At 71.5% G+C, this 41,854-nt stretch carries 39 protein-coding genes; 20 read left to right on the top strand and 19 right to left on the bottom strand.

Annotated elements, in window-relative coordinates; all coding sequences use genetic code 11:
• The first annotated feature begins 254 nt into the window (after positions 1-254).
• The 8 genes from rpmH to K6T13_RS17295 all read left to right on the top strand — a co-directional run bounded on the left by rpmH (position 255) and on the right by K6T13_RS17295 (position 5,410).
• The gene (gene rpmH / locus K6T13_RS17330) at positions 255-392 is read left to right on the top strand and encodes a 50S ribosomal protein L34 (RefSeq protein WP_222895753.1); all 138 of its coding nucleotides are present in this window, start codon (positions 255-257) and stop codon (positions 390-392) included.
• A 19-nt stretch (positions 393-411) separates the two neighbouring features.
• The gene (rnpA, locus tag K6T13_RS17325) at positions 412-765 is read left to right on the top strand and encodes a ribonuclease P protein component (protein ID WP_222895752.1); all 354 of its coding nucleotides are present in this window, start codon (positions 412-414) and stop codon (positions 763-765) included.
• A complete protein-coding gene (yidD, locus tag K6T13_RS17320) occupies positions 762-1,013 on the top strand; it encodes a membrane protein insertion efficiency factor YidD (protein WP_222895751.1) in 252 nt (83 codons plus the stop codon). The genes rnpA and yidD overlap by 4 nt, the downstream gene beginning before the upstream one ends.
• A gap of 36 nt (positions 1,014-1,049) precedes the next feature.
• Entirely contained in the window at positions 1,050-1,970 is a 921-nt protein-coding gene (yidC, locus tag K6T13_RS17315; RefSeq protein ID WP_249424059.1) for a membrane protein insertase YidC, read from the top strand.
• Positions 1,971-2,000: 30 nt separating this feature from the next.
• On the top strand, positions 2,001-2,591 hold the full coding sequence (locus tag K6T13_RS17310; protein WP_249423855.1) for a Jag family protein: 591 nt from the start codon (positions 2,001-2,003) through the stop codon (positions 2,589-2,591).
• A 50-nt stretch (positions 2,592-2,641) separates the two neighbouring features.
• A complete protein-coding gene (gene rsmG / locus K6T13_RS17305; RefSeq protein ID WP_249423854.1) occupies positions 2,642-3,253 on the top strand; it encodes a 16S rRNA (guanine(527)-N(7))-methyltransferase RsmG in 612 nt (203 codons plus the stop codon).
• A gap of 184 nt (positions 3,254-3,437) precedes the next feature.
• The gene (locus K6T13_RS17300; protein WP_283247935.1) at positions 3,438-4,421 is read left to right on the top strand and encodes a ParA family protein; all 984 of its coding nucleotides are present in this window, start codon (positions 3,438-3,440) and stop codon (positions 4,419-4,421) included.
• A complete protein-coding gene (locus tag K6T13_RS17295; RefSeq protein WP_222895747.1) occupies positions 4,418-5,410 on the top strand; it encodes a ParB/RepB/Spo0J family partition protein in 993 nt (330 codons plus the stop codon). The genes K6T13_RS17300 and K6T13_RS17295 overlap by 4 nt, the downstream gene beginning before the upstream one ends.
• Positions 5,411-5,435: 25 nt before the next feature.
• On the opposite strand, the gene K6T13_RS17290 is transcribed toward K6T13_RS17295, so the two are convergent.
• The gene (locus K6T13_RS17290; RefSeq protein WP_222895746.1) at positions 5,436-6,200 is read right to left on the bottom strand and encodes a lysophospholipid acyltransferase family protein; all 765 of its coding nucleotides are present in this window, start codon (positions 6,198-6,200) and stop codon (positions 5,436-5,438) included.
• 14 nt (positions 6,201-6,214) lie between these two features.
• Positions 6,215-7,429: a pyridoxal phosphate-dependent aminotransferase gene (locus K6T13_RS17285; protein ID WP_222895745.1), complete on the bottom strand. Its 1,215-nt coding sequence runs from the start codon at positions 7,427-7,429 to the stop codon at positions 6,215-6,217.
• A gap of 85 nt (positions 7,430-7,514) precedes the next feature.
• On the opposite strand from K6T13_RS17285, the gene K6T13_RS17280 reads away from it, so the two are divergent.
• Positions 7,515-8,165: a GNAT family N-acetyltransferase gene (locus tag K6T13_RS17280; protein WP_222895744.1), complete on the top strand. Its 651-nt coding sequence runs from the start codon at positions 7,515-7,517 to the stop codon at positions 8,163-8,165.
• 21 nt (positions 8,166-8,186) lie between these two features.
• Here the strand turns inward: K6T13_RS17280 and trxA are convergent, their stop codons facing one another.
• The 7 genes from trxA to K6T13_RS17245 all read right to left on the bottom strand — a co-directional run bounded on the left by trxA (position 8,187) and on the right by K6T13_RS17245 (position 16,957).
• Positions 8,187-8,513 (bottom strand): thioredoxin, encoded by a 327-nt coding sequence (trxA, locus tag K6T13_RS17275; RefSeq protein WP_283247934.1) that lies wholly within the window; start codon positions 8,511-8,513, stop codon positions 8,187-8,189.
• An 88-nt stretch (positions 8,514-8,601) separates the two neighbouring features.
• The gene (gene trxB, locus K6T13_RS17270) at positions 8,602-9,606 is read right to left on the bottom strand and encodes a thioredoxin-disulfide reductase (protein ID WP_222895743.1); all 1,005 of its coding nucleotides are present in this window, start codon (positions 9,604-9,606) and stop codon (positions 8,602-8,604) included.
• Between the two features lie 61 nt (positions 9,607-9,667).
• Positions 9,668-10,369, bottom strand: a complete 702-nt coding sequence (locus tag K6T13_RS17265) for a hypothetical protein (protein ID WP_222895742.1) — start codon at positions 10,367-10,369, stop codon at positions 9,668-9,670.
• Positions 10,370-10,414: 45 nt separating this feature from the next.
• Positions 10,415-11,083 (bottom strand): RNA polymerase sigma factor SigM, encoded by a 669-nt coding sequence (gene sigM / locus K6T13_RS17260; RefSeq protein ID WP_222895741.1) that lies wholly within the window; start codon positions 11,081-11,083, stop codon positions 10,415-10,417.
• Entirely contained in the window at positions 11,080-13,149 is a 2,070-nt protein-coding gene (locus tag K6T13_RS17255) for a protein kinase family protein (protein ID WP_222895740.1), read from the bottom strand. Before K6T13_RS17255 ends, sigM begins: the two co-directional genes overlap by 4 nt.
• A gap of 41 nt (positions 13,150-13,190) precedes the next feature.
• The gene (murJ, locus tag K6T13_RS17250) at positions 13,191-14,846 is read right to left on the bottom strand and encodes a murein biosynthesis integral membrane protein MurJ (protein WP_222895739.1); all 1,656 of its coding nucleotides are present in this window, start codon (positions 14,844-14,846) and stop codon (positions 13,191-13,193) included.
• Positions 14,843-16,957, bottom strand: coding sequence for a DUF6049 family protein (locus tag K6T13_RS17245; protein ID WP_222895738.1), 2,115 nt, complete (start codon positions 16,955-16,957; stop codon positions 14,843-14,845). Before K6T13_RS17245 ends, murJ begins: the two co-directional genes overlap by 4 nt.
• An 86-nt stretch (positions 16,958-17,043) precedes the next feature.
• Between K6T13_RS17245 and K6T13_RS17240 the strand changes: the two genes are divergently transcribed.
• Positions 17,044-18,498, top strand: a complete 1,455-nt coding sequence (locus K6T13_RS17240; RefSeq protein ID WP_222895737.1) for a CCA tRNA nucleotidyltransferase — start codon at positions 17,044-17,046, stop codon at positions 18,496-18,498.
• A 96-nt stretch (positions 18,499-18,594) separates the two neighbouring features.
• Here K6T13_RS17240 and K6T13_RS17235 read toward each other — a convergent pair whose 3' ends face one another.
• Positions 18,595-20,229, bottom strand: a complete 1,635-nt coding sequence (locus K6T13_RS17235) for a M28 family peptidase (RefSeq protein WP_222895736.1) — start codon at positions 20,227-20,229, stop codon at positions 18,595-18,597.
• 191 nt (positions 20,230-20,420) lie between these two features.
• On the opposite strand from K6T13_RS17235, the gene K6T13_RS17230 reads away from it, so the two are divergent.
• Complete coding sequence (locus K6T13_RS17230) at positions 20,421-20,879, top strand: SRPBCC family protein (RefSeq protein WP_249423853.1); 459 nt, start codon at positions 20,421-20,423, stop codon at positions 20,877-20,879.
• Positions 20,880-20,947: 68 nt separating this feature from the next.
• Here K6T13_RS17230 and K6T13_RS17225 read toward each other — a convergent pair whose 3' ends face one another.
• Positions 20,948-24,520 carry a PKD domain-containing protein gene (locus K6T13_RS17225; RefSeq protein WP_222895734.1) on the bottom strand — a complete coding sequence of 1,191 codons (3,573 nt, stop codon included), beginning with the start codon at positions 24,518-24,520 and terminating at the stop codon, positions 20,948-20,950.
• Positions 24,521-24,666: 146 nt separating this feature from the next.
• On the opposite strand from K6T13_RS17225, the gene K6T13_RS17220 reads away from it, so the two are divergent.
• The gene (locus K6T13_RS17220) at positions 24,667-25,254 is read left to right on the top strand and encodes a hypothetical protein (RefSeq protein WP_222895733.1); all 588 of its coding nucleotides are present in this window, start codon (positions 24,667-24,669) and stop codon (positions 25,252-25,254) included.
• 176 nt (positions 25,255-25,430) lie between these two features.
• Here K6T13_RS17220 and K6T13_RS17215 read toward each other — a convergent pair whose 3' ends face one another.
• Both K6T13_RS17215 and K6T13_RS17210 read right to left on the bottom strand, forming a co-directional pair.
• Entirely contained in the window at positions 25,431-26,522 is a 1,092-nt protein-coding gene (locus tag K6T13_RS17215) for an inositol-3-phosphate synthase (RefSeq protein WP_222895732.1), read from the bottom strand.
• Positions 26,523-26,561: 39 nt separating this feature from the next.
• Complete coding sequence (locus K6T13_RS17210; RefSeq protein ID WP_222895731.1) at positions 26,562-27,149, bottom strand: PadR family transcriptional regulator; 588 nt, start codon at positions 27,147-27,149, stop codon at positions 26,562-26,564.
• A 224-nt stretch (positions 27,150-27,373) separates the two neighbouring features.
• On the opposite strand from K6T13_RS17210, the gene K6T13_RS17615 reads away from it, so the two are divergent.
• Together K6T13_RS17615 and K6T13_RS17200 are read left to right on the top strand one after the other, a co-directional pair.
• The gene (locus tag K6T13_RS17615) at positions 27,374-29,659 is read left to right on the top strand and encodes a transglycosylase domain-containing protein (RefSeq protein ID WP_283247933.1); all 2,286 of its coding nucleotides are present in this window, start codon (positions 27,374-27,376) and stop codon (positions 29,657-29,659) included.
• The gene (locus tag K6T13_RS17200) at positions 29,656-31,071 is read left to right on the top strand and encodes a glycosyltransferase family 87 protein (protein WP_222895730.1); all 1,416 of its coding nucleotides are present in this window, start codon (positions 29,656-29,658) and stop codon (positions 31,069-31,071) included. The genes K6T13_RS17615 and K6T13_RS17200 overlap by 4 nt, the downstream gene beginning before the upstream one ends.
• On the opposite strand, the gene K6T13_RS17195 is transcribed toward K6T13_RS17200, so the two are convergent.
• The 4 genes from K6T13_RS17195 to K6T13_RS17180 all read right to left on the bottom strand — a co-directional run bounded on the left by K6T13_RS17195 (position 31,064) and on the right by K6T13_RS17180 (position 35,333).
• Entirely contained in the window at positions 31,064-32,281 is a 1,218-nt protein-coding gene (locus K6T13_RS17195; protein ID WP_222895729.1) for a low temperature requirement protein A, read from the bottom strand. The two genes, K6T13_RS17200 and K6T13_RS17195, sit on opposite strands and share 8 nt — an antisense overlap.
• 18 nt (positions 32,282-32,299) lie before the next feature.
• A complete protein-coding gene (locus K6T13_RS17190; RefSeq protein WP_222895728.1) occupies positions 32,300-33,373 on the bottom strand; it encodes an alanine racemase in 1,074 nt (357 codons plus the stop codon).
• Positions 33,370-34,476 (bottom strand): lipid II:glycine glycyltransferase FemX, encoded by a 1,107-nt coding sequence (locus K6T13_RS17185; RefSeq protein WP_346729095.1) that lies wholly within the window; start codon positions 34,474-34,476, stop codon positions 33,370-33,372. The genes K6T13_RS17190 and K6T13_RS17185 overlap by 4 nt, the downstream gene beginning before the upstream one ends.
• 65 nt (positions 34,477-34,541) lie before the next feature.
• Positions 34,542-35,333: a deoxyribonuclease IV gene (locus K6T13_RS17180; RefSeq protein WP_222895727.1), complete on the bottom strand. Its 792-nt coding sequence runs from the start codon at positions 35,331-35,333 to the stop codon at positions 34,542-34,544.
• 157 nt (positions 35,334-35,490) lie between these two features.
• Here K6T13_RS17180 and rpsF point away from each other — a divergent pair, with 157 nt between their 5' ends.
• The 4 genes from rpsF (at position 35,491) to rplI (ending at position 37,182) form a co-directional block, all read left to right on the top strand.
• Positions 35,491-35,778 (top strand): 30S ribosomal protein S6, encoded by a 288-nt coding sequence (rpsF, locus tag K6T13_RS17175; protein ID WP_222898361.1) that lies wholly within the window; start codon positions 35,491-35,493, stop codon positions 35,776-35,778.
• 86 nt (positions 35,779-35,864) lie between these two features.
• Positions 35,865-36,407, top strand: coding sequence for a single-stranded DNA-binding protein (locus tag K6T13_RS17170; RefSeq protein WP_222895726.1), 543 nt, complete (start codon positions 35,865-35,867; stop codon positions 36,405-36,407).
• 80 nt (positions 36,408-36,487) lie between these two features.
• Positions 36,488-36,724 (top strand): 30S ribosomal protein S18, encoded by a 237-nt coding sequence (rpsR, locus tag K6T13_RS17165; RefSeq protein WP_222895725.1) that lies wholly within the window; start codon positions 36,488-36,490, stop codon positions 36,722-36,724.
• Between the two features lie 11 nt (positions 36,725-36,735).
• Positions 36,736-37,182: a 50S ribosomal protein L9 gene (rplI, locus tag K6T13_RS17160; protein WP_222895724.1), complete on the top strand. Its 447-nt coding sequence runs from the start codon at positions 36,736-36,738 to the stop codon at positions 37,180-37,182.
• 304 nt (positions 37,183-37,486) lie between these two features.
• On the opposite strand, the gene K6T13_RS17155 is transcribed toward rplI, so the two are convergent.
• Together K6T13_RS17155 and K6T13_RS17150 are read right to left on the bottom strand one after the other, a co-directional pair.
• Complete coding sequence (locus tag K6T13_RS17155) at positions 37,487-38,023, bottom strand: hypothetical protein (protein ID WP_222895723.1); 537 nt, start codon at positions 38,021-38,023, stop codon at positions 37,487-37,489.
• A gap of 9 nt (positions 38,024-38,032) precedes the next feature.
• Positions 38,033-39,388 (bottom strand): MATE family efflux transporter, encoded by a 1,356-nt coding sequence (locus K6T13_RS17150; protein WP_222895722.1) that lies wholly within the window; start codon positions 39,386-39,388, stop codon positions 38,033-38,035.
• Positions 39,389-39,914: 526 nt separating this feature from the next.
• On the opposite strand from K6T13_RS17150, the gene dnaB reads away from it, so the two are divergent.
• Together dnaB and K6T13_RS17140 are read left to right on the top strand one after the other, a co-directional pair.
• The gene (gene dnaB / locus K6T13_RS17145) at positions 39,915-41,264 is read left to right on the top strand and encodes a replicative DNA helicase (RefSeq protein WP_222898360.1); all 1,350 of its coding nucleotides are present in this window, start codon (positions 39,915-39,917) and stop codon (positions 41,262-41,264) included.
• Positions 41,265-41,274: 10 nt separating this feature from the next.
• Complete coding sequence (locus K6T13_RS17140; RefSeq protein WP_222895721.1) at positions 41,275-41,499, top strand: hypothetical protein; 225 nt, start codon at positions 41,275-41,277, stop codon at positions 41,497-41,499.
• The last annotated feature ends 355 nt before the right edge of the window (positions 41,500-41,854 follow it).

The following is a 41,854-nucleotide window of genomic DNA, read 5'->3' as shown; positions in this document are numbered from 1 at the left end:
CAAGGGTTTCTCCACAGGCGCTGGACCGGAGCGGCGGGCGTGGGTTTGACCCTGTGGATCGCGCCCGCGTACCGTTGGCCGGTCACCACGTGTCGACCGGTGCCGCATGCCCGCGGAAGGCCGGCCCCCGCTGCTCGCAGAGCCGCGGTGAGCCGGAGGCCGCGGCCGGGCGGTGCCAGCCGAAACCGGCGCTTCCCCGTCGTTCGCCCCCGGCGAGCGGCAGCACCCGAGGAACCACACCGAAAGAGAAGCTCGTGAGCAAGCGTACGTACCAGCCGAACAACCGTCGCCGGCACAAGACGCACGGCTTCCGCCTGCGCATGCGGACCCGCGCGGGTCGCGCCATCCTGGCCTCGCGTCGCCGGAAGGGCCGCAAGAGCCTGGCCGTCTGAGGCCGGCTCGGCGCTCGCCGTGCTGCCTGCGGCCCACCGGCTCACCGACGCCCGGGCCTTCCGGGCGGTGATCCGGGGCGGGAGCCGCGCCGGCTCGCGCACCCTGGTGGTGCACCTCGATCCGGTTCCGACCGACGCCTCCGGCGTCGCCCGTGTGGGTCTGGTCGTCAGCAGGGCGGTGGGCAACGCCGTCACCCGCAATCGCGTGCAACGACGACTCCGCCACCTCGCCCGGGAGCGCCTCGACGGCCTCCCGGGCTCTTGTGCGCTTGTGATCAGGGCGCTTCCGCCGGCCTCGGCGGCCAGCAGCGCGGAACTCGCGTCCGATCTCGACCGTTGCCTGCAGCGAGTGCTGAGGGAAGTGACGTCGTGAAGTACCTGCTCATCGGCCTGTTGAGGGCCTACCGCGCCGTGATCAGCCCTCTCTACGGGCAGGTCTGCCGCTACCACCCCTCCTGCTCGGCCTACGCCCTCGAGGCGGTGACGGCCCACGGCTCGCTGCGCGGCAGCTGGCTGGCGCTCCGCCGGCTGACGCGGTGCCATCCGTGGGCGGCCGGCGGGTACGACCCTGTTCCCCCTGCCCGGGTCTCCTCGGGCGTCACTCCCAGTCAAGGAGCCTGAGTGATCGACTTCTTCCTGACCATCGGCGGCTTCATCATGTGGCCGCTGTACTGGGTCATCTCGGCGGTGCTGCTGGCGTTCCACACGCTCTTCGGCAACATCTTCGGCGATGCCAGCGGCATCGCCTGGGTGCTCTCCATCATCGGGCTGACCCTGGTCATCCGCGCGGCCCTGATCCCGCTGTTCGTCAAGCAGATCAAGTCCAGCCGCAACATGCAGCTGATCCAGCCCAAGGTCAAGGAGCTGCAGAAGAAGTACGGGCACGACCGGGAGCGCCTGGCCCAGGAGACGATGAAGCTCTACCGCGACTCGGGGACCAACCCCTTCGCGTCCTGCCTGCCGATCCTGCTGCAGATGCCGATCTTCCTCTCGCTCTTCCGTCTGATCGACCAGGCTGCGAAGAACCCCGAGCAGGTGCGCGGGCTGATGACGGTGGAGCTGAACCGGCAGTTCGGCGACGCGGTCTTCCTCAACGCCAAGATCTCCGACACCTTCCTGACCACCGACCTGCTGAGCGTGCGGATCCTGGCCGCGGTGCTCGTCCTGGCGATGACCGCGACGACGTTCCTGACCCAGCGCCAGCTGATGAGCAAGAACATGCCGCCCGACGCGCTCACCGGTCCCTACGCGCAGCAGCAGAAGCTGCTGCTCTACGTGCTCCCGCTGGCCTTCGGTTTCGGCGGCATCTTCTTCCCGGTCGGCGTGCTGTTCTACTGGACGACCTCGAACCTCTGGACGATGGGCCAGCAGTTCTACGTGATCCGCAACAACCCTGCGCCCGGAACCCCGGCCTTCCAGGCCAAGCAGGACCGTGACGCCGCCAAGGCCGCCCGGAAGGGGATCGTGCTCGACACCGCGACGGCCGAGCCGGTGCCGGAGCCCGAGGTCCGTCCCGCCCAGCGCCAGCAGCCGAAGCGGGAGTCCCGGCAGCAGCGCAAGAACAAGAAGAAGAAGTGACCAGCGCCCATGACGAGCAAGGATGAAGCCGTGACCGACCACCCGCTCGACGAGAACGTCGAGGAGACCACTGACACCCCCCGCGCGGAGCAGGAGAACGACGACGCGGGGGAGACGACCGACGAGCCTGCAGCGACCGGCCGGGAGGACTCGGGCAGCAGCCGGGTCGAACGGCTCGAGGCCGAGGGCGACATCGCCGCTGACTACCTCGAGGAGCTGCTGGACATCGCCGACCTCGACGGCGACCTCGACATGGACGTCGAGGGCGACCGCGCCGCGGTGTCCATCGTGGGTGCCGACCTGCAGCAGCTCGTCGGGCGCAACGGCGAGGTGCTCGACGCGCTGCAGGAGCTGACCCGCCTGGCCGTCTACCGCGAGACCGGGGAGCGGTCGCGGTTGATGCTCGACGTCGGCGGATACCGGGCCGAGAAGCGCGAGCAGCTGGTCGCCCTGGCGGAGAAGACCGTGACCGAGGTCAAGGAGTCCGGGGAGCCGGCGTCGCTGGACCCGATGTCTCCCTTCGAGCGGAAGGTCGTCCATGACGCCGTGGCAGCCGCCGGCCTGACCTCGGAGTCCGAGGGCGTGGAGCCGCGACGCTACGTGGTGGTCCTGCCGCAGTGACCGAGGATGTTTCACGTGGAACACCCCCTGCGCCCGCCTCGGCGCAGGGGGTGTTCGGTTCCGGGCGCCTCGCGCTGGCCGAGCGCTACGCCGCGCTCTTGGGCACCGCCGGTGTCGAGCGGGGGCTGATCGGGCCCCGCGAGGTGCCGCGCCTGTGGGAGCGCCACCTGCTCAACTGCGCGGTCCTCGGGGAGGCGGTGCCGCAGGGCGCCAGGGTGGCTGACGTCGGCTCCGGTGCCGGGCTGCCCGGAGTGGTGCTGGCGATCGCGCGCCCGGACCTCCGGGTCACCCTGGCGGAGCCGTTGCTGCGGCGAGCCACGTTCCTGCAGGAGGTCGTCGACGAGCTCGCCCTGACCGGCTGCAGGGTCGTGCGCGCCCGGGCCGAGGAGCTGCACGGCGCGGAGCGCTACGACGTGGTGACCTCCCGAGCCGTCGCCCCGCTCGGGAAGCTGCTGGGTTGGTGCATGCCCCTGGCCGCGCCCGGGGGCGTCGTCCTGGCGATGAAGGGCTCCAGGGCGGAGGAGGAGATCGCCGCCGCGCGGCGGACGGTGCGCCGGTTGCGGTGCGCCGACCCGGAGATCACCGAGCTCGGATCCGGCGTGGTCGATCCGACCACCAGGGCGGTGCGGGTGGCCTGGGCCGATCCGCGACAGGTAGGTTGACCCGGTGCCCGAGGTCTCTCCCCCGATGGCTCCCGGCCGGCTCGGCTGGCCCGCGGCCGATCGCCGACCCCAGTTATCCACCGGGCTGGGATGGCCCGCTGAGCGCAGTTATACACAGGACGGTCCGGTTCATCCACAAGGCCCGACGACCGGGACGCCGTCCGCCCCGAGCGAAAGCAGCACCGTGGTTCCACGTGAAACATCGCCGTCCGGCTCCAGCTACGGCGTCCGGACGGCGGCCGAGCTGGCCGCCGCCGAGCAGCCGTACCACGACGACAGCACGCCATTGGCACGTGCGGCCGAGCACACGGTGCTGGCCCGGCACGGTGCCCGAACGCGCCCCACGCTGAGCCGCCCCGAGCGGACCCGGGTCTTCGTGGTCGCGAACCAGAAGGGTGGGGTCGGCAAGACCACCACCACGGTCAACGTCGCCGCGGCCCTTGCGCAGCTGGGCCAGCGGGTGCTCGTGATCGACCTCGACCCCCAGGGCAACGCCTCCACCGCCCTCGGGGTGGAGCACCGCCGTGGCGTGCCGTCGACCTACGACGCGGTCGTCGACGGGACGTCCCTGGCGGAGGTGATGGCCGAGAGCCCCGAGACACCGGGCCTGTGGGTGGTCCCGGCGACGATCGACCTCGCGGGCGCCGAGATCGAGCTGGTCAGCGTGGTGGCACGGGAGAGCCGGCTGCGCAAGGCGATCCAGGGGCATCCGCTCGTGGGTGACGCCGAGGCGGCCGGGGATAAGCGGTTCGACTACGTCTTCGTCGACTGCCCGCCCTCGCTCGGACTGCTCACCCTCAACGCGCTGGTTGCGGGCGAGGAGATGATGATCCCCATCCAGGCCGAGTACTACGCCCTGGAGGGGCTCGGGCAGTTGCTCGAGACCGTCGAGATGGTGAAGGCTCACCTGAACCCGACGCTGGAGGTCTCCACCATCCTGGTGACGATGTACGACGCGCGCACCCGGCTGGCCTCCGGCGTCGCCGACGAGGTGCGCGAGCACTTCGGTGACCAGGTCCTCAAGACCACCATCCCCCGCTCCGTCCGCGTCTCGGAGGCTCCGTCCTACGGCCAGACGGTGATGACCTACGACCCCGGCTCGCCCGGGGCGCTCTGCTACCTCGAAGCCGCCCGCGAGATCGCCACCAAGGGAGCACCCGCCCGATGAACACCCCCACCACCCCCCAACGCCGCGGCCTGGGCCGAGGCCTCGGCTCGCTGATCCCGACCGCCCCACGCCCCGAGGCCGGCGAGGCGGGGGACGAGGGGGCGCACGTCGGCAGCGACGGGGCGACCAGGCAGGAGCGACAGGCCCCGGACGCCCCGGCTGTCCCCGAGCTGGTGGGTGGCTCCTACTTCACCGAGCTGCCGCCGGGGGTGATCGCCCCCAACCACGTCCAGCCGCGCCAGGTCTTCGAGGAGGAGGCCATGGCGGAGCTGGTCACCTCCATCAAGGAGATCGGCCTGCTGCAGCCGATCGTGGTCCGCCCGGTCGGGGAGGGGCGCTATGAGCTGGTCATGGGCGAGCGGCGGTGGCGCGCCGCTCAGGAGGCCGGCCTCGAGACCATTCCGACGATCGTCCGCGAGACCGGCGACGACGACATGCTGCGCGATGCACTGCTGGAGAACCTGCACCGGTCGCAGCTGAACCCGCTGGAGGAGGCGGCGGCCTACCAGCAGCTGCTCGAGGACTTCTCCTGCACCCACGAGGAGCTCGCCACGCGCATCGGGCGCTCCCGCCCGCAGATCAGCAACACCCTGCGACTGCTCAAGCTCTCACCAGCCGTGCAGCGGCGGGTGGCGGCCGGCGTCCTGTCGGCCGGGCACGCTCGCGCGCTGCTCGGGGTCGAGGACCCCGAGCGCCAGGAACGGCTCGCCGCGCGGGTGGTCAGCGAGGGGATCAGCGTGCGGGGCCTGGAGGAGATCGTGGCCGTCGGTGAGGGCGAGCAGGCACCTCCCCGGCAGCGGCGCGCCACCCCGGTGGCCCCCGGGCTCGTCGAGATCGCCGACCGTCTCTCCGACCGGCTCGAGACGCGGGTCAAGGTCGACCTCGGCAAGGCCAAGGGGAAGATCACCGTGGAGTTCGCCTCCCTGCAGGACCTGCAGCGCATCGTGGACGTGATGGACCCGCGGAACCGGAACGACCGCCCGATCTAGGTCTCTTTGTCGACAAAACGACAAGTCACTCCGTCGACTTGGCGGCACGACGTGCCGCGCGTTCCGCCCGCTCCCGTGCGTCCAGCTCGGCCGCCTCGGCGAGGGTCGGGGCACTGCCCCCGTGCCGCCGCGGCAGCCACCAGCAGCCGGGAGGCTGTTCCGCGACGGGGTAGGCGGCGATGGTGGCGTCGAGCAGCTCGGTCATGACGGCGTGCAGGGAGGCGGTCTCGGCAGCGGGGTCGGCGCCCGTGGGACGGAGCGGTTCGCCGACCGTGATCGCGATGGTCTTGCCACGGGAGAAGTCGCGGGGGTGGTCCTTGGTCATGAGGCGCTGGGTGCCCCACAGGATGACGGGGATCAGCGGCACGCCGGCGGCGGCGGCGATGCGCACGGCCCCCGTCTTGAGCTCCTTGACCTCGAACGCGCGCGAGATCGTGGCCTCCGGGAAGATGCCGACCGCCTCCCCGGCCTCCAGGTAGTCCTGGGCGACCTCGAGCGAGCGGGTGCCCGCGCCGCGGTCCACCTCGATGTGGTGGCACCCCCGCATGATCGGCCCCGTGACGCGGTGGTCGAACAGCTCCCGCTTGCCCATGAACCGGACCAGCCGCTGCGAGGGCTGGGCAGCCAGGCCGCCGTAGACGAAGTCGACGTACCCGATGTGGTTGTAGGCGAGCAGCACGCCCCCGCTGGTGGGGATGTGGTGGGTTCCCGTCATCTGGAACCGGTTTCCGAGCAGCCGGAACCCCAGCTTGGCCGCCACGACGATCGGGGGGTAGATGATGTCGCGCACGGGTGGCCTCCTGGTCAGCGGCGGGTGGCGAGGAAGTCGGCGATCCGGCCGATCGCCTCCTCGAGGATGTCGACGTCGGGCAGGGTCACCATCCGGAAGTGGTCCGGGTGGGGCCAGTTGAAGCCGGTCCCGTGCGTGACGAGGATCTTCTTGGCCCGCAGCAGGTCGATGACCAGCTGCTGGTCGTCGTCGACGGGGTAGACCGCGGGGTCCAGGCGCGGGAAGCAGTAGAGCGCCCCACGGGGTCGCACCGAGGAGACCCCGGGGATGTCGTTGAGCAGCTTGTCGGCGAGCATGCTCTGCTCGTAGAACCGGCCCCCGGGCCGGATCAGCTCCTCGATGGACTGGTAGCCGCCCAGCGCGGTCTGGATCGCGTGCTGGGCGGGCACGTTGGCGCACATCCGCATGTTGGCGATCAGGGTCAGGCCCTCGAGGAAGTCGGTCGCCAGCTCCTTGGGCCCCGAGACCATCACCCAGCCCGCTCGGTAGCCGCACACGCGGTAGGCCTTCGACAGACCGCTGAAGGTCAGGCAGAGCACGTCGTCGCGGGCTGCCGTCGCGGCGTGGTGGTGCACAGCGTTGTCGAAGAGGATCTTCTCGTAGATCTCGTCGGCGAAGACGACCAGCTGGTGGCGTCGCGCGATGTCGACCAGGCCCTCGACGACCTGCCGCGAGTAGACCGCCCCCGTGGGGTTGTTGGGGTTGATGATGACGATGGCGTGCGTGGCCTCGGTGATCTTGGACTCGATGTCGGCCAGGTCGGGGTTCCAGCCGTCCTCCTCGTCGCACAGGTAGTGCACCGGGGTACCCCCGGAGAGCGTCACCGCGCCCGTCCAGAGGGGGTAGTCGGGGGCCGGGACCAGGATCTCGTTGCCGTCGTCGACGAAGGCCTGCAGCACCATCGAGATCAGCTCGGAGACCCCGTTGCCGATGAAGACGTCGTCGACGGCCACGTCGCGCAGCCCGCGCTGCTGGTAGTACTGCGCCACGGCCGTACGGGCGGGATAGATCCCCTGGGAGTCGCTGTAACCCTGCGCCTCGGGCAGGTGGTGGACGATGTCGGCCACGATCGCCTCGGGCGCCTCGAAGCCGAACGGCGCCGGGTTGCCGATGTTGAGCTTGAGGATCCGGTGCCCCTCGGACTCGAGGCGCTGCGCCTCGGTGAGGATCGGACCGCGGACGTCGTACCGCACGTGGTGGAGCTTGCGGCTCTGGCGGATCGGTCGCACGCGGCCATCCTCGCAGCAACCCGGCGACCCGGGGCAGTGGGTCCGCATACCATCGTCGCGGAGGCCCATCGGCTGGAGGCCCGTCATGACCCGTACCGCGGTCCGGCTCACGCTGGACAACCTCGACGCCATCGATGCGTCCTGCCGGTCGTGCGTGTTCTGGCAGTTCGATCCGGTACGCCGGCAGCGGCTGGACGACCCGACGTCGGAGAAGGCCGCCTGGACCTCGGAGGTGCTGCGCGAGTGGGGTTCCTGCGGCCGGGTGGCCGTCGTCGGCGACGAGGTCGTCGGCCATCTCATCTATGCGCCCGCCCGGTTCGTGCCGGGCTCCTCAGGGTTCCCCACCGCGCCGGTCTCGGCGGACGCCGTGCTGCTGACCACCGTGCACGTCGCGCCACACGCCCGCGGCGGAGGGGTCGGGCGGATGCTGGTGCGCGCGATGGCGCGCGACCTCGTGGAACGCAACATCCGCGCCGTGGAGGCCTTCGGCAGCCGGACGGCGGGTCAACGCTGCACGGTCCCGGCCGACTTCCTTAGTGGCGTCGGCTTCCGCACCCAGCGACCCCACCCGATCACGCCCCGGATGCGGATGGACCTGCGCACGGCCGTGTCCTGGAAGGACGAGGTCGAGGCAGCGCTGGAACGACTCGTGGGCGCGGTGCGGCCACAACCGAAACCGCGGCGCGCTCCGGGAGCGACACCGCGGTCGGCTGGGCCGGGCGACCTCGCCGGCTGAGCCGACGGACGCCCGGAGGGGTCAGGCGATGACGTCGGACAGCTCGTTGAGGAGCGCGGCCTTGGGACGCGCACCCACGATGCTCTTCACGACCTCGCCGTCCTGGTAGAGGTTGAGGGTCGGGATGCCGGTGACCCGGTAGGACGAGGGGGTCACGGGGTTCTCGTCGACGTTGAGCTTGACGATGGTGACCTTCTCGCCGTGCTCGGCGGCGATCTCCTCGAGAATGGGGGCGACCTGGCGGCACGGGCCGCACCACTCCGCCCAGAAGTCGACGAGCACGGGCTTGTCGGACTTCAGGACCTGCGTCTCGAAGTCGGCGTCGGTCACGGCAGCGATGTTGGCCACGGGGAGTACCTCTCAGATCTCGGTTGCGCTGTGCTCAGTGAACACCACAGGGGCGACAGATGTTCCGGGGCGCGACGGCCGGGGAGGGTCAGACGCCGCTGGCCTGCACGACCTCGGAGACGATCTCCGCGGTCTCCTCCGGCGACCCGGCCGTCGAGGCGGCATGGTCGAGCGCGGCGACGTAGCGCTCCGCGTCGAGCGCCGCTGCACAGCCGGTGCCGGCCGCGGTGATCGCCTGCCGGTAGTGGTGGTCGACCAGGTCGCCGCTGGCGAAGACGCCCGGCAGGTTGGTGGCGGTGGAGGGGTGGTCGACCAGCACGTAGCCGTTGTCGTCGAGGTCGACCTGTCCGCCGAGCAGCTCCGAGCGCGGGTCGTGACCGATGGCGATGAAGAGCCCCGTCACGTCCAGGGGCCGGGTCTCGCCGGTCACCGTGTCGCGCAGCGTCACGGACTCCAGCCGGTCCTCGCCGTTGATCTCGGCGATCTCGGCGTTCCAGACGATCTCGAGCTTCTCGTCGGCGAAGGCGCGCTCCTGCATGATCTTGGAGGCGCGCAGCTCGTCACGGCGGTGGATCAAGTAGACCTTCTTGCCGAACCGCGTGAGGAAGGTGGCCTCCTCGACAGCCGAGTCCCCGCCCCCGACCACGGCGATCGCCTGGTCGCGGAAGAAGAAGCCGTCGCAGGTGGCACACCACGAGACCCCTCGCCCGGAGAGCTCCTCCTCGCGGGGGAGGCCGAGCTTGCGGTAGCCGGAGCCGGTGGCCAGGATCACCGACCGCGCCGTGTAGGTGTCGGTGGCGGTGCGGACCACCTTGGTGTCGCCGGTGAGGTCGACCTCGACCACGTCGTCGGCGACCAGCTCGGCCCCGAAGCGCTCGGCCTGGGCCCGCATCTCGTCCATCAGCGCCGGGCCCATGATCCCGTCGCGGAAGCCGGGGAAGTTCTCGACCTCGGTGGTGTTCATCAGCGCGCCACCGGCGGTCACGGAGCCCTCGAACACCAGCGGCTCCAGCGACGCCCGTGCGGTGTAGAGCGCCGCGGTGTACCCGGCCGGGCCGGAACCGATGACGATGACGTTGCGGGGGTCGGACATGACGCTCCTCGATCGGGGGTTGCTGCCGGTCAGAACCGATCGTAGGCGAGGAAGATTCCCGTCACGGGGTCGGCAGTGTCACCGAGCGCACCGCGTCCTCGCCCCCGCAGAGGAAGAGGTCGGCCACCTGGGTGTCGCCCTGGGTACGGCGGAACACGACGTAGCCGATCGACTCGCCGTAGCGCACGGCGCGGTAGGCCCCCCGACCCCAGTCGCCGGGGACGCAGGCCTGCTCCCCGGGAGATGCGGGGGCACCCCGCTCGGCCAGCTCGGCCCGCGGCGTCGCACGCAGCCGTGCGACGTCCTCCCCGAACCGGCCGGGGCGGATCGTGGCGACCACGGATCCGGGGGCCACATCACCCTCGCCGCCCCGGGCGAGCTCCTCGGCATCAGCCGGCGCCTCACTCCCGCCCTCACCCTGGGCACCACCCTGCGCGGTGTCGCTTTCCGCGTCGCCGGCGGTCACCGCCTCCGGCGAGGCGTCGTCCCCGAGACCGCCGACCACCTGACCGACCGCCACCCCTCCGACGACGACGGCAGCGGCCGCCACCAGCAGCGTGGCCGCCCGACGGCGACGCTCGGCGAGGCGTACGACGCCGGCCGGCTGTGCCCCCGGGGCCGGCTCCGCGTCCAGGTCGGCGAGGACCCGGTCGAGGCGGTCGGCGACCTCTGGCGGCAGGGGCTCGGTGTGCCGGGCCTCGGCCAGCCGCCGGCGTACCTCCGCCTCCTCGGCCGGGGTCAGCTCCGGCTGGTCGTCGGTCACGGGTTCTCACCTCCAGGGATGGTGCAGGATCGGTCAGGTCATCGGTCAGGCCGGTGCCGGTGGACCGCGGGGCCGTGGTGATCGGACGGGCGGCGAGCCCGGTGGGTTCCCGCCCTCGGTGTCGCCCGGCTCACGGCGAGGCGCGAGCAGCTGCAGCAGCTCGGCCAGCCGCGCCCGTCCCCGCGAGCAGCGCGACTTCACCGTCCCCGGGGCGCAGTCGAGGATCTCGGCCGCCTCGGCGACGGAGTACCCCTCCATGTCGACGAGCACGAGCGCGGCACGCTGCTCCGCCGGCAGCCGGGCGAGGGCCGCCAGCACCTCCCGGCGCCGCTCCTCCTCGACCACCTGCTCGCCGGGGTCCGCCGGGGTGCCGGTGTGCGTGGACCCGCGGGCCTGGTGCTCGTCCAGGTCGTCGGGCAGGGGCTCGGCGCGCCGGACCTTGGCGGCGCGGATGCGGTCCAGGCAGGCGTTGACCACCACCCGGTGCAGCCAGGTGGTCACCTGGGCGTCCCCCCGGAAGCTCGCGGCGCGGCGGTAGGCGGCCACCATCGCGTCCTGGAGGCCGTCCGCGGCGTCGTCGGGGTCCCCCATCGTGCGCAGCGCCACGGCCCACAACCGGTCGCGGTGGCGCGCGAAGAGCGTCCCGAACGCCGCAGCCTCGCCGGCCACGTGGGCCGCCAGCAGCTCGGCGTCGCTGCGGGGGTCAGCGGTCATCCGCTGGCCACCAGCTCCCGGATCTCACCGCGGAAGCCGTCTCCCACCTCGGGCAGCGAGGTGAGCCACACCACGAGGTAGCGCCCCGAGGCAGGCTCGTCCAGGTCGGTCCGGACCCGTGGCTCGCTGGCGGTCTCCTGTGCCACGGGCTCGAGCCCGGCGACGCGCGTCGGTTCCTCGTCGGTGAGGTAGTAGGTGACCTCCGTTGGTGTGCCGCCCACGGTGAGGTCGATCCGGGAGACCTCCCGGGTCTCGCCCAGGTCGACGAACAGGCCCACACCGGTCTTCAGCCCCGGCGGCGGTCCCAGCTGGTCGTTGTAGGTGCTGGTCCGCCAGCCGGTCGTGGGGTCGCCGTCGATCGCGAGGCCGACCAGGTCGCGGTTCTCCTCCGGCGGGTCGGCCTGCGGGTCGAGGTCGAGCGCCGACTGGGCCTCGTAGGCCGTGATCGCCTCCTCCGTCTGCGTGGCGGACGGCGTCGTGGGCGCCGGCTCGGGCTCGGAGCCGAGGGGTGTCCTGCCGCGGCCGAGGTTGTAGGCCACGACCATCGCGAGCACCAGCAGGAGGGAGAGGAACACCAGCACCCCCAGCCGGAACCAGGAGCGGCCCGGCACCTCGTCCTCGTCGTCCTCGTCCTCGGTCACGGGGATCACCCCGCTGCCGGTGCCGGTGCCGGTGTCCCACGGCCAGTAGTCACCGGTCGGGGCGCTCACCCCGGGTCGCGGTCGGCGGGCCGGGCCGCCGTCGGCGGGCTCGGGCGCGAAGAGTGGTCGCTCGGGCGGGTCCTCGAACGCCGGCGGCGGGGGCGGCGGTTCCGTGCGGCGCTCCAGCCAGGAGACGTCCTCGTCGGTGTCGCCGAAGATCGGCATCCCGGCCTGGGTCGGGATGTCCACCGGGGTCCGCGGCTCGTCGGCCGGGCCGGTCCCCGCCGGATCGGCCGACCCGGCGTCGACGGGGCTCTCGGCGTCCGGTGGGGCGGGTGGCTGAGGAGGAGCCGAACCCGAGGGCGGGCTCGGGGGCGCGCTGGGTGAGACGCTCGGGACCACCAGGGTCGGCGCGACCTCGTCCTCGCCGGGGCCCGTCGGCGGACCAGTGGGCGCGCCCGGGGACGTGTCGAGGTCCTCGCCCGGCTCCGGCTCGTCCGCCCCGGTGTCGGATGCCCCGGGGCCGGGGTCGGCGTCCGGGGAGGAGCGGTGGTCCATCGGGGGCGCGGGCTGCGGGTGGTCGCGGCGGTTGGGCACCGCGAGGGCCCCGGCCCCCTTGACGCCGTTGAGGGGCGCGGGCTCGCTGAGGCCGGCCGGGTCGCCGACGTAGTCGCGCAGCGCGTCGCACAGCCCACGCGCGGTGCCGAGGTTGTGGCTCCAGGCGGTGGGTGGGGCGTCGAAGGGGTTGAGAACCTGGTCGCAGATGCCGTCGAGCACCCGCGGGATGCCCGCGCGGACCTGCCGCGGCCGCAGCCACCGCTCGTCGCGCCGCAGGGCCGGCGGGACCGCTGAGGGTGAGGGGCCGGGCCAGGTGCCCGTGAGCAGGAAGTAGAGCAGCGCGCCCAGGTCGGCGACGTCGGTGGTGAGGTCCCCCTGCGGGAGTCCCATCAACGCCGCGTCGACGCAGAAGCCGATGACGCGGACGGCGCCGGACTGGTCGATGAGGATGTTCTCGGGAACCAGCCGCCCGTGGGGCACCCGCTGGTCGTGGGCCACGGCCATCGAGGCGGCGACCTCGGACACGATCCACGCGGCCCGCCGCGGCGGCAGCGGCCCCTCGCCGGCCACCATGATGTCGAGGGAGGTGCCCGCCCCCCACTCGTTCACCACGAACGCGAGACCCTCGCGCTCGTCGGCGTCGAGCACGCGGAGGATGCGGCGGTCGAGCACGGTTGCGGAGAGCCGGGCCGCCTCGGTGAGCCGGGCCGCTCGGTGGTCGTCCTCGGCGATGCAGTGGAGGGCGACGTGCCGGTCGAGGACCTGGTCCTCGGCTCGCCAGAACCTGCCGCCGCCGCTCTCGGTCAGCAGGTCGACCAGCAGGTAGCGGTCGGCGAGCAGGTCGCCGGGCCTTGCTGGCTGCTCCACGGATTCCCCTCTTCGAGCCTCTGGCCCCATCGTAGGTCTGGTCAGCCCCCGCTACGGGACCGTAGCCGCCCCGTGATCGTGTCCATCAGCGTGGTCACCTCGCCGAGCCGCAGCAGGCGGGCGAGCAGCAGGAACGCGGCGACGTCGACGAGCGTCACCGCGACGACGCGGAGCAGCGCGATCACCAGGGCGGGGTCCTCCCCGAGCCCGGCGAGCAGGCGCGCCGCGGCGTACGCCACCAGCGCGGCCAGCCCCGCGACCAGCAGCAGCCTCACCACGAACCGCACGACGGGACCGAGCCCGAGCCCCCCGAGCTCCCGCCCGAGGACCATCGTGGAGACCACCGCGCCCACGGCGTAGGCGGCACCGTAGGCCAGCACCAGGGCCGGGGAGGTCTGCTCGGCTGAGGCCTCGCGGACCAGCAGCAGGGCGGCCGCGATGTTGGTGGCTGCGATCACGCACTGGACGAGGAAGACCGTCCGGGTCTGCTCGAGGGCGTAGAAGCCGCGCAGCATCAGGTAGTGGACGGTGAAGAAGACCAGGCCGATCCCGAAGAGGGCCAGGGTCGGGGCGAAGAGCTGGTAGGTGGTGCGGCCCGCGCCGTACCCCCAGATCACGTGGGCGACGTCGACCGCGACCAGGGGCAGGAGCAGTGCGACCGGGACGATCACCACGAGGGCGCTGCGGAGTGTCGTGACGAGCGTGCGCGCGAGGCCCGCGCGGTCCTCCTCCGCCGCTTGGCGCGACATCTGGGGGAGCACGGCGGTCGCCAGCGACACGGTGACGATGGCGTGGGGGACCATGACGATGAGGAAGGCGAACGAGTAGACGGTGTAGCCGGTGGCCGGCTCGCCGGGGTTCTCGGCGGGACCGCTGCTGGCGAGCCTGACGACCACCGTGTAGGCGATCTGGTTGACGATCACGAAGAGGACCGTCCACATGCCCAGCCGGAACGTGTGGCCCAGACCGGTGCCGCGGACGTCGAGGCGCGGCCGGATCCGGACCCCGGCCGAACGGAGCACCGGGAGCAGCACCAGCAGCTGAGCGAGGATGCCGAGGGTCGACCCGAGCCCCAGCAGTGCCTCCTGGTCGGGCCCGAAGGGACCGAACAGCTCCTCGCCGGACGCCGGGCCGAAGACGAGCAGGTAGGTCGCGAGCACGGCGACCGCGATCAGGTTGTTGGCGATCGGGGCCCACATCATCGGGCCGAACCGGCCGCGGGCGTTGAGCACCTGGCCCAGCAGCACGAACATGCCGTAGAGGAAGACCTGGGGCAGGCAGTAGCGGGCGAAGTCGACGACCGAGTCTCGCTGGGCGGCGAGCTCGGGGTCGTCGTAGGCGTCACTGAGGAACAGCTCCATCAACCAGGGCGCGGTGACGACGAGCGCCACCGTGACCACCCCCAGGAAGAGCACGGCCAGCGTGACGATCCGGCTCGTGTAGGCCTCCCCGCCGTCGTCGTCGTTCTTCATCGCCCGCACCAGCTGCGGGACGAGCACGGCGTTGAACACACCACCCGCCAGCAGGATGTAGAGCATGTTGGGGACGGTGTTGGCGATGTTGAACTGTTCGGCGTGCAGCCCCTGCCCCAGCGCGGCCACGAGGAGCGCGGAACGGACGTAGCCGCTCAGCCGGGAGACCGTCGTGCCGGCGGCCATCACCGCGCTGGAGGAGAGGATCCGGGTGTCCTCGCTCATGCGCGCTCGCTCCGGACCCGGCGGAACACGCGTACGGCGATCGCGACGAAGAGCAGTCCCACGCCGACGCCCATGATCACCCAGATCACGTCGCTGACCTGCGCCGAACGGATGGGGATCCGCTGGTCGGCGCCGAGGGGGGTGCCCTCGGCATCGGTCACCACCAGGCGCACGTAGTGCACGCCAGGGCTGCTGGTCGTCGCGTTGAACTCCACCGACTGACGGCCCCGGGCAGGAAGCTCCACGGGCTCCGGTTGCTCGATGCTGACGTCGCCCTGGCTCACCGGACGGACCGACACCGTGACCGGGTGCCGCAGCCGGTTGGTCAGGGTCGCGGCGAAGCGACCGGCGGCGCTGGAGAGCGTGACGCCCTTGGGGGCCCGGATCCGGACGCCCTGGAGCCGGCCGGTGACCCAGGCGATGGCGCCCAGCGTGTCGGCCCGGGACTCCAGCGCCCGGCTGCGGTCGTGGTAGCCGATCGAGGACAGCGCCTCGTCGAGGGTCTGGTCGGCCAGGCGGTCGTTGTCGGTCAGGATCCCCTGGAGCGTGCGTCCGGCCGCGATCAGGGCCCGGGCCGCGTCGAGGGCGGACTCGTCGAGCTCGGTGAGCTGTTCGTCGACGGGGTAGTCGATCACCCGGGGCGGCAGCTCCGGTCCCACGTCGAGATCGGCGACGTCGCCGAGGTCCAGCCACTTCACGTCAGTGCCTCGCCAGAACGTGGCCGGGTTCTCGGGCCGGAACGCTGCCGGCATCACGACCACCAGCGGCTGGCGGTCGTCCGACAGCACGCGGAGGGCGGCGTCGGCCAGGACCCGCTGCCGCATCGCGATGGCCCCCAGCCGGTCCTCCGGGCCGGGTCCGCCCTGGCCGGTCGCGGACGAGGTCACCACCACGCGGCGGCCGCCGATGGTGACGGCGGTGTCCGGGGCGGGCCGACGGAGGCCGCGCTCGCTGAGCAGCACGGTGGTCCGGGGCTCGACGAGGTCGATCACCTCCGGCGGCAGGAGTCCGCTCAGGCTGGCGGCGGCAGGGTCGCTGTCGACCGACCACTGCTCGAGCTGGGTGCCCGTCCGGCGTACGGCGGTGCGGTAGAGGGACGGGTCGGCGGCGGCGACCGCGGCCAGGTCGAGGTCGCCGTAGGGTAGTGCCAGCACCTCGTCGACCGTCAGGGCCGACCGCATCCGGTCCAGCCAGGTGGCCCCCCGCTCGACCGCCGGGTTCGCGGACGTCTCCGCGCTCCCGCCGTCAGCGGCGTCGGCGGCCTCGCTCTCGTCCTCGTCGGGCGGGTCCTCAGGAGCCTGGTCCTGCGGGGCCTCGGGGTCGGGGGTGGCGCCGAGCGACCGGGTCGGGTTGCCCGCCACGAGTCGGGCGACCGCGTCCGGGACCGCCGGGTCCACCAGCCAGGTCACCGGCCCGGCCCCTTCGGCCGTGGCGAGCGCGAGGGGGGCACCGAGCCGACCGTCCGGCGCGAGGTCCTCGGCCCAGCGGCCGACCGCACGGATCCGTCCGCCGACGGTGTGGCTGACGGGCCGCCTCACCGGCAGGACGATGGAGGTCTGCACGGTGGCGCGGGTGGAGGGGGGCACCAGCGGGAGGAAGGTCCGGGCCCGGCCGTCGGCGATGCCGTCGCGGGCGGCATCGGTGTTGCCGAGGGCATGGGCGCCGAACCAGTAGACGCCCGGTGACGAGGCCGGGAGCTGGTCCCGGCGCAGTCGTACGGAGAAGCTCGCGGACTCACCGGGGTCGAGCGAGCCCACGCTGTCGAAGGTGCCCGGGTCGACGATCCGGGCGCCGACCTCCGACTCGAAGGGGATCGTGACCGCCTCGGCGAGCTCCTCACCGCTGGTGATGGGCGTCGCCGCCATGAACGCGTAGACGTTGATCGCCCGCCATCGCTCGTCGCTGGCGTTGGTGACCGTGCCCCGCATCCGGATCCGGCCCCGGGCCGGCACCTCGGCCGGGGTGAGCCGGTCGATGGTGACCTGCAGCGGTTGGTCGTCCCGCGCGGGAGCGGCCGAGGCCGCGACGGGCGCCGCGCCCACCGGTCCGAGCAGCGTGGTCGTCGCCACCACCAGCGCGAGGGCAGGCAGCAGGGACCACGGGGGACGCACGGCGCCGACTCTATCCGGCGGGTCTGCGAGGTCAGGGGGGCCCGCGAGGCGGGTCGGAGCCTGCCTGTGCCCTAGAGTTTCTGGGCGTGCCAGAGCCCGTTCAGCCCGCATGGAACCTCCGCGACGCCCAGCAGTCGCTGACGGCCGAGCTCGACCGCCTGGCACCCGTGCTCGACGGCCTCGGATCACGCTTCGCCGAGGCCGGGGAGGACCTGCACCTCGTCGGCGGGCCGGTGCGTGACGCGCTGCTCGGTCGGCGGGTGAGCGACCTCGACCTGACCACCTCGGCGGCGCCGGAGACCACCGAACGGCTCCTCCTCGGCTGGGCCGACGCCGTGTGGGACGTGGGGCGCGACTACGGCACCATCGGCTGCCGCAAGGGCGAGTGGCAGCTGGAGATCACGACCTACCGGTCGGAGAGCTACGACCCGGCCTCCCGCAAGCCGGACGTGGCGTTCGGCGACAGCCTCGCGGGCGACCTGGGTCGGCGCGACTTCACGGTCAACGCGATGGCCATCTCGATCCCGGACCGCACCTTCGAGGACCCCCACGGCGGGGTGGTCGACCTCGCCCAGCAGCAGCTGCGCACCCCCGGGACCCCGGAGGACAGCTTCTCCGACGACCCGCTCCGGATGATGCGGGCGGCCCGGTTCGCCGCGCAGCTCGGCTTCACCGTGGCCCCGGACGTGGTGGCGGCCATGGCGGCGATGGCCGACCGGATCGGGATCATCTCGGCGGAGCGGGTGCGCGAGGAGCTGGTGAAGCTCGTCTGCGCCCCGCACCCGCGGCTGGGTCTCACGCTGCTCGTGGAGACCAGGCTGGCCGACCGGGTGCTGCCCGAGCTGCCGGCACTCGCGCTCGAGCGCGACGAGCACCACCGTCACAAGGACGTCTACGAGCACACACTCACGGTGCTGGAGCAGGCCATCGACCTCGAGCACCGGCTCGACGAGCGCCCCGACTTCGTGGTGCGGTTCGCCGCTCTCATGCACGACGTGGGCAAGCCCCGGACCCGGCGGTTCCTTCCCGACGGCTCGGTCACCTTCCACCACCACGACGTGGTGGGCGCGAAGCTCACCCGGAAGCGGATGCGTGCCCTGCGGTTCTCCGGCGACCAGACCGAGGCGGTCTCCGCCCTCGTGGAGCTGCACCTGCGCTTCCACGGGTACGGCGAGGGCGAGTGGACCGACTCGGCGGTCCGCCGCTACGTCCGCGACGCCGGCGAGCAGCTCGAGCGGCTCCACATCCTCACCCGGGCCGACTGCACGACGCGCAACCGCCGCAAGGCCGAGCGGCTGCGGCGTACCTACGACGAGCTCGAGGAGCGGATCGCCCGGCTCGCGGAGGAGGAGGAGCTGGCCGCCATGCGGCCTGACCTCGACGGCAACCAGATCATGGCGCTGCTCGGGATCGGGCCGGGGCGCGAGGTGGGGGAGGCCTACCGCTTCCTGCTCGACCTGCGCATCGACGAGGGCCCGCTCGGCGAGGAGGAGGCCGGTCGCCGCCTGCGCGCCTGGTGGTCCGCCCGTACCCCCCTCTGACCCTGGCGCCTCTGACCCTGGCGCCCCGGACGCGCCGAGGGCCGGCCCCGCAGCAGCGGGACCGACCCTCGGTGTGGTGTCGTGTGGTGCGCCGGCTCAGGACTCCGGCTCGTGGTCGTGGTCGTCGTGCAGCCCGCCACCACCGGTGGTGCCGTCGCCCACCGGTGCGCCGTAGCCGAGCGCCGGCCACTCCGCACCGATGCCGTTGACCGGCTGGGTGCTCACCGCGAACATGCCGATGACCTTCGCCACGGCGTCCGACATCTCGTCGATCGCCTGGCGGCTGACGTTGCTCAGGTCGTCGCACGCTTGGTGGTAGCACTTGTCGTAGGCCACGCCGGCCTCGCCACCGAAGTAGGCCGCCTGCTGGGCGGACTTGACGCCCTCGGCACCGGTGAAGAGACCGCCGGCGGGGATGTCGACGCCCTTGGCGATGAACGGCCCGTAGTCGCTGCGACCGCTGAACGGGGTCTCCTCCGAGGCGCGGTCGTGGTCGGCGAACGCGTCGTGGAAGGCCTGCTCGATGGCGTCGGAGCCCTTCGGGCCCGCCGCCGCACCCGGACCGACCGGGAAGCGGGAGTTGTCACCGTCGTAGACGAACCGCGCGTAGTTCGGCGAGCCGATCATGTCGAAGTTGAGGTAGAGCGCGATCCGCTCGAGCTCCTCGGGGCTGTTGGCCTGGAGGTCACCGATGTAGTGCTCGGCTCCGAGCAGGCCGAGCTCCTCGGCACCCCACCAGGCGAAGCGGACCTTGTTGGGCAGGTCCTCGTCGTCGTCGGCCTCCTCGGCCAGCACCTTGGCCACCTCGAGGATCGCCGCGGAGCCGCTGCCGTTGTCGTTGACGCCGGGGCCGGCGGCCACGCTGTCGAGGTGCGACCCGGTCATCACGACGTTGTCGGGGTCGCCGGCCTCGGTCTCGGCGAAGACGTTCCACGTCTCGCGGATCTCCGAGATGGTCTTGGCGAACACCTCGACGTCGCCGGACTGGGCGGCGAGCGCCGCGCCGTCGTCGAACGAGGCGCCGACGACCGGGATGGGCGTGGGCATCGGCTCCCCCAGGGTGCCGACGATGACGTCCATGCGGCCCGCGCTGTTGCCCTGGTTGAAGATGATGACGCCCGAGGCGCCCGCGTCGGCGGCGTGGTTGGCCTTCGTGCCGAAGGTGCAGGTGCCGCGCTGGATCAGGGCGATGTTGCCGGGCGTGAAGCCGTTGAAGTCGGCGGCCTCGCACCCGGAGGTGCTGGCGCGGTCGCCGGCCAGCTTGAGGTCGACGCCCTGCACCGGAGCGGTGGGGTTGCCGCTGCCGGAGTAGGTGAAGGTGCCGGTCGGCAGCTCCTGGCCACCGCTGGTGACGAGCCGGGCAGGCTCGAGCTCCTCGAAGAACGGGAAGTCGAAGGCCTGGACGGTGGGCTGGTAGCCGGACTTGCGCAGCTCCTTGACGACGTAGTCGACCGAGGCCTTGTAGCCGGGCGTGCCCGACGCGCGGGAGTTGCCGTTGGTGCGACCGATCTCGTCGAAGGCCGCGAGGTGCTTCATGATCCGCTTGCCGCGGACGTCCTCACGCAGGTCCTCGGCGAGCTCGAAGGACCGGTCGTCGCGGTCGTCGCGGTCGTCGTCGGCCGACGTCGGAGGGGTGGTGAGGGCGAGGAGGGACAGGGACGCGGCTGCGGCGACGCCGGCACGAGCCCAACGACGGCGCGCCAGCGGCGCAGAGAAATGGGAGGGGGACAACACGAGCTCCGTTCGATTCCGGGTCGCCGAAGAGGTGGCGACCTGCTGGACCAGACGTTTATAACGTGCTCCGGCCCAGATGTCACGGGTCGTAATGCCGCGATCTCGGCCCCGAGCGTGTGGCGCCGGTCATGGGGCGAGCCCGGATCCGGACGCTACGGTGCCGGGGACCACCGACCCGAGGAGCCCCGTTGACCACCACGGAGACCGAGCTCGAGCAGAGCATCCACATCGCCGCCACCCCCGAGCGCGTCTGGTCGCTCGTCACGGACCTGTCGCGCATGGCCCGGTGGAGCCCCCAGGTGGTGCACAGCTTCGTGCGCGGGCCGGTCCAGCTCGGCACCCGGGCGATCAACCTCAACCGTCGCGGCCTGCTGTTCTGGCCGACCCGCTCGAAGGTCGTGGTCTTCGAGCCGCACCGCGAGTTCGCCTTCCGGGTCAAGGACAACGCGACCATCTGGGCCTTCGTGCTCGAGCCCACCGACGGTGGGACCCGCCTGGTTCAGCAGCGACGTACGCCGGACGGGGTCACCGACATCTCCTTGCGCCTGCAGGACGCGGTGCTCGGCGGCGTCGACCGCTTCACCGCCGAGCTGCAGGACGGCATGCGGCAGACCCTCGCGCGGATCAAGGCCGACGCCGAGGCCTGAGACAGCTCGGCCCCGCGGCGACCGACCGGTCGCCGCGGGGCCGCCTGCCCCACGTCCTCAGTGACGTCTCAGCGGTACCTGACCAGGCCGGTCACGAAACCCTTGCCGCCGGTCAGGACCAGGCGGAGGGTGTGCTTCCCGCCGCCGAGCCCGCGGAACCGACGGGCCTGCGCGAACGCGATCCGCCGGTCCTCGCCGCGGAAGGACACCGTGCCGACCTTGGTGCCGTCGACGTAGACGGTGCCGCGGCCGCCTCGGTCGCTGTCACCGTGCACGAGGAGTGCGCGAGGGCCGCTGAAGCGCCAGGTGAGCACGTCACGCGCGCCGCCGGGACGGTTGGTGAGGTAGGCGCCCTTGCTGGCGCTGCGGTCGGAGCGTTGGCGCCACTGCCCCTGCTTGCGCACCTGGTCGGCGCGGGCGTGGACCAGCTTGTTGACCTGCAGCGTGCGACCCAACGTGTCGCTGTTGCCCGCCTCGTCGGTGACGGTCAGCACGATCTTCCGACGTCCGGGCTGGCCGAACCGCTTGGTCACCTGGGGTCCGGTGGCGTCGGTGCGGCCGTCGTTGTCGAGGTCCCACTCGTAGGTGAGGTCCTCGGACGCCGAGGTGTCGTCGCTGGATCGCGTGGCGTCGAGCCGGACCTTGCGGCCGGTCCAGATCTCCCCGCCCGTGATCGTGACCGCGGCCCGGGGCGGTGTGGTCTCGCCCGCGGGCGGCGCGACGACCTCCTCCCCGTAGCCGTAGTCGAACTCCCCGCAGCCCGCGCCCAGGGTGAAGTCGACCGTGCCGGTCAGGTCACCGTCGGCGGAGTCGGGGCCGAGGGCCTCGCCGGACATCGCGGTGACGTCGTAGGTCAGGCAGTCGTGGCGGAAGTGCCAGTTGTCGTCCTGGCTCTGCGGGTCCTCGTAGTTGTCGGTGTGACCCTCGCCGGAGTCGCTGAACGGGGTGTCACCCGGCCGCCATGCGGCGTCGTTCAGGTTCGGCGAGCTGTTGCCCGGCTGCGGGCTGCTGTCGAGCGGCGACTGCGCCGGCGGGTCGTCGGTCCCGGCGTTGCCGTAGCCGTGGGCCTCGTCGGTGTAGGAGTTGTAGAAGCCCGACTCGAAGCCGATCGGCGCGCGGTCGTTCTGTCCGTTGCCGTCGAGGTCGAAGCCGGAACGGTCCCGCATCTCGAGGTAGTAGGCGTGGTCGGAAGGGCCCTCGGCACCGGCCGCGACGTACTGCCAGCCCTGGGTGCAGCTGCTGCCGGGGGTGTGGGGCTTGCAGCCACCGTTGAAGATCCTCGGGTCGTCGGGGTCCCCGCTCGACTCGAAGTCGGTGGTGTAGATCTCGCGGGTCTCACCGCCCGGCAGGGTGGCGGTCACCGTGACGTCGTCGATGAACCAGCCCGGACGCGAGAGGCCGGGGTCCGTGGCGTAGCTGAACCGCAGCACCGGCTGCTCGGACCCGACGAGCTCGGAGATGTCGTAGGAGTCGGCCTTGTAGATCATCTCCGGGTAGTTGCCGAGCACCCGGTCGACGTCCTGCGTGCCGTCGGCGTATGACTGCGAGGTCCCGGTCAGGCCGTTGCCGTAGTGCGCCTGGCACGCGTTCTGGTTGGGGTTCTGGCTGGCCGGCGTCGTGTAGCCCTTCTCGGACTCGTTGGAGCCGAACGACTGGCCACCGTCGGTCGAGGTCAGCACGAACCCGTAGTCGTAGTCCCACTCGATGTCCCACATGGACTTGAGGTCGAGGGACAGCTCGGTGCCGGCCGGGAGGTCGTCGAACGCCGGTCCCCGCAGGTTCACGTCGATGTTGTGCCCCTTGCCGAGGTCCTTCGCGCAGCCGTAGTCGTTGCCCGAGCGCGACCACCACGTGTGCACCGGGGTGGCCCCGTCACCGGAGTCGAACTTCGCGGGGTCGAGCAGCACGCGACCCGGCAGCTTCGCGACGTACATCTGCGAGTTCTGGACCCGGACGACGCCGGCCTCACCCTCGGTGAGGGTGTACGGCGTGCCGTCGGGCTGCTGCCAGGTGATGGTGTCGGTGTCCTCCTTGGAGTCCGTGATGCCGGCCTCGGTGCGCGAGGAGTCGAGCACCTCGGGCACCACCCAGCCGAGCTCCTGGCGACCGTAGGCGTCGATGTTGTGCGACTTGTCGGTCGCCATCAGGCTCCAGTCGCCGTAGGTGTCGCGGTTGCCGGTGGAGTAGAAGTCCGGCAGGCCCAGGGAGTGGCCGTACTCGTGGGAGATCACGCTGGCCCGGTCGATGGCGGTCTCCGGGTTGACGTTGTAGGGGCCGACCCGGACGTACACCTTGAGCGCGTCACCGGTGTCGGTGGTCGTCATCGCGCTGCGGGTCTGGTCCTCGTACCAGAGCGGCCGCCCCTCGAGGTCCTTGAGCTGGTCGTCGGTCGTGAAGCCCGGGAGCCCGGTCTCGGGGTCGGAGTAGTAGAACTCCAGGCTCGAGGAGTGCGGCCAGACGTTGTCGTAGGAGGCGTCCGGGTACTCGCACGCGGCGACCGTCAGCTGCGAGGCGCCGTTGCCGCCGCAGCCGGCGAAGACGGCCATGAAGAAGTCGACCACGCCGTCCTTGTCGGTGTCGTAGTCGGAGTAGTCGATCTCCGGGTCGGCGATGGCGGCAGCGTCACGGACCAGCTTGCCCGTGGGACCGCAGCCGGAGTCGATGGCCTGCAGCGCGCCCACGCCGGCGACGGCGCCCGTCAGCGCGGTGCCGTTGGCGTCGGAGCCGTAGTACTCGGTCGTGCCGGGAAGCTGGTAGACGCCGTCGCGGATCCGGTCCGGGTAGGCGGGGGTCCCCTGCTCCTCGGTGGGGGTGTCGGCGAAGGTCACGCCCTTGCAGGTCTGGCCGGCCTGCGCCTTGCTGAAGTCGAAGCCCGGGCCGTAGTCGAAGTCGGCGTCGGCGATGCCCTCCGAGGGCACCGTGCCCTCGGGGTAGAGCTGGCCGAGCGACATCTCCTGGAACAGGTTGAACGTCGAGCCCTCGAACGCCGGGTCGTTGATCACCGTGTCGAGGCTGCGCTCGTGGCTGTCCTGGTAGTCGCGGTCGGTGTAGGCGACCGGGACGACGGGGAACGGGCGGTCGCCGTAGCGGGCGGTGTCGAACTCCTCGCCCGGGGGGATCACCTTGGGCCCGTGGCTGGTGACCTCGGTCGTGTCGGCGCCGACCGAGACGGTGGCGGTGGAGGAGATGTCGCGCCACACGATGGTCGGCAGCGCGTCGGTGGTGGCTGCCCGGCTCTCGAGCACCAGCGTCCGGGTCGAGGTCGCCGCGACGCTGCCGGGCGACCAGGTGACGGTCGTGCCGTCAGGGCTCACGGTGGCGCCGCCACCTGCGTCGGTGAAGGTGGCGCCCTCCGGCGCGGCCACGGTGACCTCGACGCCCGAGACGTCGGCGTCGCTGCTGTTGGTCAGCAGGATCCTGGAGGGGTAGGTGTCCCCGGGCTTGACCCAGCCGACGGAGGAGACGAAGGAGTTCTCCACCAGCAGGCCGCCGACCGTGTCCTCGGAGACCACCGCAGCAGCGGCCGGCTGGACCTCCTTCGGTGGTTCGGCGGACGCGCTCTGCGTGGCGGGGAGGAGGAGGCTGGTGGCCAGGGCGGTGGCGACCGCGATCGACAGGGTGGCCCGAGGGCGGAGGGGCATGGTGGCTCCAGGTGATGGACGGCAGGTCCCGAGACGACCGCCCAACGACAACGGGCAGCGAGTGTTACGGACGCGTGGCCGACCGTCACCGTGCTGTGACACGGGGTCCTGGGTCGTCGCGGTCTCGGGTCGGGCACGATGTGCCGGTGCAGAGCTCCAGTCCCCGGTCCCGGCGGGCGGTGCCGGTGGTCCTTCTCGCCGCCCTCCTGGTGGTGGTCGCTGTCCCGGCGGTGGTGTGGTGGATCGGCCAGGGCGCCACGCAGAAAGCCGCCGCCCACACCGGTGTCCCGCGCTGCGAGGGCGCCGACGTCGTGCCAACGAACGACGACGGCTTCCGGGCGGTCGCCATCCGGATGGACGAGGGCTTCGTCTGCACGCTGACGATCCGCGTCACCAACCGCAGTGATCGCGAGGTGACGCTGGGAAACGTCAGGATCCCGGTCGCGGGACCGGCAGCGAGGTCGGGCTACCGCGTGACGCACATCGGGGGAGACCCGGTGCGGGGTTTCGACATGGTCGAGGCGGAGACCGACCTCGGCTGGGCCGTGCAGGCCGGGGACGAGGAGGACGTGCCCCTGCGGGTCGTGTTCCGCCCGCAGGGCTGCGCGTCACCGGGTCTGCGGACCTGGACGATCCCCACCATCGAGGTGCGGGACCTGCTGGCCACCCGGGACCTCGACGTCGTCGACCTCCCCGAGTTCATCGGCACCACCGACACCTCGTGCGACACCTGAGCCTTCGGTCGGCGGCTCAGCGGTCACGCCGGGTTCAGCCCTGACGCAGCCCTGCACGAGGAGGCGCTGGTCCCTCACGCCTCCTCGGTGCCTGGTTTCGACGCGCCCGTCGCGGCCTCGTTCCTCGGCCGCGGGGCTTGCTCAACCGTCGGGCACGACGAGGAGGCGCTCGTTCCTCACGCCTCCTCGGTGCCCTCGATGAAGGCTTCGACGCGGCGGCGACCCTCGTCGTCGGGCAGCTGCACCGGCGGGCTCTTCATCAGGTAGGACGACGCGGAGATGATCGGGCCGCCGATCCCGCGGTCCTTGGCGATCTTGGCCGCCCGGATGGCATCGATGATGATGCCGGCGGAGTTGGGGGAGTCCCAGACCTCCAGCTTGTACTCGAGGTTGAGCGGGGCGTCACCGAAGGCGCGGCCCTCGAGCCGGACGTAGGCCCACTTGCGGTCGTCGAGCCACTCGACGTAGTCGGACGGGCCGATGTGCACGTTGCGGTCGTGGATCTTGCCGGCGAGCTCGCCGTTGAGGTTGGAGGTCACCGCCTGGGTCTTGGAGACCTTCTTCGACTCCAGACGCTCCCGCTCGAGCATGTTCTTGAAGTCCATGTTGCCGCCGACGTTGAGCTGGTAGGTGCGGTCCAGCACCACGCCGCGGTCCTCGAAGAGCCTCGCCAGCACGCGGTGCGTGATGGTCGCGCCGACCTGGCTCTTGATGTCGTCACCGACGATCGGCACGCCGGCGTCCTCGAACTTCTTGGCCCACTCCGGATCTGAGGCGATGAACACGGGCAGGGCGTTGACGAACGCGACACCGGCGTCGATGGCGCACTGGGCGTAGAACTTGTCGGCCTCCTCCGAGCCCACGGGCAGGTAGGAGACGAGCACGTCGACCTCGGCGTCCTTGAGAACCTGGACGACGTCGACCGGCTCGGCGGCGGACTCCTCGATGGTCTCGCGGTAGTACTTGCCCAGACCGTCGAGCGTGGGTCCGCGCTGGACCTCGACGCCCAGCGTGGGGACGTCGCAGATCTTGATCGTGTTGTTCTGCGAGGCGTTGATCGCCTCCGACAGGTCCTTGCCGACCTTCGTGTCGTCGACGTCGAACGCGGCGACGAACTCGACGTCGCTGACGTGGTAGTCGCCGAAGGTGACGTGCATCAGGCCGGGGACGTGGCCCTGCGGATCGGCGTCCTGGTAGTACTCCACCCCCTGGATCAGGGACGTGGCGCAGTTGCCCACTCCGACGATTCCTACTCGTACCGCACCCATGAGAGCGTTCCTTCCTCGGTCCTGCTGATGGTCTCGGGGTCAGCCCTGCGACTGACCGGTGTTGGTGGTGTTCGGGTCTGGCCGGGTCGTCTCGCTCCCGGTCCGCTCGGCGTTGATGAGCTCGGAGAGCCAGCGCACCTCACGCTCGACGGACTCCACGCCGTGGCGCTGCAGCTCGGCGGCGTAGCGGTCGACCTCCTGCTGGGTCATCGCCAGCTCCTTCTGCACGCGCTCGAGCCGCTCCTGCAGCCGGCTCCGGCGCCCCTCGAGGACTCGCAGCCTGGTCTCCATGTCGGCACGGCCGAAGAACGCGAACCGGATGTCGAAGGTGTCGTCCTCCCAGGCAGTGGGGCCGACCTCCGACATCAGCCGCTGGAACTCGGCGTTCCCGGCGTCGGTGATCTGGTAGACGATGCGCGGGCGACGGCTGACCACGGTGGTGGCCGCCTCCTCGATCAGCTGCTTGCGCAGCATCTTCTTCAGCGTCGGGTAGAGCGAGCCGTAGGACAGCACCCGCCCCCACCCGAGCATGAGGTTGAGCCGCTTGCGCAGCTCGTAGCCGTGCATGGGTCCCTCGTGCAGCAGCCCGAGGACCGCCAGCTCGATGGTCTCACCACGACGTGCCATGCGATCTATCGTACCGATATATCCTCGCGATGGAGACGGCCGGTACGTACCCCGCCCGCTGACCGGTCACTGGGGTGGCCCGTGTCCTCCCTGCCGTCGCCGTCGGAGCGCCGTCATCTCGGCGCCGTGTCGTGGCGATTTCGGGGCGACGGGCAGGCGTTGCGTACCCTGAAACGCGGCGTGCACCGCCCTGTCTCGCCCCCGACCGAAAGATCCGACCAGTCGTGACCGCAAAGCGACGGGCCGCAGGCCCGCCTGTGACCAAGAAGCAGACCAAGAAGCGACCCCAGCCGAAGGGCAGTCGCTGGCGTCGTGCCGGCAAGTGGCTGCTGATCCTCGGGCTGGTCGGGACGCTGCTCGGTGTCGGCAGCTTCGTCGTGCTCTACCAGGCCATCGACGTCCCCGACCCCAACGAGGACTTCGAGACGCAGACCAGCTTCGTCTACTACTCCGACGGCAAGGCCGAGCTCGGACAGTTCGCGACGCAGAACCGCGAGTCGATCAACCTCGACCAGATGCCGGCCACCGTCAAGGACGCCGTCGTCGCCGCGGAGAACCGTAGCTTCTGGACCGACCGCGGGATCGACCCCAAGGGCATCATCCGGGCGGCTTTCAGCAACGCCCGCGGCAACAGCACCCAGGGCGCCTCCACGATCACCCAGCAGTACGTGAAGATCCTCTACCTCACCCAGGAGCGCTCGCTCACGCGCAAGATCAAGGAAGCCGTGATCTCCCTCAAGCTGCAGCGGGACGTGAGCAAGGAGGAGATCCTCGAGGGCTACCTCAACACCATCTACTTCGGCCGCGGCGCCTACGGCGTGCAGGCCGCGTCGAAGGTCTACTTCGACAAGCAGGCCAAGGACCTGAACCTGCGCGAGTCGGCGGTCCTGGCCAGCGTCCTCAACGACCCCAACGACCTCGACCCCGCCGAGGGCAAGGGTGCCCGTCGTGAGCTGAAGGAGCGCTACGGCTTCGTGCTCGACTCGATGGCCGAGGAGGGAATGGTCGACGCCGCGCGCGCGGACAAGGCGTCCCGCAAGCTGCCGAAGTTCCCGAAGATCGAGGTCCAGAGCCAGTACGGCGGCCAGCGTGGCCACGTCCTGGCCATGGTCCGCAACGAGCTCGAGCGCCTCGACTTCAGCGAGGAGCAGATCGAGGGCGGTGGCCTGCGCGTGACGACGACGTTCACGAAGAAGGCCATGGATGCTGCCGCCGAGGGCGTGGCGGAGGCCCGCCCGGAAGGCTTCAGCGACAAGAAGCTGCACGTCGGGGTGGCCAGCGTCGAGCCCGGGAGCGGCGCGGTGCGCGGCCTCTACGCCGGCCAGGACTTCCTGGACTCCCAGATCAACTGGGCCGTGGCGGGCGGCCAGGCCGGCTCGACGATGAAGCCCTCGGCGCTCGTCGCCGCGATCGAGGCGGGCTTCTCCCTCAAGGACACCTTCGAGGGGAACTCGCCCTACGTCCTGCCCGACGGCACCGAGATCGAGAACCAGGGCGACCAGGACTACGGCTCGTCGATCTCGATGGTCGACGCCACCGAGGACTCGGTCAACACGGCCTTCATCGACATGACCACCTCGATGGACAAGGGCCCAGAGAAGATCGTCGACGCCGCCAACCGGTTGGGCATCCCCCCGGCGAAGTCGCGCAAGAAGGCACCCGGGTTCCCCAACGAGTCGCCCGGGCTGGAACCCATCACCGGCGTCTCCCTGGGCAACGCGACCGTCAGCCCGATCAACATGGCCAACGCCTACGCGACGCTCGCCAACGACGGTCGGGCGGCGGAGCCCTACATCATCGAGAAGGTGGTGGACCGCAGCGGCGAGACCCTCTACCAGCACAAGGTGGCCGACGAGCAGGCGGTCGAGCGCGACATCGCGGTCGACGTGAGCTACGCGCTGCAGCAGGTGGTGGCCGAGGGCTCCGGCTCGACGGTCGCCGGGCTCGGCTGGCCGGCGGCCGGCAAGACCGGGACCGCGACCAACGGCGACGGCGAGGTCTCCTCGGCCTGGTTCGCCGGCTACACCCGGCAGCTGAGCACCGCCGTCATGTACGTCCGAGGGAAGGGCAACGAGCAGCTGCAGGGCTGGCTCCCGTCGTACTTCGGCAGCGGCTTCCCCGCCCAGACCTGGCTGGCCGTGATGACGCGGGCCATGGACGGACTGCCGGTCGAGCAGTTCGCTGAACCGGTCTTCGTCGACGGTGAGGCGCCGGAGTCCGGTCACGAGCCCTACACCCCGCCACCGACGACCCGGAAGCCGAGCCCGACGCCGACGAAGAAGCCCTCGTCACAGGCGCCGACGACCCAGGAGCCGTCGGAGGAGCCGACGACGCAGGAGCCCACCCCGGACCCCACGCCCACCGGTAGCTGCCCGCCGCTCAACCCCGACTGCGGGTCACCGTCGGGCAGCCCCTCCGGCAGCCCGGGCGGCGGCGGTGGCGGCGCCGGCGGCGGCGGTGGCGGCGGAGGCGGCAGCAGCGGGGCCGCCCGCCAGCGGGAAGGCCGGTGAGCCGAGCCCCGGGCGAGCACGTCCATCCCACGCGCGACGACCCCGTCGTCGCCGCGCTGAGCGAGGGTGTCGGCGGGCCGCTCGGGGACCGGGCAGGTCGGCACCGGTGGTGGACGCCGCTGCGGGTGGTGCTCGCCCTGGCGACGGTCGTCCTGGCACTGGGTCTGGTGCAGAAGACCACCTGCTACCAGGACTCGTGGCAGGACGGCACCGAGCGCTACCGCCACATGTGCTACTCCGACCTGCCCTACCTCTACACCGGCCGCGGGTTCGCGGAGCTCAGCTGGCCCTACGACGACGACGCGGAGCTCCGCGACCGGTACGAGGTCATGGAGTACCCGGTGCTCATCTCGTACTGGGCCTGGGGCGCGGCGGTGGCCACCCAGGCGCTCGGCGGCTTTCCCGACCTGGCGCAGCGCTACGCGACTCCCGCCGGGGAGCTGGCCGGGCTCGACCAGGTGCGTGAGGAGAGTCGGCGCTTCGTCGCGGTCAACGCGGTCGGCCTGGCGGCCCTGACGCTGGTGGCCGTCGGCCTGCTGGCCGGTGTGCACCGTCGGCGTCCCTGGGACGCCGCGCTGGTGGCGGCATCCCCTGCTCTGGCACTCACCGCGCTGGTCAACTGGGACCTGCTGCCCATGGCGCTCGTGGCCGGTGCGCTGTTCGCCTGGTCACGCGGTCACCCGGGGGTCACCGGGCTGCTCGTGGGGCTGGGTGCGGCGGCCAAGCTCTATCCGGCGTTCCTGCTGGGCCCGATCCTCGTCATCTGCCTGCGGCAGCGGAGGTGGGCGGACCTCGCCGCCACGTCGGCCGTGGCGGTGGCGGCGTGGGCGGTCGTCAACGCCCCCGCCGTGCTGAGCGGGTCGACGGAGTGGCTCCACTTCTGGACCTTCAACGCCGAACGCACCGCCGACCTGGGGTCGCTCTGGCTCCTGGTCGACCAGGCCGCCGACGTCGGGTTCGCGGCCTCGACCGTCAACCTGTGGTCGTGGCTGGTGTTCGGCGCCTGGTGCCTCGGCGTCCTCGTGCTCGGACTGCGTGCGCCGCAGGTCCCCCGGTTGGCACAGCTCGCGCTGCTGGTGACGATCGGCTTCCTGCTCGTCAACAAGGTCTACTCACCGCAGTACGTGCTGTGGCTGCTCCCGCTGGCCGCGCTCGCGCGTCCCCGGTGGCGTGACCACCTGGTCTGGCAGGGCAGCGAGGTCTTCTATTTCGCGATGGTCTGGTTCTACCTCGGGGGGTTCCTGGACCCGGCGGGTGGCGACGACGCCGGCTTCTACTGGCTCGCGATCGGTGTCCGGGTGCTCGGCCAGCTCTGGCTGGCCGGCGTGGTGGTGCGCGACATCGTGGTGCCGTCGCGGGACCCGGTGCGGGCCCTGCCGGGGAGGCCGCCGGTGGCGGTCGACCTCAGCTGACGCTCTCCGCCCGCGGGTGCCGCACCCGGTCGCGCAGCGTGCCGAAGCGGAGCACCTCCCACGCCACGAGGGTGCCCAGGACCGCCACCACCAGGGCCAGCGACGCCAGGGCGGGGAGGTTCCACGCCACCGGGAGGAGCACCAGGAGCACGGCCGCGGCCACCAGCCGCTGCACGTTCCAGCTGTGCACGTTGCGCCGGCGGAACGCGACGTGGCCGAGGAGGTGGACCGCCACCCCGACGTAGAGCGCGACGAGGGGGGTACCGGTGAGTGCGTCGGACAGGTCGTGGTGGTCCGTGTCGGCGACGTACTCGAGGACCTTCTTGAGGCCGAGCGCCAGGAAGATCACCGACATCACGATGGGGAAGTGGAGGTAGGTGTAGGAGTCGCGCGCCAACGTGGTGCGTTGCTGGCCCTCCGCGCGTGCCAGCACCCGCTCGCCCACGTGGGCGACCACGTCGAAGTAGAGCCACCACAGGCAGACGGCGACCAGGACGCCGAGGACGGCCGCCACCATGATCGGAGCGGTGATCCCGAAGCCTCCGACACCCACACCGATCGCGACGAGGGACTCGCCCAGGGCGACGATGACGATGAGGCCGTGGCGCTCGGCGAAGTGGACCGGACTGGTGAGACGCCAGCCGTCGGTGCTGGTCACCCAGATGCCGACGTAGTCGACGAGGAGGGCCAGGGCCCAGAGGGGAGCCTGGTAGGGCGGACCGACGATGCTCCCGACCACGAGGATCACCGCCGCAAGGGACACCGGCACCAAGGTGATGAGGAGCTGCCGTCGCAGCCCGGTGTCGTCGCCGGCCGCCACGAGGTAGCACCCGAGGTGGAGCAGTCGTACCGCGACGTAGCTGATCGCCAGCACCACGGGTCCGTCCAGTCCACCCGGTGTGTCGGAGAAGGCCTCGGGGATGGCGAGCGCGGTCAGGAACATCGCGACCATGGCCAGCACGAACGTCGCACGCACCACGCCTTCGTCGGCGTGGGCCTGGTTTCCGAGCCAGGCGTAGGAGCACCACGCCCACCACAGCAGAGCCAGCAGCACGAGGCCGCGCAGGGCGTTGGCCGGTGAGGGGTCGGCCGCCATGAACGCGGTCACCTGGGTGAAGGCGAAGACGAAGACGAGGTCGAAGAAGAGCTCTAGGGTCGTGACCCGGTGGGTCGCCTCCGTGGGCCGGAAGAGCACCCGGCTGGTCGACATGGCGACCAGCGTACGACCTCAGGTCACGACGACCCGGTCGAAGGACGTGGCGGTGTAGCGGACGCGGACGTCGATCTCGTCGCCGACCGCAGGGACGCGGGCGCCCTGCGGCAGGAAGAGCATCGACGCCTGCATGTGCGGTGGTTCGGCGAAGAGTCGCTGCTTGCCGTCGATGCTGTAGGGCGACCGGACGAACCCGACGGCGTCGAGCCCGCCTCGGGCCAGGGTCGCTGCGCGGGCCTTGATGCTGGTGTCGCCGGTGGGTGCCTCCAGGCCGATGCCGTGGGCGGTGCCGCCACTGACGACCAGCAGGTGACCGGCCTTCGGGGCCGAGCGGCCGCGGTAGCCGAACACCTCCCCGCGCTCGAGGGCGTGCACGTCGAGGACGGTGCCGGTCACGCGCAGCGCACCCCTGTCGCCGAGCCACAGGCTGGTCCCGACGCGTGGGCGCACCTCGAAGTCCTGGTAGGTCGACCGCAGCGTGCCGAGCTCGTCGCGGGTGAGGTGGCTGACCCACAGCCGCCGCGTCCGCAGCTCGGCCCCGACCACGGTGTTGACCAGGCGTCGGACTTCGCCGAGGTGGGAGCCGCTGGCCAGGGGCAGGTGGATGGCGACGCCCTCGATGCGGGGGTGCCGGTCGAGGTCGCGCAGCACCTGCACGGTCTCGTCGAGGCTGCGGCGGGTGTGCCCGTGGCGGCGCATGCTGGTGAGCACCTCGACCACGAACCGGGCGTCGGGACGGCGGGTGAGGAGGTCGTGCGCGTCCTCCGGGCGGCTGACCGTGTGGATGACCCGCTGGGCGAGGTGGTCGTCGATGTCGAGCGCCGCGCCGAACGGGCGCCACGGCGTCATCACCAGCAGGTCGCCGTGGAAGCGCTGGGCGACCTCCGGCAGCTCGTCGTAGGTGCCGACCGCCAGGCAGTCGACACCGAGCCCCTGGTCGTGGAGCCACTGCGCGCGGCGCGCCAGCCGGGACAGCCCGAACCCGTAGCCGTTGCCCTTGAGGACGGGGACCAGGCCGGGGGTCGCGGAGGCGAGCTCGCGCAGGTGGCCCCGCCAGCGATCCCCGTCGACCGTGAGGGTGAGCGTCATCCGCGCCGCCGCATGTAGAGGTCGAAGGCGGCGTAGAGCGGCCTGCTGAGGGGGAGGTCCCACTCGCCGGCGTACTCGACCGCCTCGCCGCCGGTGCCCGCCTTGAACTGGATCAGCCCCACGTGGGGGTCGTCGGCGTCGAGGGTGTCGGTGATGCCACGCAGGTCGTAGACCTCCGCACCCGCACCGAGGGCGTCGCGGATCATCTCCCACTGCACGGCGTTGGAACCGCGGACCTCGCGCTTCTCGGTGGAGGAGGCGCCGTAGGAGTACCAGGCGTGGGTGCCGACCCGGATCCCGATCGTGGAGGCGACCAGGTCGCCCTCGTGGTGGGCGAACCACAGCCGGATCCGGTCGGGGTCCTCGGCACCGAGGGCCTCGTACATGGTGCGGAAGTAGGACAGCGGCCGGGGCGTGAACCCGTCGCGCTCGGCGGTGTGGACGTAGAGCGCGTGGAACGCCTCCAGGTCGGTGCCCGCCGACACCTCGACGCCCTGCTTGGCGGCCTTGCGGATGTTGCGGCGCCACAGCTGGTTCATGCCCGCGAGGACCTCGTCCTCGGTGCGGCCCTTCAGCGGGATCTGGAAGTTGTGTCGCGGCTGCCCGGCGGCGAACCCGCCCTCGACGCTCTGCTCGCGCCAGCCGAGCTCCTGCAGCTGTGCCACGACCCGCGCCCCGGTCGCCGCCCGCTCGAGCGGCGGTACGTCGTCGAGGCGGTGGACCGACTCCTCGGCGATCCCCTCCTTGACCTGGGCAGCGCTCCAACGCCGGGTCACCACCGGAGGCCCCATCCGGACGCCGAAGGCTCCCTGGCCGCGCAGGTGGTCGGCCATCGGCGCCAGCCACGCGGCCAGGTCGTCGCTCTCCCAGTCGATGACCGGGCCCTCGGGGAGGTAGGCCAGGTAGCGCTTCAGCTTCGGCAGCTGGCGGTAGAGCACCAGGGCGCTGCCGACCATGTCGTCACCCCGGAAGAAGCCGAGGGACTCCGCACGCCACTCCGGCTTCACCCGGGCCCACGCCGGGGTCTGGAGGAAGCTGGCAGAGGGGCGGCTCCGGACGAACTCGAGGTGCTTGTCGGCCGGGACGGGGCGGACGGAGATCACCCGTCGAGGCTAGCGGCTGCCCGGGAGGCCGACGTGCGGTGGGCAGCCGATGCCCGGCGACCGGGTCAGAGTCGCTCGCGGAGCCAGGCGACGTCGTCGGCGTGCTCGTCCGGGCCACCGGGGGTCTCGAGCACGACCGGGGCGTCGGCGTCGCGCACCACCGCGGCCAGCAGGTCGGGGTCGATCCTCCCGCGACCGAGGTTGGCGTGCCGGTCGGCCCCGGAGTCGAAGTCGTCGCGGCTGTCGTTGCCGTGGACCAGGTCGATGCGACCGGTGATGCCGCGGACGTCGGCCACCACGCTCTCCAGGGCGTTGCCTCCGGCGTGCGCGTGACAGGTGTCGAGGCAGAACCCGACCAGGTCGGCCTGCTCGCACGCCGCGATCGCGTCCCAGACGCCCTTGATCCGCTCGAGGTAGCGGGTCATCGCGTTGTCGCCGCCGGCGGTGTTCTCGATCAGCAGCGGCAGCTTGAGGTCGACCGCGTCCACGGCCTTGCGCCAGTTGTCGAAGCCCACCTCGGGGTCGTCGGCCTTGTTGACGTGGCCGCCGTGGACGATCAGCCCCTTCGCCCCGATCGCGGCCGCCGCGTCGACGTGCTGCTGGAGCAGCTTGCGGCTGGGGATCCGGATGCGGTTGTTGGTGGTGGCGACGTTGACGATGTAGGGGGCATGCACGTAGAGGTCGATGCCGGCCGCGGCCGCATCGTCGCGGAGCCCGTCGGCGCCGCCGGCGTACCGGATCTCCGGGCCCTGGTAGCCCTGCGGGTCGCCGAGGAAGAACTGCACCAGCGGCACGTTGCGGGCCTGGGCCTCCGCGATCGGGTCGGTCTGGTCGACGTGGGCTCCGATGGCAGTCACCGGACCGACCCTACTCGCGATTGTGGACGCCTCTCCCGCCGCTGATAACCTCGTCCGGTTGCCCCGACCTGACGGGCGACCGATGCAACACCGACGCAAGCCCTCCTGCCACGGAGAGTCCGTGGCCGCCCTGAGTCCAGAGGAGGTGGAGACCGCTTTGCGTGCCTATGAAGTGATGGTCATCCTCGACCCCAGTCTCGAAGAGCGCACCGTCGAGCCGTCGCTCGACAAGTACCTCAACGTCATCCGCAAGGACGGCGGCACCGTCGACAACGTCGACGTGTGGGGACGCCGGCGCATGGCCTACGAGATCAAGAAGAACGCCGAGGCCATCTACGCCGTCATCACGCTGAACGCCGAGCCGGACACGGTCAAGGAGTTCAACCGCCAGCTCGGGCTCAACGAGTCCGTGCTCCGCACGAAGGTGCTGCGCCCCGTCCACTGAGCTGTGGACGAGCACTTTCCCCTGTCGGGGGGCCACGCAAGGATTGCGCCCCGACGTACCAGCTGAACGAACGAGGGAGACCTGACATGGCAGGCGAGACCGTCATCACCGTGGTCGGCAACATCACCGACGACCCGGAGCTGCGCTTCACGCCGTCGGGTGCCGCGGTGGCCAACTTCACCGTCGCCTCGACCCCCCGCACCATGAACCGGCAGACCAACGAGTGGGAGGACGGCGAGCCGCTGTTCCTGCGCTGCTCGATCTGGCGCCAGGCCGCCGAGAACGTGGCCGAGTCGCTGCAGAAGGGTGCGCGGGTCATCGTCCAGGGCCGGCTGAAGGCTCGCACGTGGGAGACGCGGGAGGGCGAGAAGCGCACTTCCTTCGAGCTCGACGTGGACGAGATCGGCCCCTCGCTGCGCTGGGCGACCGCCAAGGTCACCAAGGCGTCCCGCTCCGGCGGTGGCGGTGGTGGCGGCTACGGCGCCCCCCAGCAGTCGTCGCAGCCCGACCCGTGGGCCACCAGTGGTCCGCAGGGTGGCGGCTCCGGCGCTCCCGCCGGCGGCCAGGGCGGTGCCCAGGCCGACCCGTGGGCGACGCCGGGCGTCGGCGGCGACGAGCCCCCGTTCTGATCCATCCAGAAGTTACCGACTCACCCACAACCATTCCGGCTGATGCCGGGCTCTGATCAAGCACCAAGGAGAGCACCACAATGGCCAAGGCAGTGATTCGCAAGCCCAAGAAGAAGGTTTGCCAGTTCTGCAAGGAGAAGACGACCGGTGTCGACTACAAGGACACCGCGCTGCTCCGCAAGTTCATCTCCGACCGCGGCAAGATCCGCGCGCGGCGAGTGACCGGCAACTGCGTCCAGCACCAGCGCGACGTGGCGACCGCCGTCAAGAACGCTCGCGAGCTCGCGCTGCTGCCCTACACGTCGACCGGTCGCTGAGGAGGCACCCGATGAAGATCATCCTGACTCAGGAGGTGTCCGGCCTCGGCGGTCCCGGCGACGTGGTCGAGGTCAAGGACGGCTACGGCCGCAACTACCTGCTGCCCCGCGGCGAAGCCATCCGCTGGTCGAAGGGTGCCGAGCGCACCGCGGAGTCGATCAAGTCCGCCCGCGCGGCGCGGTCGGTCCGCGACGCCGAGCACGCCGGCCAGATCAAGGCCAAGCTCGAGGCCAGCACGGTCCACGTGAAGGTGCGGGCCGGTGACACCGGTCGGCTCTTCGGCGCGGTCACCGTCGCCGACATCGCCGACGCGCTCACCGAGACCACCGGCGAGAAGGTCGACAAGCGGACCATCGTCCTCGGCAACCCCATCAAGTCGCTGGGCACCCACGAGGTGTCGGTCAAGCTGCACGACGAGGTGTCCGCCCAGGTGGCCCTCAACGTGATCCCTGCCTGACCGCAGCCCGCGTCCTCGAGGCCGTCCTCCCCCCGGGGAGGGCGGCCTCGTGGCATTCGCGGCGACACCGCACCTCAGGGGCCGACCGCGTCCGTCGGGTTCGCACCAGCGGGCGAACACCAGCAGCTCGGCGCCAGATCCGGCCTCCCGAGCGGCGATTGCCCGCTGGTGCGCCCGCACCCCGCAGGGTAAGCCGAGGGACGACCTCAATCGTGGAAGCTGAACCCACCGCTCGAGCGGCGCGGGCGAGGTGGGTGTCGATGGCCGCCACACCGGACTATCCGCGCACGAGGGACACACTCAGTCAGGGGCCGGCCGCGTCCGTGGTCTCCGACCGGATCCACGGCCGGCCGGCGTGGGTGAAGGCGAGCGCGATCGTGGTCAGCAGGACCACGCCGGCCAGCACGATCGAGGGGGTGCCGAGGGCATCGACGCCGCCGCCGTGCACCAGCACGGGCAGGACCGCGGCGGCCGCGGTCCCGGCGGCGACCACGAGCCACCACGAGCGCGCCCCACGATCGCCGGCCTCACCCGCCCGACGTCCCAGCGAGGCGGCCAGGACCAGCACGAAGCCGAGCTGCGGGAGGTTGAGCGCCCACTGCAGGGACGGGTGGGCGGTGAGGACGTGGTCGGCCAGGGAGGGCACCCACAACGGGACCGAGACCGCGAGGGCCAACGACCCCAGCACCAGCAGGCCGGTGCGGCGGGGCAGGTCGCGCGGCAGGCGGCGTACGCCGACGAGGACGAGCAACCAGCCGACCGGGTCGGGAAGCAGGTCGGGCTCGCCGACCCGTAGCGCGACGAGCACCAGGCCCATGCCGATCGCCTGGAGACCCCGCACGGGCCCACTCTAGGGAGCCGGGGCGTCGCGGGTGCTGCCGAGGCCGGTGACCAGCCAGGCCTGGCCGCGGGCGCGGTGCAGCAGCACCGCGAGGCGGGCGCCCATGAACACGGCGGTGAAGACGACCCAGACCGCCAGCAGCGCGCCGCCGGCGGCGGTGACCGCGAGCAGCACCAGCGGCGCGTAGACGACCAGCGTGACGACGCCGCCCCAGGCCAGGTAGCGGCCGTCGCCGGCACCGATCAGGACTCCGTCGAGCACGAACACCACCCCGGCGGCGGGCTGGCCGAGGGCCGCTACCAGGAGGACGCCGACCAACCGGTCGTGGACGGCGGCGTCACCGGTGAACAGCGGGCCCAGCACCGGGCTGGCGACGGCGAGCAGCGCGCCCGTGACCACACCCGACCAGAGCCCCCACCGGATCATCCGGTCCGTGACGCGGCGGGTGCCGACCACGTCGGAGGCCCCGAGGTAGCGCCCGGTCATGGCCTGGGCGGCGATCGCGATGGAGTCGAGCACGAAGGCGAGGAAGGTCCACAGCGTGAGGGCGAGCTGGTGTGCGGCGAGGTCGACGGCGAGGGCGTCCTCGCGGACCTGACCCAGGGTGACGGCGTACGTCGTGACCAGGAGGGCCGCCCGCAGCGTGAGCGTCCGGACGACGAGCGCGACGCCGGCCCGCGCGGCGAGCAGGATGCCGGACCGGTCCGGCCGCAGCGGCGCACCCTCGCGGCGCGCGGCGTGCACGACGACCGTGGTCAGCGCCACCGCCATGCCGACCTGGGCGATCACCGACCCCCACGCGGCCCCGGCGATGCCGAGGCCGAGCCCGTGGACGAGCGCGACGTTGAGGACGACGTTGAGCGCGTTGCCCGCGACAGCGACGTAGAGCGGAGTCCGGGTGTCCTGCAGGCCACGGAGGACTCCGGTCGCGGCGAGCATGACCAGCAGTGGCGTGGTGCCGAGCAGCGCGGGTCGCAGGTAGGCCACGGCCTGCTCACTGACGCCGGCGCCGGCGCCGAAGAGCCCCACCAGCGGCCCGGCCAGGGTCACGCCCAGCACCGTGGCGACCCCACCGATCGCGATCGCCAGCCACAACCCGTCGATGCCCTGGGTCAGGGCGCCGCGGGTGTCACCGGCGCCGAGTCGGCGGGCCACCGAGGCGGTGGTGCCGTAGGCGAGGAACACGCACAGCCCGACCGCGGTCTGGAGCACGGCTGCGGCGATGCCGAGGCCCGCCAGGGGGGTGGTCCCGAGCCGACCGATGATGGCGGCGTCGGCGAGCAGGAAGAGCGGCTCGGCGGCCAGCGCCAGGAAGGCGGGCACGGCGAGCCGCAGGATCTCGCGGTCCTCGGGCCTGCTCCTCACAGCGGCACACTAGGACATGTAAGGGCCAGATAACGCATCTGTCTATGACGCTCCCTAGTCACACAGCCTGTGTATGAATCCGTGTATAACTCTGCGGGGCCACGGGGGGCTCTGCTATGTCGACAAAGCAACCGGCCGATCCCGGTTGCTGGGCCGTCCTCGGAAGTTTCTGCCCGAGAGTTTTGCGTCCACACCGTGTGGGCGGCGTTTGCGCAGGTCAGCGGCGTGCGGGTGGCGGTGCGCGGCGGCCGCTCCACAGTCGGCTCCCCAGACTGTGCACACGTTGTCGCCCCTCGTCCACCAGTTCCGGGTGGTTATCCCCAAGCGCCTGTGGAGAGGGCACTTCCCGTGGCGCGACACCCGGACGTACCTTCCTCCGGGTCGCCCAGATTGTCAGTCCAGTTCCCTACCGTGGTGGCCAGGAGCTGGACCGGTCCGCGACCGGTCCCGAGGAGGTCTGGTGAGCGTCACCGAGCACGACGTGGCGGGCACGTCCGACCCCTACGAGGAGTGGGGCGACGGGCCCGTGGCCTACGCACCCGGTGAGGCACCCCAGCGCTCCGGCGACCGGATGCCGCCGCAGGACATGGCCGCCGAGCAGAGCGTGCTCGGCTCGATGCTGCTCTCCAAGGACGCCATCTCCGACGTCACCGAGATCGTCCGGGGCGCGGACTTCTACCGGCCCGCCCACGAGCAGATCCACGACGCCATCATCGACCTCTACGGGCGCGGCGAGCCGGCTGACCCGGTCACCGTCGCCGCCGAGCTGCAGCGCCGCGGCGAGCTGGCGCGGATCGGCGGCGCCCCCTACCTCCACACGCTCTCGGCCAACGTCCCGATCGCGGCCAACGCGGGCTACTACGCCGAGATCGTCCGTGAGAAGGCGATCCTGCGCCGGCTGGTCGACGCCGGTACCCGCATCGTCCAGATCGGCTATGCCGGCGAGGGCCAGGTCGACGACGTGGTCGACGAGGCGCAGGCGGAGGTCTACAAGGTCACCGACCGCCGGTCCTCGGAGGACTACGCGCCGCTCTCCGACATCATGGACGGCGTCCTCGACGAGATCGAGGCGATCGGCAACCGCGAGGCGGGGCTCTACGGCGTCCCGACCGGCTTCGCCGACCTCGACGACCTCACCAACGGACTCCATGCCGGGCAGATGGTCATCGTGGCGGCCCGTCCGGCCATGGGTAAGTCCACGCTGGCCCTCGACCTTTGCCGGGCGGCCTCGATCCACAACAACCTGACCAGCTGCTTCTTCAGCCTGGAGATGACGCGCTCGGAGATCACGATGCGTCTGCTCTCGGCCGAGGCGAAGGTGCCCCTCAACCACATCCGCAACGGCCAGATGAGCGACGAGGACTGGACCAAGCTGGCCCGCAAGATGGGTGAGGTCTCCAGCGCGCCGATGTTCATCGACGACTCGCCCAACATGACGATGATGGAGATCCGGGCCAAGGCGCGGCGGCTCAAGCAGCGCCACGACCTCAAGCTGGTGGTGATCGACTACCTCCAGCTGATGACCTCGGGCAAGAAGGTGGAGTCCCGCCAGCTGGAGGTCTCGGAGTTCTCACGCCAGATCAAGCTGCTGGCCAAGGAGCTCGGCGTCCCGATCATCGCGCTGTCACAGCTCAACCGCGGGCCGGAGCAGCGCGGCGACAAGCGCCCTATGATGTCGGACCTGCGCGAGTCGGGCTCGATCGAGCAGGACGCCGACATGGTGGTGCTCTTGCACCGCGACGACGTCTACGAGAAGGAGTCGACCCGGCCCGGCGAGGCCGACCTGATCGTGGCCAAGCACCGCAACGGTCCGACCCGCGACATCACCGTCGCGTTCCAGGGCCACTACTCGCGCTTCGTCGACATGGCGCACTGAGGAGATCCGGGTGGACGAGCAGGTTCAGTGCGCCGGGGGCGCGCTGCGGGCGCTGGTCGCCCTCGGCCTCGCGATGAGCATCATCGGCGGGCTGGTGATCGCCCTCAGCTGGGAGCGCCACGAGGCGACCGTCCTCGGAGGCGCCCTGCTGGCTGCCTCCGGGCAGGTGCTCGCGCTGCTGGGGCTCGCGGGTCGCGGGACGCTCGACCCGCCCCTCGGCGACCGCGTCGGCTGACGCGTCCTCAGGCGGTCAGGCCGGTCGAGGTCCACATGATCAGGCCGTTCCACGCCGCGGGGATGCTCCCGCGACATAGCCTCTGCTGAACCCCGCCCCCGGTCGGAGGATCTCACCCCTACATGAGGAGCACTGTGCTGCGCCATCGATCTCGGTTCATCGCCCTGCTGGCGTCGCTCGCTGCCCTCGCCTGCCTAGTACCCGGCTCGGTCATGGCCGGAGCCGAGGCGGTGACCACGGCAGGGTCCCTCCAGGTGACACCCCACCCTCCGATCGTCGGTGAACGCTTCAAGGTCCGGGGGACGCTGCCGCCGGAACGGCCCCGACCCGTCGTGCTCCAGCGCTTCGTCGGGGG

Source organism: Nocardioides coralli (assembly GCF_019880385.1).
GTDB classification, from domain to species: Bacteria; Actinomycetota; Actinomycetes; order Propionibacteriales; family Nocardioidaceae; genus Nocardioides; species Nocardioides coralli.
The sequence above is the reverse complement of the archived record's forward strand: the minus strand, read 5'-3'. Positions and strand labels throughout refer to the sequence as shown.

Coding starts and splice junctions, on each gene's coding strand:
- yidC (WP_249424059.1), top strand. CDS start 1,050: ATGTGGCCGCTGTACTGGGTCATCTCGGCGGTGCTGCTGGCGTTCCAC.
- K6T13_RS17295 (WP_222895747.1), top strand. CDS start 4,418: ATGAACACCCCCACCACCCCCCAACGCCGCGGCCTGGGCCGAGGCCTC.
- K6T13_RS17280 (WP_222895744.1), top strand. CDS start 7,515: ATGACCCGTACCGCGGTCCGGCTCACGCTGGACAACCTCGACGCCATC.
- trxB (WP_222895743.1), bottom strand. CDS start 9,606: ATGTCCGACCCCCGCAACGTCATCGTCATCGGTTCCGGCCCGGCCGGG.
- sigM (WP_222895741.1), bottom strand. CDS start 11,083: ATGACCGCTGACCCCCGCAGCGACGCCGAGCTGCTGGCGGCCCACGTG.
- murJ (WP_222895739.1), bottom strand. CDS start 14,846: ATGAGCGAGGACACCCGGATCCTCTCCTCCAGCGCGGTGATGGCCGCC.
- K6T13_RS17225 (WP_222895734.1), bottom strand. CDS start 24,520: ATGCCCCTCCGCCCTCGGGCCACCCTGTCGATCGCGGTCGCCACCGCC.
- K6T13_RS17215 (WP_222895732.1), bottom strand. CDS start 26,522: ATGGGTGCGGTACGAGTAGGAATCGTCGGAGTGGGCAACTGCGCCACG.
- K6T13_RS17210 (WP_222895731.1), bottom strand. CDS start 27,149: ATGGCACGTCGTGGTGAGACCATCGAGCTGGCGGTCCTCGGGCTGCTG.
- K6T13_RS17195 (WP_222895729.1), bottom strand. CDS start 32,281: ATGTCGACCAGCCGGGTGCTCTTCCGGCCCACGGAGGCGACCCACCGG.
- K6T13_RS17190 (WP_222895728.1), bottom strand. CDS start 33,373: ATGACGCTCACCCTCACGGTCGACGGGGATCGCTGGCGGGGCCACCTG.
- K6T13_RS17170 (WP_222895726.1), top strand. CDS start 35,865: ATGGCAGGCGAGACCGTCATCACCGTGGTCGGCAACATCACCGACGAC.
- rpsR (WP_222895725.1), top strand. CDS start 36,488: ATGGCCAAGGCAGTGATTCGCAAGCCCAAGAAGAAGGTTTGCCAGTTC.
- rplI (WP_222895724.1), top strand. CDS start 36,736: ATGAAGATCATCCTGACTCAGGAGGTGTCCGGCCTCGGCGGTCCCGGC.